General features: G+C 70.6%; 43 protein-coding genes. 24 read left to right on the forward strand and 19 right to left on the reverse strand.

All coding sequences use genetic code 11. From position 1 onward, the window contains the following. The 3 genes from B0W88_RS02230 to B0W88_RS02240 all read right to left on the reverse strand — a co-directional run. Positions 1–1,864, reverse strand: a 1,864-nt coding sequence (locus B0W88_RS02230; protein WP_077033021.1) for a S8 family serine peptidase, incomplete at its 3' end; no start/stop codon positions are given. A 145-nt stretch (positions 1,865–2,009) separates the two neighbouring features. Continuing rightward, positions 2,010–2,513, reverse strand: coding sequence for a hypothetical protein (locus tag B0W88_RS02235; protein ID WP_077033022.1), 504 nt, complete (start codon positions 2,511–2,513; stop codon positions 2,010–2,012). Next, positions 2,506–2,931: a hypothetical protein gene (locus B0W88_RS02240; RefSeq protein WP_077033023.1), complete on the reverse strand. Its 426-nt coding sequence runs from the start codon at positions 2,929–2,931 to the stop codon at positions 2,506–2,508. The genes B0W88_RS02235 and B0W88_RS02240 overlap by 8 nt, the downstream gene beginning before the upstream one ends. Before the next feature lie 233 nt (positions 2,932–3,164). Between B0W88_RS02240 and B0W88_RS02245 the strand changes: the two genes are divergently transcribed. After that, the gene (locus B0W88_RS02245) at positions 3,165–4,469 is read left to right on the forward strand and encodes a hypothetical protein (protein ID WP_077033024.1); all 1,305 of its coding nucleotides are present in this window, start codon (positions 3,165–3,167) and stop codon (positions 4,467–4,469) included. A 16-nt stretch (positions 4,470–4,485) separates the two neighbouring features. On the opposite strand, the gene gap is transcribed toward B0W88_RS02245, so the two are convergent. From gap to tkt, 3 genes are all read right to left on the reverse strand, one after another. Next, on the reverse strand, positions 4,486–5,484 hold the full coding sequence (gap, locus tag B0W88_RS02250; RefSeq protein ID WP_077033025.1) for a type I glyceraldehyde-3-phosphate dehydrogenase: 999 nt from the start codon (positions 5,482–5,484) through the stop codon (positions 4,486–4,488). 132 nt (positions 5,485–5,616) lie between these two features. After that, positions 5,617–6,588 carry a hypothetical protein gene (locus tag B0W88_RS02255; RefSeq protein ID WP_144006550.1) on the reverse strand — a complete coding sequence of 324 codons (972 nt, stop codon included), beginning with the start codon at positions 6,586–6,588 and terminating at the stop codon, positions 5,617–5,619. Between the two features lie 130 nt (positions 6,589–6,718). After that, positions 6,719–8,761, reverse strand: coding sequence for a transketolase (gene tkt / locus B0W88_RS02260; protein ID WP_077033027.1), 2,043 nt, complete (start codon positions 8,759–8,761; stop codon positions 6,719–6,721). 178 nt (positions 8,762–8,939) lie between these two features. On the opposite strand from tkt, the gene B0W88_RS02265 reads away from it, so the two are divergent. After that, positions 8,940–10,376 carry a diguanylate cyclase gene (locus B0W88_RS02265; protein ID WP_158080779.1) on the forward strand — a complete coding sequence of 479 codons (1,437 nt, stop codon included), beginning with the start codon at positions 8,940–8,942 and terminating at the stop codon, positions 10,374–10,376. Continuing rightward, complete coding sequence (locus B0W88_RS02270) at positions 10,373–10,945, forward strand: GNAT family N-acetyltransferase (protein ID WP_077033029.1); 573 nt, start codon at positions 10,373–10,375, stop codon at positions 10,943–10,945. Before B0W88_RS02265 ends, B0W88_RS02270 begins: the two co-directional genes overlap by 4 nt. Positions 10,946–10,969: 24 nt before the next feature. Here B0W88_RS02270 and B0W88_RS02275 read toward each other — a convergent pair whose 3' ends face one another. Then, positions 10,970–11,953, reverse strand: coding sequence for an aldo/keto reductase (locus tag B0W88_RS02275; RefSeq protein ID WP_077033030.1), 984 nt, complete (start codon positions 11,951–11,953; stop codon positions 10,970–10,972). 245 nt (positions 11,954–12,198) lie between these two features. Here B0W88_RS02275 and B0W88_RS02280 point away from each other — a divergent pair, with 245 nt between their 5' ends. Beyond that, a complete protein-coding gene (locus B0W88_RS02280; protein ID WP_144006552.1) occupies positions 12,199–14,292 on the forward strand; it encodes an Ig-like domain-containing protein in 2,094 nt (697 codons plus the stop codon). Between the two features lie 35 nt (positions 14,293–14,327). Then, a complete protein-coding gene (locus B0W88_RS02285; RefSeq protein WP_077033032.1) occupies positions 14,328–15,545 on the forward strand; it encodes an FAD-dependent monooxygenase in 1,218 nt (405 codons plus the stop codon). Positions 15,546–15,547: 2 nt separating this feature from the next. Here B0W88_RS02285 and B0W88_RS02290 read toward each other — a convergent pair whose 3' ends face one another. From B0W88_RS02290 to B0W88_RS02300, 3 genes are all read right to left on the reverse strand, one after another. Then, positions 15,548–16,894 (reverse strand): esterase-like activity of phytase family protein, encoded by a 1,347-nt coding sequence (locus tag B0W88_RS02290; RefSeq protein WP_077033033.1) that lies wholly within the window; start codon positions 16,892–16,894, stop codon positions 15,548–15,550. Between the two features lie 110 nt (positions 16,895–17,004). Continuing rightward, positions 17,005–17,631, reverse strand: coding sequence for a choice-of-anchor R domain-containing protein (locus B0W88_RS02295; RefSeq protein WP_083748515.1), 627 nt, complete (start codon positions 17,629–17,631; stop codon positions 17,005–17,007). 23 nt (positions 17,632–17,654) lie between these two features. Next, a complete protein-coding gene (locus tag B0W88_RS02300; RefSeq protein ID WP_077033035.1) occupies positions 17,655–19,880 on the reverse strand; it encodes a phosphocholine-specific phospholipase C in 2,226 nt (741 codons plus the stop codon). 201 nt (positions 19,881–20,081) lie between these two features. Between B0W88_RS02300 and B0W88_RS02305 the strand changes: the two genes are divergently transcribed. From B0W88_RS02305 to B0W88_RS02315, 3 genes are all read left to right on the forward strand, one after another. Continuing rightward, positions 20,082–20,765 (forward strand): lamin tail domain-containing protein, encoded by a 684-nt coding sequence (locus tag B0W88_RS02305; RefSeq protein WP_077033036.1) that lies wholly within the window; start codon positions 20,082–20,084, stop codon positions 20,763–20,765. 3 nt (positions 20,766–20,768) lie between these two features. Next, entirely contained in the window at positions 20,769–21,767 is a 999-nt protein-coding gene (locus tag B0W88_RS02310) for an SdiA-regulated domain-containing protein (RefSeq protein WP_077033037.1), read from the forward strand. Positions 21,768–21,858: 91 nt separating this feature from the next. Continuing rightward, positions 21,859–22,719: a UDP-2,3-diacylglucosamine diphosphatase gene (locus B0W88_RS02315; RefSeq protein ID WP_077033038.1), complete on the forward strand. Its 861-nt coding sequence runs from the start codon at positions 21,859–21,861 to the stop codon at positions 22,717–22,719. Here B0W88_RS02315 and B0W88_RS02320 read toward each other — a convergent pair. Continuing rightward, positions 22,644–23,843 carry a glycosyltransferase gene (locus B0W88_RS02320; protein WP_077033039.1) on the reverse strand — a complete coding sequence of 400 codons (1,200 nt, stop codon included), beginning with the start codon at positions 23,841–23,843 and terminating at the stop codon, positions 22,644–22,646. The two genes, B0W88_RS02315 and B0W88_RS02320, sit on opposite strands and share 76 nt — an antisense overlap. A 166-nt stretch (positions 23,844–24,009) precedes the next feature. Between B0W88_RS02320 and B0W88_RS02325 the strand changes: the two genes are divergently transcribed. From B0W88_RS02325 to B0W88_RS02355, 7 genes are all read left to right on the forward strand, one after another. Continuing rightward, complete coding sequence (locus B0W88_RS02325) at positions 24,010–25,005, forward strand: sensor domain-containing diguanylate cyclase (RefSeq protein ID WP_158080780.1); 996 nt, start codon at positions 24,010–24,012, stop codon at positions 25,003–25,005. Between the two features lie 88 nt (positions 25,006–25,093). Continuing rightward, positions 25,094–26,407: an MFS transporter gene (locus tag B0W88_RS02330; RefSeq protein WP_083748516.1), complete on the forward strand. Its 1,314-nt coding sequence runs from the start codon at positions 25,094–25,096 to the stop codon at positions 26,405–26,407. A 48-nt stretch (positions 26,408–26,455) separates the two neighbouring features. Further along, on the forward strand, positions 26,456–27,988 hold the full coding sequence (locus tag B0W88_RS35145) for a methyl-accepting chemotaxis protein (RefSeq protein ID WP_077033042.1): 1,533 nt from the start codon (positions 26,456–26,458) through the stop codon (positions 27,986–27,988). Between the two features lie 45 nt (positions 27,989–28,033). Further along, entirely contained in the window at positions 28,034–29,986 is a 1,953-nt protein-coding gene (locus tag B0W88_RS02340; protein WP_077033043.1) for a PAS domain-containing sensor histidine kinase, read from the forward strand. Positions 29,987–30,206: 220 nt separating this feature from the next. Continuing rightward, the gene (locus tag B0W88_RS02345) at positions 30,207–31,022 is read left to right on the forward strand and encodes a rhodanese-like domain-containing protein (RefSeq protein WP_077033044.1); all 816 of its coding nucleotides are present in this window, start codon (positions 30,207–30,209) and stop codon (positions 31,020–31,022) included. Positions 31,023–31,094: 72 nt separating this feature from the next. Then, entirely contained in the window at positions 31,095–32,396 is a 1,302-nt protein-coding gene (locus B0W88_RS02350; RefSeq protein ID WP_077033045.1) for a UDP-N-acetylglucosamine 1-carboxyvinyltransferase, read from the forward strand. After that, on the forward strand, positions 32,378–33,307 hold the full coding sequence (locus tag B0W88_RS02355) for a pseudouridine synthase (protein WP_144006553.1): 930 nt from the start codon (positions 32,378–32,380) through the stop codon (positions 33,305–33,307). Before B0W88_RS02350 ends, B0W88_RS02355 begins: the two co-directional genes overlap by 19 nt. Here B0W88_RS02355 and B0W88_RS02360 read toward each other — a convergent pair. Next, positions 33,288–33,725 carry a hypothetical protein gene (locus tag B0W88_RS02360; RefSeq protein WP_144006554.1) on the reverse strand — a complete coding sequence of 146 codons (438 nt, stop codon included), beginning with the start codon at positions 33,723–33,725 and terminating at the stop codon, positions 33,288–33,290. The genes B0W88_RS02355 and B0W88_RS02360 overlap by 20 nt on opposite strands. Positions 33,726–33,837: 112 nt before the next feature. On the opposite strand from B0W88_RS02360, the gene B0W88_RS02365 reads away from it, so the two are divergent. Next, the gene (locus B0W88_RS02365) at positions 33,838–34,275 is read left to right on the forward strand and encodes a DUF1810 domain-containing protein (RefSeq protein ID WP_077033047.1); all 438 of its coding nucleotides are present in this window, start codon (positions 33,838–33,840) and stop codon (positions 34,273–34,275) included. Here B0W88_RS02365 and B0W88_RS02370 read toward each other — a convergent pair. After that, positions 34,224–34,934, reverse strand: a complete 711-nt coding sequence (locus B0W88_RS02370; RefSeq protein ID WP_077033048.1) for a hypothetical protein — start codon at positions 34,932–34,934, stop codon at positions 34,224–34,226. The genes B0W88_RS02365 and B0W88_RS02370 overlap by 52 nt on opposite strands. A gap of 45 nt (positions 34,935–34,979) precedes the next feature. Then, positions 34,980–35,885 carry a LysR substrate-binding domain-containing protein gene (locus B0W88_RS02375; RefSeq protein ID WP_369973838.1) on the reverse strand — a complete coding sequence of 302 codons (906 nt, stop codon included), beginning with the start codon at positions 35,883–35,885 and terminating at the stop codon, positions 34,980–34,982. Between the two features lie 104 nt (positions 35,886–35,989). Here B0W88_RS02375 and B0W88_RS02380 point away from each other — a divergent pair, with 104 nt between their 5' ends. From B0W88_RS02380 to pyk, 4 genes are all read left to right on the forward strand, one after another. Next, complete coding sequence (locus B0W88_RS02380; RefSeq protein WP_077033050.1) at positions 35,990–37,075, forward strand: tartrate dehydrogenase; 1,086 nt, start codon at positions 35,990–35,992, stop codon at positions 37,073–37,075. 193 nt (positions 37,076–37,268) lie between these two features. Beyond that, positions 37,269–38,600: a dicarboxylate/amino acid:cation symporter gene (locus B0W88_RS02385; RefSeq protein WP_077033051.1), complete on the forward strand. Its 1,332-nt coding sequence runs from the start codon at positions 37,269–37,271 to the stop codon at positions 38,598–38,600. Between the two features lie 2 nt (positions 38,601–38,602). After that, on the forward strand, positions 38,603–39,745 hold the full coding sequence (locus B0W88_RS02390; protein WP_077033052.1) for a glycerate kinase: 1,143 nt from the start codon (positions 38,603–38,605) through the stop codon (positions 39,743–39,745). Next, complete coding sequence (gene pyk, locus B0W88_RS02395) at positions 39,742–41,160, forward strand: pyruvate kinase (RefSeq protein ID WP_077033053.1); 1,419 nt, start codon at positions 39,742–39,744, stop codon at positions 41,158–41,160. The genes B0W88_RS02390 and pyk overlap by 4 nt, the downstream gene beginning before the upstream one ends. Here the strand turns inward: pyk and B0W88_RS02400 are convergent. Together B0W88_RS02400 and B0W88_RS02405 are read right to left on the reverse strand one after the other, a co-directional pair. Next, positions 41,157–41,564, reverse strand: a complete 408-nt coding sequence (locus tag B0W88_RS02400; RefSeq protein WP_077033054.1) for a VOC family protein — start codon at positions 41,562–41,564, stop codon at positions 41,157–41,159. The two genes, pyk and B0W88_RS02400, sit on opposite strands and share 4 nt — an antisense overlap. Positions 41,565–41,566: 2 nt before the next feature. Then, positions 41,567–42,067, reverse strand: coding sequence for a helix-turn-helix transcriptional regulator (locus tag B0W88_RS02405; RefSeq protein WP_077033055.1), 501 nt, complete (start codon positions 42,065–42,067; stop codon positions 41,567–41,569). A 53-nt stretch (positions 42,068–42,120) separates the two neighbouring features. On the opposite strand from B0W88_RS02405, the gene B0W88_RS02410 reads away from it, so the two are divergent. Continuing rightward, on the forward strand, positions 42,121–43,017 hold the full coding sequence (locus tag B0W88_RS02410; RefSeq protein WP_077033056.1) for a hypothetical protein: 897 nt from the start codon (positions 42,121–42,123) through the stop codon (positions 43,015–43,017). Then, positions 43,017–43,865, forward strand: a complete 849-nt coding sequence (locus B0W88_RS02415; protein WP_077033057.1) for a transporter substrate-binding domain-containing protein — start codon at positions 43,017–43,019, stop codon at positions 43,863–43,865. The genes B0W88_RS02410 and B0W88_RS02415 overlap by 1 nt, the downstream gene beginning before the upstream one ends. On the opposite strand, the gene B0W88_RS02420 is transcribed toward B0W88_RS02415, so the two are convergent. After that, entirely contained in the window at positions 43,855–44,331 is a 477-nt protein-coding gene (locus B0W88_RS02420) for a hypothetical protein (RefSeq protein WP_077033058.1), read from the reverse strand. The genes B0W88_RS02415 and B0W88_RS02420 overlap by 11 nt on opposite strands. Further along, positions 44,328–45,281 carry a LysR family transcriptional regulator gene (locus tag B0W88_RS02425; protein ID WP_077033059.1) on the reverse strand — a complete coding sequence of 318 codons (954 nt, stop codon included), beginning with the start codon at positions 45,279–45,281 and terminating at the stop codon, positions 44,328–44,330. Before B0W88_RS02425 ends, B0W88_RS02420 begins: the two co-directional genes overlap by 4 nt. An 83-nt stretch (positions 45,282–45,364) precedes the next feature. On the opposite strand from B0W88_RS02425, the gene B0W88_RS02430 reads away from it, so the two are divergent. Both B0W88_RS02430 and B0W88_RS02435 read left to right on the forward strand, forming a co-directional pair. Beyond that, positions 45,365–46,579 (forward strand): MFS transporter, encoded by a 1,215-nt coding sequence (locus tag B0W88_RS02430; RefSeq protein WP_077033060.1) that lies wholly within the window; start codon positions 45,365–45,367, stop codon positions 46,577–46,579. Beyond that, positions 46,576–47,490: a DUF3667 domain-containing protein gene (locus tag B0W88_RS02435; RefSeq protein ID WP_077033061.1), complete on the forward strand. Its 915-nt coding sequence runs from the start codon at positions 46,576–46,578 to the stop codon at positions 47,488–47,490. Before B0W88_RS02430 ends, B0W88_RS02435 begins: the two co-directional genes overlap by 4 nt. A gap of 8 nt (positions 47,491–47,498) precedes the next feature. On the opposite strand, the gene B0W88_RS02440 is transcribed toward B0W88_RS02435, so the two are convergent. Beyond that, the coding region (locus tag B0W88_RS02440) for a DEAD/DEAH box helicase (protein ID WP_144006555.1) at positions 47,499–51,747 on the reverse strand (4,249 nt) is incomplete at its 5' end.

A 51,747-nucleotide genomic window follows, 5' to 3' on the forward strand; every position in this document is an offset into this window, starting at 1 on the left:
TGGTGGTCAGCGTGGCCGAGGTGCCGCTGCCGCTGACCGTGCCCGGACCGCTGACGACGCTCCAGGTCGTGCTGGCCACCGTCAGGGCGCTGGACAGGCCGCTGGTGGCGCTCAGGGCCACCGTCTGGCCGGCGGTCGTTGTGGTCGGCGTGGCAGTCACGGTGACGGTGCCGGTGCCGGCGGAGACGGCCAGAGCCACCGCCTTGGCGGCGTCGAGCATGCCGGCGCCACAGGTGGCGGTGGTGCAGTAGCACTCGTCCTGGGCGACGCTGGTCGGGGCGTGGCAGGCCACGGTGCCGGCGGTGGCGCCGCTGGTGACGAAGGGCCGCGCGGTGCTCTGCAGGATGGCCTTGACCTGGGTCGGGGTCAGGCTTGAATTGGCGGACAGCATCAGCGCCACGGTGCCGGCGACCAGCGGCGTGGAGAAGCTGGTGCCGACCGAGGCCGAGCTGCCGGTGTAGTCGTTGGTGCTGGGGCCCTGCGTGCCGGTGTTGACCGTGCTGACGATGGGGTACAGGCAGGGCTGGTTGGTGCCCGTGTTGATGCAGTTGCCGCCCGGCGCGGCGATGGCCACTTCGCTACCGATGCTGGAGAAGCCCACCTTGCTGCCCACATGGCGCAGGCCGGTCACTGCGATCACGCCCGGGCAGTTGCCCGGCAGGCCGACGGCCAGGCCTTCGCTGTTGCCCGCAGCCACGACGACGACCGCGCCCTTGGCATTGATCTGCGAGATCGCGTCGCGGTACAGGCCGCCCACGCCGGTGGTACCGCAGGTGCCGGTGCCGCCCAGGCTCAGGTTGAGCACCTTGGCCGGCGTCGGATTGGTGGACGGCTGGCCGGTGAAACTGACGCCGGCGGCCCACTTCATGCCGGCGATGATGTCGGAGTCGTAGCCGCCGCACTTGCCGAGCACCCGCACCGGCAGCACCGGCGAATTCCACGAGACGCCGGCCATGCCCACGCCGTTGTTGCTCAACGCGCCCACCAGGCCGGAGACGCGGGTGCCGTGCCAGGAGCTGTTGCTGATGTCGGAGCTGGTGCAGCCGCTGCCGAGATTGCCGGCATTGATGTCGGCCTGGCTGACCCAGTCGCCCGGGTCGCTGGCATCGGCATCGGCGCCGTTGCCGTCGTTGGCGACGGCCACCGAAGCGGTATCGCCGTTCTCGGCGAAGCCGATGAAGTCGTAGCCGGTCAGCAGCTTGCTGCCGAGGTCCGGATGGTCATAGCGCACGCCGGTGTCGATCACCGCGACGACCACGCTGGACGAACCGGTGGTCACGTCCCAGGCCGCCGGCGCATTGATGCTCGACACCACGTCCGAATCGCTGCTTGCCACCGTGGCGGTGGGCGCCTTCAGGTACCACTGGTCGATCACGCGGGTCGGGTAGGCGCCGCCGGTGACGACCGCATTCGGCGTGGCGCTGCCGAACAGCGTGTCATTGGGCAGCGCGGCGATGCGGCGCCGCTGGTCCACGACGGCCATCTCCACCTCGCCGTCGGCGGCCAGCTTGGCCGCCAGCGCCGCCGAGCTGATGCCCTGCACGACCACCACCTGCGTGCGCTCGTCCAGGCTGCGGCCGGCGCGGATGCGCGTCGTCCCGCTGGTGCTGAGGCCGCGCCGCATGCCCAGCGCCGTGGCACGAGTCTGGGCCACGTCGGCCACCTCGCTGCGCGACATGGCGCGGGTCATCGCGCGGGCCCGCACCGAATCGGCACCCGCCTTGAAGCGCACGATCACGCGGCCCACCTCGTTGCTCGATGCCACCGTCGTCGTATCGGCCGCCGCCGTGGCCGGCAGCAGGTTCGCACCCGCGGCCAGCAGCGCGGCCAGGCCCAGCGCGATCGTGGAAATGCGTCGTCCCATAACTCTCAACCTCAGCTGTGCGTTGCCGGCCTCGATCATCGCCGCGCGTCGCGGCAGTGTAGGTGCCGCTCCTGACCGGAAGAGGTAAAGAATCGGACAAAGAAACGCGCAAATCCGCGCGGATCGCCAACCCGTCACGCCCTGTTCAGCGCACGAAGCTGCCCTTGCCGCTGTAGTAGCCGTCGAAGTCGTTGTCGGCCACCTTGCCCTGGGCGCTGGAGTCGCTGCGGATGATGACGGTCGGGTGGTCGGGGTTCTTCGGGTCGGGCGTGACCTTGACCACCAGGCCGCAATGGCTCTGGTCCGGCTTGACGAAGAAGTCGCCGACCTTGACCTCGGCCAGCTTCACGGCCTTGCGTCCGCCGACCGCCGTGCTGACGCGAAAAGGGTAGCCCAGCATGCACTGCTCGCCCTTGCCGCCGCGCTTGATGCCCTGGTCATGGGCCAGCCAGTGCGCGCAGCCGGTGCCCGGGATCGGCTGCCAGCCCTTCTTGCCGCCCTCGTACCAGACCATGCAGCCCTTGGGCTCCACATGCTTGTCGAGCGCCTTGACCGCGGCGGCGATCTGCTTGTTGCACTGGTCGCAGACCTCGACGCCGTTGACCTTGCCGACGCTGGCAAGGCCCGGATGAACACTGCATTTAGCCATGGTGGGGTCCCCTCCTGCGGATCGTGGTGCTGCGTGCGGCGGCGGCATCGATGCGGCCCATCAGCTGCAGCACCGCGGCGCGGACGTCGGGCCTGTCCTTGTCGGCGTAGAGCGCCTCGGCATCCAGTGGCGTCGCCTGGGCGGGCACGAGGTGGCCGCGCAGCAGCTGGACCAGGTCGCGCCGCGCCGGCTCGCCGTCGGCCGCCGCGTAACGGGCCTGGCGCAGCTCGGATGCCGGCTTGTCGAGCAGGTCGGTCAGGCCTCGCCGCAGTTCGGCCCGCTGGGCCTCGTTCTCGACCTGGATCTCGGCGCCCTGAAGGTAGGCCGCCGCCGCGCTGCTGCGCTCGCCGCAGCCGGCCAGCGGCGCGAAGAAGAGCCCGGACACCAGGCACCACAGGAACACGCGGATCACGACCATGACGACACCTCCTACTGCTGCCGTCCACGATAGGGGCGATGGGTCGCGCCGGCATCCTTCCGCGGAACGAGAAGGCTGGCAGTCAGTTGAAACGGGCCGTTACTGGCCCGGGCGCTTATGTCCCGATCGGCCAATTCCACAGTGTTGACGACGACAGTCCGGCCACGCGGCGCGACCATCCGCCTGCTTGGAAACACAGGGAGGATTCCGTGACTCTCAGGAGGATCCGCAAAATGACTGGTCTCAGGACTCTGATCGCGCTGGCGGCGGTTGTTGCCGCGGCACCTGCGCATGCCGGCATCGCCTCGGTCGCCGTCTACGTCCAGCAAAACTTCTACCAGGACGCCAACGGCGTCGTGCCATGGAGCCAGGGCCCGCTGGGCGGCCTGGCTTCCGATATCGGCGGCAATGCCAAGATCACCTTCACGGTGGCCACGGCCACCGCGAACCAGGGCGCGGGCGCGACGATGACGCGCCCCGGCAGCAGCACCCCCCTTGCGCTGACGCCCGGCTACGACTGGAACGACGTCAACTACCACTTCGACTACAACGCGCAGGACTACGGCTCGCTGAACCAGCTGCTCACCGCCTACCCGGGCGGCGCCTACGTCTTCACCGCCCCGGCCGCCGGCAACCCGACCAGCGTGACGCTGAACTTCAACGCCGGGCTGCTGAAGAACAGCACGATGGCCTCCGCCGTGCCGACCTTGACGAACTACGCCAGCCTGCAGGGCATGAACGCGGCCTCCCCGTTCACCTTCGCGTTCAAGTCCTTCCAGGGCTTCGGCAGCAGCGTCAACCCGAACGAGGTCGTGCCCTACGCGCAGGTCGGCATCATCGACCTGTCCACGCTGCAGGTGGTCTACCAGTCGCCCAACATGACCTCGTCCTCCACCAGCTTCACGCTGGGCGCCAACACGCTGCAGTCCGGCACGAACTACGGCTACTACGTCAACTACGACAGCTGGACCTGCACCACCGGCCCCTACTGCAGCGGCCACGAGATGGGCAACTACACCTTCGGCACCTTCTCCACCGCGGCGGGACCGGCCGTGCCGCAGACCCTGGTCGACTTCCAGGGCGGCACGCAGGACGCGCCCGTGGCGCTCCCGCGCGTGATCCAGCAGGTCGGCGCCATCAGCGGCACGATCGGCGGCGCGCCCGACGTGGACTTCTACAAGTTCGTCTGGAACGGCGGCCACTTCGCCGCCACCGCCACGCTCACCGGCGCCGATGCCACCGCCGAGTTCACCTTCAAGCTGATCGACTTCGACACCGGCACGGTGATCGGCCGCCTGGCGCTGGACCAGGCCGGCAACAACTTCAACGGCACGCTCGGTGCGGACCTGCCCGCGGGCGTCTACGAGATCGGGCTGATCTCCGGCGCCTCGGCCGATCCCGCCTTCACCATCAGCTTCGACACCTCGGCCCAGGCGCCGGTGCCGGAGCCGGCCACCGCGGCGCTGTGGCTGGCGGGGCTGCTGGCCGTGTTCGGGCACAAAAAAGCCCGCTCGCGCGGGCTTTCGGTGGTCAGCTGAAACTGGCCGTTAGTGCTTACTTGGCGACGACGCGGACCATCTCCAGCACCTTGTTCGAGTAGCCCCACTCGTTGTCGTACCAGGACACCAGCTTGACGAAGGTACCGTCCAGCGCGATGCCGGCGTCGGCGTCGAAGATCGAGGTGCGCGAATCGCCGCGGAAGTCGGTGGCCACCACCTTCTCCTCGGTGTAGCCCAGCACGCCCTTCAGCGCGCCCTCGCTCTGGGCCTTGAACTCGGCGCAGATCTCGGCGTAGGTGGCGTTGTTGTTCAGCTCGACGGTCAGGTCGACCACGGAGACGTCGCTGGTCGGCACGCGGAAGGCCATGCCGGTGAGCTTCTTGTTCAGCTCGGGGATCACGACGCCCACGGCCTTGGCCGCGCCGGTGCTGCTCGGGATGATGTTCTCGAGGATGCCGCGGCCGCCGCGCCAGTCCTTGTTGCTCGGGCCGTCGACGGTCTTCTGCGTGGCGGTGGCGGCGTGCACGGTGGTCATCAGGCCGCGCTTGATGCCCCACTTGTCGTTCAGCACCTTGGCCAGCGGGGCCAGGCAGTTGGTGGTGCACGACGCGTTGGAGATGATGGCCTGGCCGGCGTAGGACTTGTCGTTGACGCCGTAGACGAACATCGGCGTGTCGTCCTTGGACGGGGCCGACATGATCACCTTCTTGGCGCCCGCGGCCAGGTGCTTCTCGCCGCCAGCCTTGTCCAGGAACAGGCCGGTGGACTCGACGACGATGTCGGCGCCCACCTCGTTCCACTTCAGCTCGGCCGGGTCCTTGACCGCGGTCAGGCGGATGCGCTTGCCGTTGACGATCAGCGTCTGGCCGTCCACCGAGACCTCGCCGTCGAACTTGCCGTGCACGGAATCGTGCTTGAGCATGTAAGCCAGGTAGTCCGGCTCCAGCAGGTCGTTGATGCCGACGACTTCAACGTCCTTGAAGTTGGCGATGGCGGCACGGAACACCATGCGGCCGATGCGGCCGAAGCCGTTGATACCGATCTTGATCGTCATGTGGAGGTCTCCTGGAGGGATAAAGAAAGCCGTGGCTCGTCCCGCTTCGCAGGCGGGACGGCGAAGCCGCAAGGATAACCGCTGGCGGTTACCGGCGCTGATCAGGAGGCATGGCGGGCCGGCAAGCCGGCGTCAGAGCTCGATCGTCCCGCACGGCACGGTGATCACCGTCTCGGCCCCCAGCAGCGCCTCGACCTGGTCCTTGCCGAGGTCCAGGCTCAGCGTGGACAGCCACTCGATGAAGGCCCGGCGCTGCGCCACAGGGGCGCCGACCTCGCGCACGACGTTGCTGTCGGCCGGCTGGTACATGCGCCACTTCAGCTTGAAGGGACAGGCCATGCTGCCGAGGTCGAACTTCACCGGCACCTTGTCCGGATCCTTCACGGCGCGCAGGAAGTCCATCAGCCCCATGTCCTTGAGCACCAGGTCGCGTTCGCGCGCGAAGGACTTGAAGCGGTAGACCTGCTTGTGGACGTAGGGGCCGCTGCCCGGCGTCATGCAGGGCAGGCGGTAGCCGGCGGCATCGCTCTCCGCGGCGGCCGTGAAGGCGTGCGGCGTGGTGTTGTAGAGCATGCGGATCTTCGGCGCCGCATCGGGCGCCGCGAAGCTCAACTCCAGCAGCAGCGTGCCGTTGGCCTTCTGCTTGATCAGGCGGCCGGTCTGCATGTCCTCTTGATAGCTGAACGGGGGCGGCGTGCGCAGGCAGTCCCAGACGCCTGCGCTGGCGCTTGCCGTCATGGCGGCCTGGTCCTCGTCCGCCGACGCGGTGAAGACGATCTCCTGGTCCAGCGCGACCCGTTCGCCGGCGGCCAGGCACGGCAGGCGGTAGCCCCGCAGGTAGAGCTCGGCCGCCTCGGCCATCTCGGGAGAGCCGCTCCAGGCCAGCAGCTCGACCCGCGGCGCGCGGTCGGCGCCGGTGAAGGTCAGGCGGGCCTTCAGGCGGCCACTGTCGCGCAGTTCGCGGGCGCGCTCGGGGTACTTCAGCGGCTCCGCGGGCTTGCGCAGGCAGGCCACCGCCGCCGGCCGTTCGGGCGGCGCGGCATCCTGCGCGCAGGCCAGGCCGGCCAGCGCCCAGGCACCCAGGCCGACCAGCAGAAATCGCACAAAGCTGCTTCCCTTCGTCTTCCTCTTCATCATCTTGTAGCTCCCCTGTAATCGTTGACGCCAAAACAAAACCGGGGCCCAAGGCCCCGGTCATCGCAGCATCAGGCTGGTCGCCCAGCCCGGATCCCGATCAACCCTTGCTCTTCTTCGGTGCCTTCAGCCGCGCCACGCCCAGCGCCACCTTGACCGTGTCCACGACGTTCTCCGCCGTGAAGCCGAAGTGCTTGAACAGTACCGGCGCCGGCGCCGATTCGCCATAGGTGTCGATGCCGACGACGGCGGAGACGCCGTACTTCCACCAGTAGTCGCTGACGCCCATTTCCACGGCCACGCGCGGCAGGCCGGCCGGCAGCACGCCCTGCTTGTACTTGGCGTCCTGGCGGTCGAACACGCTGGTCGAGGGCATCGAGACCACGCGCACGTGGATGCCTTCGGCGGCCAGCTTCTCCTGCGCGGCCAGGGCCAGCTGCACTTCGGAGCCGGTGGCGATGATCACGCCCTTGGCCTTCTTCGCGGCCTCGCGCAGCACGTAGCCGCCCTTGCTGATCTCGTCCAGCGCCAGCTTGCCGGCATAGGGCAGGTTCTGCCGGGAGAGCGCCAGCACGCTGGGGCGCTGGGCGTTGCTCAGCGCCATGGTCCAGGCCACCGCCGTCTCGGCCGTGTCGGCCGGGCGCCACACGTCCAGGCCCGGGATCAGGCGCAGGCTGGAGACGTGCTCGATCGACTGGTGGGTCGGGCCGTCTTCGCCCAGGCCGATCGAGTCGTGGGTGAACACATGGATGACACGTTGCTTCATCAGCGCGGCCATGCGGATGGCGTTGCGGCTGTAGTCGCTGAAGGTCAGGAAGGTGCCGCCGTAGGGGATGTAGCCGCCGTGCAGGGCGATGCCGTTCATGATCGCGGCCATGCCGAACTCGCGCACGCCGTAGTTGATGTGGCGGCCGCCGTTGGGCGTGCCGTCCTCCAGCAGGCGGAAGGCCGTGGCGGCCTTGGTGTTGGTCAGGTTGGAGCCGGTCAGGTCGGCGCTGCCGCCCAGCATCTCGGGCAGCTTGGCGGTGAAGTGCTCCAGCGCCAGCTGGCTGGCCTTGCGGCTGGCCACGGTCTCGGCCTTGGTGTGGGCCTCGATGACCGCGTCCACGGCCACCTGCGCGAAGTCCTTCGGCAGCACGCCGGCCATGCGGCGCTGGAACTCGGCAGCCTGCTCGGGGAAGGCGGCGGCGTAGGCGTCGAAGCGCTGGTCCCACTCGGCTTCGGTGGCGGCGCCGGCGGCCTTGGCGTCCCAGTCGGCGTACACGGCCTCGGGGATCACGAAGGGCTCGTGGGCCCAGCCCAGCGCCTCGCGGGTCAGCTTGATCTCGTCGTTACCGAGCGCCTCGCCGTGGGCCTTGGCGGTGTTGGCGCGGTTCGGCGAGCCCTTGCCGATGATGGTCTTGGCGATGACGATGCTGGGCTTGTCGGTGCTGGTCTTGGCCTGGGCGATGGCGGCGTCGACGGCGTCCACGTCATGGCCGTCGATCGGGCCGATCACGTTCCAGCCGTAGGCGTCGAAGCGCTTGGCGGTGTCGTCGATGAACCAGGGAGCCACTTGGCCGTCGATCGAGATGCCGTTGTCGTCGTAGACAGCGATCAGCTTGTTCAGCTTCCAGGCGCCGGCCAGCGCGCAGGCCTCGTGGCTGATGCCTTCCATCAGGCAGCCGTCGCCCAGGAAGACGTAGGTGTGGTGGTCGACGATGGCATGGCCGTCGCGGTTGAATTCCTTGGCCAGCATCTTCTCGGCCAGCGCCAGGCCCACCGCATTGGTGATGCCCTGGCCCAGCGGGCCGGTGGTGGTCTCGATGCCCGGGGTGATGCCCACTTCCGGATGGCCCGGGGTCTTGCTGTGCAGCTGGCGGAAGGCCTTCAGCTCACCGATCGGCAGCTCATAGCCCGTGAGATGCAGCAGCGCGTAGATCAGCATCGAGCCGTGGCCGTTCGAGAGCACGAAGCGGTCGCGGTTGGCCCACTGCGGGTTGGCCGGGTTGTGGCGCAGGTGGCGGTCCCACAGCGCGACGGCGATGTCGGCCATGCCCATCGGCGCGCCGGGGTGGCCGGAGTTGGCGGCCTGCACGGCGTCCATGGCCAGGGCGCGGATGGCGTTGGCCATCAGGGTGGGAGAGCTGGAGGTGTCGGACATGGCGGCGGTGGAGGAGGAAGAGGGTGTTGCGGACGAAACGGCGGATTTTAGCGGGGCGGCGGAAACCGGAAGAAACCGCCTCGCCGGCCCGTGGCGGACGCCGCTGATGCTCAGGATTAGCACCGACTGGCCGCCCTCTCTCCGCTTGGGCCAGAATGCCCCGGATGGGAGCGCACCAATGAACACAGCCTTTGCCTTGCTGCTAGCGGCGGCTGTCGTGCTGCTCGCAGCCGCCTGGCGCCGCGTCATCACCGCGCGCCGCGAGCTGGCTCAGGCCCATGCCAACCTCGAATCCGCCCGCGCCGACGCCGAGCAGCAGCACCGCCTGCTGGAGAACGCGATCGACGCGCTGCAGGTCGGCGTCGAGATCTACGACGCCGAGGACCGCCTGGTGCTGGCCAACCGGCGCGTGCGCGACTGGTTCCCGGCCCAGCATTTCGACGGCCCCGACCGCTTCGCCGAGCTGCTCGAAACCAGTCGCCGCAACGGCACGCTGCCGTTGGAAGCGCAGGCCGATCCCGACACCTGGATGCAGGAGCGCCTGGCCCAGCGCGGCAAGCTGGAGCGCCCGCTGCTGCAGCAGTGGGCCGACGGCCGCGCCACGCTGCTGCACGAGCGCCGCACCCCCGAAGGCCATCTCGTCTGCACCCGGCAGGACGTGTCCGAGCTGATCGCCAAGGAGCGCGCGCTGCAGAGCAGCCAGGCGCAGTTGCAGGCCATCATCGGCACCGCCGGCGTGGCGATCCTCACGCTGGACGAGGCCGGCCTGATCGCCAGCGCCAACGCGGCCACCGAGCGCATGCTCGGCTACGCGCCCGAGGAGCTGCTGGGCCGCGACGTCGGCCTGCTGATGGACGAGGCCACCCGCGCGCTGCTGCGCGCCGACATGCAGGCCTGGCTGGAAGCCGGTGACCGCGAGCTGCTGGGCCGCCAGCGCGAGCTGGGTGTGCTGCACCAGGGCGGCCGCGAGCTGACGGTGCAACTGGCCCTCGCCGAGGTGCGCAACAACGGCGTGCGCGTCTTCGTCGCGGTGCTGACCGACATCACCGAGCGCAAGCGCTTCGAGGTCGACCTGCAGCATGCCAACGAGCAGCTGCTGCGCCTGTCCACCACCGACGCGCTGACCGAGCTGGCCAACCGCCGCCTGCTGATGAACCGGCTGGAGGACGAATGGCGTCGCGCGCTGCGCTCCAGCGAGCCGCTGGCGCTGCTGCTGATCGACGTGGACTTCTTCAAGCTCTACAACGACCACTACGGGCACCCGGCCGGCGACGCCTGCCTGCAGAAGGTGGCCGAGGTGCTGCGCCAGAGCGCCAACCGGCCCAGCGACCTGGCCGCCCGCTACGGCGGCGAGGAGTTCGTGCTGCTGCTGCCGCACACCGACGCCGGCGGCGCGATGGCGGTGGCCACACGGGTGCAGCAGCTGCTGCGCGAGGCCGCAATCCAGCACGAGCTGTCGCCGCAAGGGCCCGACGTGACGCTGAGCATGGGCCTGGTGAGCGGGCAGGCGAACAGCCTCGGCTCGGCGGCGAGCTGGCTCGCCCAGGCCGACCTGGCGCTCTACCAGGCCAAGTCGCACGGCCGCAACCGCATCGTGCAGGCCCCGACGTTTTGAGCACGACAACGAGCTTCGCCACCCTCGCCCTGCACACCGCGCGCCTGACGCTGCGGCCCACGGCGCCCGCGGACGCCGCCGCCCTGCTGGCGATCAATGCCGATCCCGAGGTGGCGCGCTACCTCAGCCGCCCGGCCTGGACCGACATCGCCCAGGCCGAGGCCCGCATCGCGCAGGACGCCGTCGACATGGCCGCCGGCACGCACCTGCGGCTGGCAGTCGAACACGAGAGCCGGCTGGTCGGCGACTGCACGCTGTTCAACTGGTCGCGCCAGTGCCGGCGCGCCGAGATCGGCTATGTGCTCGGCCGCGCGGCCTGGGGCCGGGGGCTGATGCACGAGGCGCTGACCGCGCTGGTCGGCTTCGGCTTCGGCCCGGTGATGGACCTGCATCGCATCGAGGCCGACATCGACCCGCGCAACGAAGGCTCCGCGAAGACACTGGAGAGGCTGGGCTTCATGCGCGAAGGCCTGCTGCGCGAGCGCTGGATCGTGTCGGGCGAGGTCTCGGACAGCGCCCTGTACGGCCTGCTGCGCAGCGACTGGGCGCGACGCGCCCAGTCAAGCTGATCGATCGATCGATCGATCAATCGATCAGCGCGCCAGCGGCTTCGCGATCGCGTCGATGCGCGCCAGCACCTCGGGCGTCAGCTTCGGCGTCACCGCCAGCGCGCCCAGGTTGTCCTGCAGCTGCCCGATCTTGCTGGCGCCCAGGATCACCGTGGACACGCGCGGATTGCGGTTGACCCAGGCGATGGCCAGCTGGGCCACGTTGCAGCCCAGCTCGGCGGCAAGCTTCTCCAGCTCGGCGACGGCGGCGTTCTTGGCCGCGTCCTGCAGCTGCTCGCGCATCCAGCTCATGCTCTCCAGCGAGCCGCGGCTGCCGGCCGGAATGCCGTGCTTGTACTTGCCGGTCAGCAGGCCCGAGGCCAGCGGGCTCCAGGTGGTCAGCCCCAGGCCCGTGTCTTCGTAGAGGCGCGCGTACTCGTTCTCCACGCGGCTGCGGTGGAACAGGTGGTACTGCGGCTGCTCCATCACCGGCTTGTGCAGCGAATGCTTGTCGGCGATCTCCCACGCGGCGCGGACGTCGGCGGCCGACCATTCGCTGGTGCCCCAGTAGAGCGCCTTGCCCTGCGTGATCATGTCGCTCATCGCGCGCACGGTCTCCTCGACCGGCGTGGCCGGGTCGGGGCGGTGGCAGTAGACCAGGTCGATGAAGTCCAGCTGCATGCGCTTGAGCGAACCGTCGATCGCCTGCATCAGGTACTTGCGGTTGAGCGTGTTGCGGCGGTTCGTGTCGGTATTGCTGGTGCGCTCCAGGCCCCAGAAGAACTTGGTGGAGACGATGTAGTCCAGCCGGTTCCAGCCCAGCGCCTTGAAGGCCTGGCCCATCACGACCTCGCTCTCGCCCTGTGCATAGACCTCGGCGTTGTCGAAGAAGTTCACGCCGGCATCGAAGGCGGCGGCCAGCATCTCGGTGGCGGCCTTGGTGTCCACCTGGTTGTGATACGTGACCCAGGAGCCCAGGGAGAGCTCGGAAACCTGCAGGCCGCTGCGGCCCAGTCGACGGTATTGCATGCTTGTTGCCTCCGCTTGTTTGCTTGATGGTGGATGGATGGATCGGGAAGGTCGCGCAGCTTAGCGCCGGTTGCCCGCCCTTGCGCCTCAGCTCCGAAAGCCCCTTGCCGTCACCCCGGACAAGCGCGGCAATCGCACAGCGCGGCAGTCTCCCGGGGGATGGCCCCATGGCCACGGCGTGGCCGCTCACTACACTGCCGCGACACCGCGGAACAGCGGCCGAACAACGACAAGAAAAAAGTCCGATGAAGCAGATGAAGAGGGATGGGGGCAGCGCGGCCGGTTTTGTCATGGGCAAGCCGGGCACGGTACTGGCGATCGCACTATTGCTCGGCGGATGCGGCGGCGGCGGCGGCAGCGGCTCCGCGCCCGACGAGCCGGCGCCGACATCCGCCAGCAGCCGCCCGCTGGCCATGACCGCGACCACGGCCAGTGCGTCGGCGGCGGTGGGCATGACGTACGCAACCGTGGCGATGGGCCTGGGCCAGCAGGCGCTCGACTGGACCGCCGAGGCCGAGGCCGCAGCGGGGCTCTCCATCACCAGCCCCTGTCCTGGCGGCGGCAGCCGCAGCCTCGTTCTCGCCGACCGCGACGGCAATCGCCGCGCCAGCCCGGGCGACCAGCTCAGCGTCACGCTGAACAACTGCTACCTGCCCGCACTGCAGGACGCCTACAGCGGCACGCTGAACCTCGACGTCACGACAGCCGCCACCACGAGCGCCCGGGCAGGCACCCTGAAGTTCGGCGCCGGCTTCGGTCCGCTCGCCAGCGACGGGCAGATCCGCATCATGGGCGCACTCGCACTGGAGGGCAGCAGCGACCGGCTCGGCCAGTCTCTTCACATCACATCGGCCTCCGAGTCCTTCGCGATCCGGTTCACGACCGCAGCCAGCGCCGGCGCAAGCGCCCAGCAGCAGACCGAGATCCTGACCCGCCTCGACGCGACCCGCCAGGTCCGGCGCGACACCGCCCGTACCAGCCTGACCCTGGCCTATCACCTGAGCAGCGAACTGCTGGGCGGCAGCGTCGACATCAGCACCAGCACGCCGTGGCAGGCCTTCTTCGGCAGCTTCCCGGACACGGGCGAAGTTCAGATCGTCGGCGCGTCGGGCAGCCCCGCCGTGCAGGTGCGACCGCCTGCCAGCAATGGCTACGGCACCTTCCAGGTTCTGCTCGGCGGCGCGGCCGTCGAGCCGGTCAGCATCGAGGATGCGTCAACCAGCTATCTCTGGTCCGGCGCGCCCTGGCTGCCCATCGACCCGGCCAGCACGTCGCCAACGCCGCTGCAGGCCGCCAGCGCGATCGGCTTCGTGAACCTGTCCCGGCCATCCACCAGCGGCCTGCAGCCCACGCCGGGCGAACTCGCCTGGCAATACTCGCGGCCGCTGGCGCCCGACACGCTGCACACGGCCGTGCTGCGCAAGACGGCCGGGCGCGCCGGCGTCAACTGGGCGCCCACGGACATCCCCGCCACGCTGCGCATCGACGGCGCGCTGCTGAGCATCACGCCGAACAGCCAGCTCGAACCGGGCAGCACCTACCAGATCATCTTCGACAACTCATTCACCCGCATCGCGGACACGGACGGGCATATCGCCGACAACCCATCGCTCAGCGTCAGCGTGGCACAGACCGTGACGGCGAACGCCAGCCTGGGTGCGCCCGGCCTGCTGCTGGGCGGCTCGGCCAGCCTGACGCTGGACGCCAGCGCCTCCAGCGCCGCCACGGGCAGCGTCAGCGCGCAGTGGCGCCAGGTGTCGGGGCCTGCGCTGACGATCACCGGGGCCGACACGCTCAAGCCCGTCATTACCGCGGCTCAGGCGGCCAACGGCACCGCCGTCGTTGAACTCACGGTCCGCAACGCCATCGGCGACATCGACAAGCAGACGCTGAGCCTGCCGGTGCTCGCCGATGCGAACGGCTCCGCGCTGGCCCTCAGCGTACGCCAGGACACGCAGCCGGCGAGCCTGCACACCAACGTCGATGCGGGTACCTTCTCGAGCTACACCCGCTATTTCGCCTCGAGCAATACGCTGGACGCCGTCCTCTCCACCGAGCGAGGCCTGTGGCGCCTGCTGGCCCAACTGCCCTCGCTGCAGGCCGGCAACGAGTACGCCTACGGCGGCGCGGCCGGCCAGAACGCCACCGTGGTCTGGATCGACTCCACGGCCTCCTGCTCCGCCCCCTCGGCCCAGGGGCATCTGAGAGTCCTGGACATCGCGCAGGCTGCCGACGGCACCCTCACCCGGCTGGCCATCGACTTCGAGCAGACCTGCGGCTCGCCCGCCACGACCTACGGCTCGATCCGCTACAACAGCAGCCTGCCGCTGCGGCCGTGAGCACGCCGGACACCGGCCGCTATAGTCACGCGGCCATGTCGCCGCCCCTGCCCCAGAACCCGTCCACGCCTCGACTCGCCGTCATCGGTGCCGGCCCGGCCGGCCTGGCCCTCGCCCTGCATGCCGCGCGCGCGCTGCCTGCGGCGCAGATCAGCCTGTTCGACGCGCGGCCGCTGGAGCGCGATGTCTCGGCCGACCCGCGCACCCTCGCGCTGAGCCTGGGCAGTGTGCAGCTGCTCAAGCGCCTGGGCGCCTGGAACGCGGCTGCCGCGCAGGCGATCCTGCAGGTCCACGTGAGCCAGGCGCCGCCGACGCTGTCGCACCCGCTGTTCGGCGACAGCGGCGAGCCGGAGGTGACGATCTCGGCCCTCGAACAGGGCGTGCCGCAGCTGGGCGCGGTGCTCAGCTACGGGCAGCTGGTGGCGCCGCTGCAGGCGGCCTGGATCGAGGCGACGCGGCGCGAGCCCGCTCGACTGATGACGCGCTTCGGCACGCCGGTCTCCTCGATCAAGCCGATCGCCGATGGCGTGGAGATCGACGCGGGCATCGCAGAATCCTTCGACCTTGCGGTCGTGGCCGAGGGCGGCGTGTTCGCTGACCAGGCGCGCAAGTCCGTGACCCACGACTACCGCCAGAACGCCTGGGTCGGCACCGTCACGCTGGCCGCGGACAGCCCCGCCGGCATCGCCTACGAGCGCTTCACCCGCAACGGCCCGCTGGCCCTGCTGCCGCTGCTGCCGCGCGAGGGCGAGAAGCGCGCGGCGCTGGTCTGGTGCGTGCCGCAGGACGAGGACGAGATCGCCACGCTGAGCGACGCCCAGCGCCTGGCCGTCATCCAGACCCTGCTGCCGGCGCAGGCCGGCCGGCTGCGCGGCATCGGCCCGCTGAAGTGCTTCCCGCTGGGCCTGAACGCCGAGCGCACGCTGGTGGACGGCCGCACCGTGCGCATCGGCAATGCGGCGCAGACCCTGCATCCGGTCGCGGGCCAGGGCCTGAACCTGGGCCTGCGCGATGGCTTCTCGCTGGTGGAGGCGCTGCGCCGCCATCCGGTCGAGACGGCGCTGAGAAAAGTCGAGTGGCAGCGCGCGCCCGACCGCTGGACGATGATCGCCGCCACCGACTTCCTCGCCCGCAGCTTCGCCTGGCGCTGGCCGGGCCTGCCCGCGGCGCGCGGCCTGGGGCTCGCCGCGCTGCAGAAGCTGCCCATCGTCAAGCGGGCCCTGGCCCGCCAGATGATGTTCGGCCGCCGCTGAGCTTAGGCCTTGCGTCGACGGGCCCGCCAGCCGACCAGGCCCAGCCCCGCCATCAGCATCGCCACCGAGGCCGGCTCCGGCACGGCCAGCGCGGTGTCCAGGTGGATCTTCAGGAACTCGGTGTTGTCCGAGTTCAGGTCGCGGCCGCCGGTGCCGGGGTAGTTGTTGTCGTTCACGACCAGCAGCGTGTTGGCATCCAGCAGCAGCACGTTCTCGATCGTGACGAAGGGGAAGGTGAAGCTGGTCTTGCCGTCGCCGTTGAGGTCGTTCGGGTCGGCGATGTTCATCAGGTCGACCACCTCGTGCTTGCCGACATTGCCCTCGGCATCGGTCTCGTTGAGGTCGATACGGAAGACCTTCTTGAACGGCGTGCCGCCGCTGGTGGCCGTGGCGCCGTTGCGCTCGATGACGAGGAACTCGTGATCGTTGATCGCGGTCATGTCGCCGATGTTCGTGCCGTTGGCATCGAGCTTGTAGCGCCAGTTGCCCGGCAGGTAGGACTCGGTGTTGACGTCGAAGGCGTTGATGCGCAGCGTCTTGGCGGCGTCGCCGGCGACCGTGCCTTCCAGCAGCGTGTAGAGGCGGTCGCCGGCCGCATTGATCGCCATGCCCTCGAAGCCGTTGGAGGAATTCAGCGTCGGCGAGTTGCCGCCCAGGTAGGGGTTCTGCGGCGCCTGCACGCCGGCCAGCGAAATCTCGCTGCGCAGCACCTTGCCGGTCGCGTCGGTCTTCACCAGGAAGGGTCCGAACTCGTCGCCGAACCACATATTGCCGTTCTTGTCGCGGCGCATCGATTCGACGTCAAGGTCGGCGCCGGTCAGCAGGCGGCCGCTGCGGATGCTGGCGTCCACCAGCGGGTTGGTGGCCTTGTTGTAGTAGTTCGTGTAGTCGGCCTGGATGGTGAAGCCGAGCTTGCGGTCCGGGTCGGCCAGCGTGATGCGGCTCTGGGCGCTGAAGCCTGGCAGCGCGGCGCCGGTGGCGTAGTCGGCCGCGGAGACGGTGCCGCTGCCGCCGGTGGCGGTGCGGAAGTCGGGCGTGATGCCGTAGACGCGCAGCAGCGCGTCGGCCGAGTTGGCCTGCGTGCCGAAGCCGTTGTCGGTCATGAAGCGGTAGCTGCCCGCCACCGCGCCCGGCAGCACGCCGGAGAAGCCCTGCACCGGCTGCAGGCCCGCCAGCGGCAGCGGGTTGCCGCCGGCGCCGCTGGCGAACTGGCCGCTGGTGGGGCCCGGCGAGAAGGTGTTGGCGGGCATCAGCGCCCAGCCTTCGAGCGAGGCTTGCTGGGCCTGCGCGGCGCCCGCTGCGAGCAGCAGCAGGGCCGGCAGCAGCACGGTCTTCTTCCTGAAAATCATCGTCGGGCTCCTTGGATGCCAGGATTGGCCCGATCGATTGTTAAGAAGCGTAATGAAGCGCTCGTGACGCCGGGGATGATCCTTGCGGCTCCCCGGCCGGGCCCTTTCCTTCAGCTGCGCCGGCGGATGCTCATGCCGACCATCACCAGGCCCGCCAGCAGCAGGCCCATGCTGGCCGGTTCCGGCACCGCACTGACGTTCACCGCCATCTGGTAAGGCGACTGCGCGCTGTTCGGATTGGCGCCGAAGAGCACGCTGTAGTTCGACTGGCCCGCCACGCCGGGGGCGCTCAGGTCGCCGGACCAGGCCCACTCGACCGCGTTCGGCGAGGCCGCCTCGATCTCGACCCAGTAGGTGGTGTTGGCGGCCAGCGCGAAGGGCGTGGACAGCGCGAACGAATAGGCGGCGAACGCATCGGTGGCGATGCCGCTGCTGGACAGCAGGCCCACGCTCAGCAGCTCGGCGCCGGGCGTGCTGCCGGCGCCGTCGGCATGCAGGCTCACCCGCAGGTCGCCGACGATCGAGGCGCTGTCGTTCTTCAGCAGCGCGGCGATGCTGGACAGCAGGCCGCCGTCGGCGCCGGTGGTGAAGGAGTTGGCCAGCGGGCCGTAGCTGAGGATCGGATCGGCACCGTCCTGGGTGGAGCCGAGGTTGTCGTAGAGGTTCGCGGCCGAGGCGCTGAAGCCCGTGGCGGCGACGAGGGCCATAACGGCCAGTTTGAGCGCAATGTTCTTCATGGAGTTGATTCCCTGCTGATGCTTCAGACGTGCGGATCGGTCAGGCCGTCCACGCCGGTCTCGACGCGGCCGGCGAACTGGGCGAGGAAGCGGCTGTCGCCATCGGCGCCGACCACCAGGTCGTACCAGCGCGAGCTGCCGGCCAGCGCCCAGTCCGAGCGGAAGCTGGCGCCCGGCGCGACCAGCTGGTGCGAGGCGGCCTGGGTGTAGCGGTCGGTGACGGTGACCATCGCCGCCGTGGTGCCGACGTTGCTGACGACCAGCGAGACGCCCCCGCTGGCGCGGTCGTAGATCGTGCGGCAGGCCAGCTTGGCGGCGCCGTCGTCCAGGCTGCCGGCGAAGGCGCGGTAGAAGCCGTTCGGGCCGTGGACGGCGAGGTCGTAGCTGGTGACCGTGGGCGCGGTCCAGGTGTCGGTCAGCGACTTGCCCGGCTCCACCGTGTAGCCCCAGGGGCCGGTCGAGCCGCCGGCCTGCGTGTCCAGCGTGGCCGAGCGCACCTGCAGCCAAGCGCCGGCGGTGCCGGTGTTGGTGAAGGCGAGCGTGAAGCTGCGCTTGTCCGCGTTCGGCTGCCAGTCCACCTGCAGCTCGTAGGGCAGCGCGCGCGACAGGCGCTGGCCCGGCTCCTGCACCGGCAGCGCCTGGCTGGCCGGCACGGCGGGCACGTAGCTGCTGTACTTCTTGCCGGCGACGATGTCGGCCTGCGGCGCGGCATAGGCGGCGGTGCTGGGCAGGCGGGCCGCCGCGGTGTTGGGCAGCGAGAAGTCCAGCGTCGTGCTCAGGTCGCCGCAGACCGCGCGGCGCCACGGCGAGATGTTCGGCTCGGCGATGCCGAAACGCTTCTCGATGAAGCGCACGATCGAAGTGTGGTCGAACACCTGCGAGTTGACCCAGCCGCCCTTGCTCCAGGGCGAGATCACCAGCATCGGCACGCGCGCGCCCAGGCCGTAGGGGCCGGCCGCGTAGCTGCCGGCGCCGGGGTAGATCTCGTTGACGGTGCTGACGGTGGACAGGCCCTGCGCGCTGGATGCCGGCGGCGTGGGCGCGACGACGTGGTCGAAGAAGCCGTCGTTCTCGTCGAAGCAGATGATGAAGACGGTGCTGGCCCAGACGCTCGGGTTGGCGGTCAGCGCGTTCAGCACGTTCTGGATGTACCAGACGCCGTAGCTGGTCGGCCAGTTCGAGTGCTCGCTGTAGGCCTCGGGCGCGGCGATCCAGGAGACCTGCGGCAGCGTGTTGTTGAGCACGTCGGCGCGCAGCTGGTCGAACAGGGTGCCGTTGTTCCAGGCGCCGCCGTTGAGCAGGTTGGTGCCGGTGCGGGCGCGGTCGTACAGCGGGTCGCCGGGCTGGGCGTTCTGGTACTGCTTGAAGTACAGCAGCGAGTTGTCCCCGTAGTTGCCGATGTACGGATTGACGCTGTCCCAGCCCCAGGAGCCGGCGGCGTTCAGGCCGTGGCCGATGTCCTGGTAGATCTTCCAGCTGACGCCGGCCTTCTGCAGGCGCTCGGGGTAGGTGGTCCAGCCGTAGCCGGCCTCGGCGTTGTTGACGACCGGGCCGAAGGGCGGTGTGCCGTTGCCGGCGTTGCCGCCGCTCGAATTGAGCGTTAGCGAGCCCGGCGTGCTGCCGGTGTTGGCCACGTCGATGCCGCCGGCGGCGGTGCCGTTCTGGCCGCACCAGCCGCTCCAGAGGTAGTAGCGGTTGGGGTCGGTGCTCGCCATGATCGAGCAGTGGTAGGCGTCGCAGATGGTGAAGGCGTCGGCCAGCGCGTAGTAGAACGGGATGTCCGCGCGCTGCAGGTAGGCCATCGTCTGCTTGCCCTTGGCCGGCACCCAGCGGTCGTTGCGTCCGCTGTTCCAGGCCGAGTGGGCATCGGCCCAGGCGTGCGGCAGGCCGGTCAGGAACTGCTGGCCGAGGTTGGCCGCGGTCGGGTGGTAGGGCAGGATCGTCGCCGGGCTCTGCGTCACGCCCTGGCTGTTCAGGTTGGGCTGCTCGAACACCGTGGCGCCGGCGCCACCGTAGCGCTTGGCGGCCCGCGGGTCGCCGAAGCCGCGCACGCCGCGCAGCATGCCGAAGTAGTGGTCGAAGGAGCGGTTCTCCTGCATCAGCACGACGATGTGCTTGACGTCTTCGATCGTGCCGGTGGCGCCGGCGGCCGGGATGGCCAGGGCCTTCTGGATGCTGTCCGGCAGCGCGGCGCTGGCGCCCAGGCCAGCCAGGCCGCGCAGCACGGCGCGGCGGTCGATTGCGGTCATCGGGGTCTCCTGTGGGGATGCGACGCGGCGGATTCTGGAAAGCGCCGGTGACCGGGCAGTGACGCGCACATGTCCAGTTGTTCACGAAGGTTCACCCCCGATTCGCGGGGGTTCATCGGCTTGTCACATCCCTGCCCCAGGCACTCCCTAACCTGCGCGCCGGTACCCGTACTCAGCCCTTCAGACCAACAAGGAACAACGATGAAGAAGATCGCCCTCGTGGCCGCCGCCGTGCTGGCCGCCACCACCGCCGCCCACGCGGACATCCGCATCACCGAAGTCGCCCCCTGGAGCAGCGGCAACTCGCCGGTCGGCGCCGACTGGTTCGAGCTGACCAACACCGGCAGCAGCGCCGTCAGCCTGGCCGGCTGGAAGATGGACGACGACTCTGCCGCCTTCGGCAGCGCCGCCGCGCTGGCCGGCATCAGCTCGATCGGCGCCGGCGAGTCGGTGATCTTCATCGAGGGCAGCGGCGCCGCCCTGGTCAACCTGTTCAAGAGCACCTGGTTCGGCAGCAACGTGCCGGCCGGCCTGCAGGTCGGCACCTACAGCGGCTCCGGCGTGGGCCTGAGCGCCTCGGCCGACCAGGTCAACATCTTCGACGCCAGCGGCACGCTGCAGGCCAAGGTGATCTTCGGCGCCTCCGACAGCAGCTCGCCCTACCAGACCTTCGACAACGCCCAGGGCCTGAACGGCGTGACCATCAGCCTGCTGAGCGCCACCGGCAGCAACGGCGCCTTCGTCGCCGCCGGCGACGCCGCCGAGATCGGCTCGCCCGGCCGCATCGCCGCTGCCGCCGTGCCGGAACCCTCGTCCTATGCGCTGATGCTGGGCGGCCTGCTGGCCGTGGGCCTCATCGCCCGCAAGCGCAGCCACAAGGCCTGAGCCATGAAGACGACGAGCAAGCAGCTTCTCATCGCCCTGGCCGCCACCCTGGCGCTCGGCTCGGCCCAGGCGGCCGGCTCGCTGAACCTGGCCAACTACGGCGTCAGCGCCACCTACGCGCTGGACATCCTCGGCGGCACCGGCGGCGGCATCTCCGGCCTGGAGGCCTCGGCCGTCACCTACGCCAAGGACCGCAACTCGCTGTTCTTCGTCGGCGACGAGGGCACCGGCGTGGTCGAGATCTCGCTGACCGGCAAGACCCTCGGCACGATGGCCTTCGACTGGACCGGCACCGGCAGCACCAAGCACGACACGGAAAGCCTGGCCTACCTCGGCAACGGCCAGCTGGTGGTCGGCGAGGAGCGCCTGTACGACGCCTACAAGTTCAGCTACGCCAACGGCGGCAGCGCCAAGCTGGTGAACGCCGGCGTGTCGATCAGCAATGACAACGTCGGCAACGACGGCATGGAAGGCCTGGCCTACGACCCGCGCAACGGCGGCAGCTTCATCGCCGTCAAGCAGGACGTGCCCGAGGACGTGCGCAGCGGCACGCTCACCTTCGGCGCCAACCTGAGCGGCGTCGCCAGCACCAGCACGCTGTTCGACCCGGCCAAGCTGGGCCTGTCCACGCTGTCGGACGTGGCCGTGCTGTCCACCGTCGACTCGCTGGCCGGCACCGCCGGTGCAGACAACCTGCTGTTCCTGAGCCTGGGTTCGCGCATGCTGGTCGAGGCCGACCGCAGCGGCAACGTGATCAGCCGCTTCGACCTCTCCAACGTGCTGGCCCACAACGGCATCGAGGGCGTGACCATCGACGAGAAGGGCACGATCTACCTGGTGGCCGAGCAGATCCAGGACGGCACCGGCCCGGCCAACCCGGCCTCGCAGCTGATCGTGCTGAGCGCGACGGCCCCGGTCCCCGAGCCGGCCAGCGCCGCGCTGATGCTGATCGGCGGCATCGGCCTGTTCGCTGCCGCCAAGCGCCGCCGTCTCCAGCGCTGAGCGGCCTGCGCCTGCCTCGAAGCCGACCCGCCGGGTCGGCTTTTTTCATGCTTCACAGCCCTGTCATCGCTGCCGCCGACGATGCGGAACCATGCCAACTCGTCGGGACCACAGCATGGAAAGCGACAACACCCCGGTGCTGCACATGCGCACCGTCTGGATCTCCGACCTGCACCTGGGCACGCCCGGCTGCCAGGCCGAGGCGCTGCTGGACTTCCTGCGCGACGTGGAGTGCGAGACGCTCTACCTCGTCGGCGACATCATCGACGGCTGGCAGCTGCGCCGCTCCTGGTACTGGCCGCAGGCCCACAACGACGTGGTGCAGAAGCTGCTGCGCAAGGCGCGCAAGGGCACGCGGGTGATCTTCGTGCCGGGCAACCACGACGAGTTCGCCCGCAAGTACGTGGAGCACAGCTTCGGCGGCGTCGAGGTGATGGACGAGGCCATCCACACCACCGCCGACGGCAAGCGCCTGTGGATCACCCACGGCGACCTGTTCGACGGCGTGATCCAGTGCGCCAAGTGGCTGGCCTATGTCGGCGACGTGGCCTACGAGACCACGCTGAAGGTCAACCGCCACTTCAACCGCTTCCGCGCCAAGCTCGGCATGCCCTACTGGAGCCTCTCCAAGTACCTGAAGCTCAAGGTCAAGCGCGCGGTCAGCTTCATCAGCGACTTCGAGGAGGCCGTGGCCCGCGAGGCCCGCAAGCGCGGCGTGGACGGGGTCGTCTGCGGCCACATCCACCATGCCGAGATCCGCGACATCGACGGCGTGCTGTACTGCAACGACGGCGACTGGGTGGAGAGCCTCACCGCCCTGGTGGAGCACCACGACGGCCGGCTGGAGATCCTGGACTTCAGCGAACGGCTGCTGCTTCAGCCGATGCGCCAGGGCAGCACAAGGCCGGTGGCGTTGCCCGAGCCGCAAGCGGCGGCGATGCTGGTCGACTGAGCCAGCAGCCGCTCGAACACCTCCACCACCTCGAACACCGCGCGGTTGTCCAGCCGCGCCACCGCCGCCCGGTAGCGCGGCAGGCCGGCCAGCAGGGCCGCCACGCCGTCGCCGACCTCGCGCATCGAGTCCAGCACCAGGCCCACGTCCATCTCGCGCACCCAGCGGGCGTTGTAGCGCTCCTGCGGCATCGTGCCGCGGCCGCCGCTGGTGATCACCGGCAGGCCCATGCGCAGCGCCTCGCTGAGGCAGCCGGGGCCGGGCTTGCCGATGAAGTAGTCGGCCAGCTGCAGCGTCTGCGCCACCTGCGAGGTGAAGCCCAGCACCGCGTGCGCCGGCGCACCCTGCTCGCGCAGGCGCCGTGCAAGCTTGCCGTTATGCCCGCAGATCAGGATCAGCTGCTCGTCGCGCAGCTGGCGGGCGATCTTCAGCATCTGCATGGAGCCGTGGCCGCCGAACATCACCAGGCCGGTCGGCCGCGCCGGGTCCAGGCCCAGCGCACGCTGCGCGGCCTCGCGGTCCGCCCGCGGCGGCACGTAGAACGAGGGCCGCAGCACCATGCCCGAGACCAGGCTCAGGTCCGCCTCGCCATGGCCGGCGGCGCGCGCCTGGGCGTACGCACGCGGCGTGCCGCAGACGATGTGCTGGCGCTGCTGCACCCGGCGGGGCTCGATCCAGAAGTTGGGCGGCAGGTCGGCCATGTCGGTCAGCACCGTCGCGAAGGGCACGCCGGGCAGCGCCTCGTTGACCGACTGGCACAGCGCGCGGTTGAAGTTGGGCACCAGCGAGACCACCAGGTCCGGCTCGCTGGCCGCCCAGTGGCGGCGCAGCGGCTCCACCAGCTGGGTGTGGAAGAGCCGGATCAGGCCCTGCAGCATCTTCAGCTCCTGGGCCATGCCCAGGGTCCAGCCGCGCTGCAGCCGCTTGTTGTAGAAGTCCTCCGGCGCCGCCCCGGTCAGCTGGCGCAGGCGCTGCTGCGGGTCCAGCAGCTCGAACAGGTTGACCAGCCGCACGTCCCAGGGCCTCTGCTGCTGCTCGATCAGCGCCTGCAGCGCCTGGGCGGCGGCGCGGTGACCGCCGCCGGCGTTGAAGTAGACGAGGGCGATGGATGTCTTGCTTGCCATGCGCGGAGCATGAAATCGCCCCGTGACGGTGCGGTGACGGCCCCTCAAACAATTGGTGACAAGAAAGCTGGCCCGCCAATTGCCTGGGCTGGCGCAAGACGGCGCCGTTGCCGTCGAGATTTGACGTTAGCAAACTCGGACGGGTGGGCTTATGCTGATGGACTGGATGGACCGCAACGCCATGAACCCCGCCGCCCCGCACCGCCGCCTGCTCACCGAATCGCGCCTGTTCGCGATGATCAATGCCAGCGGCGACTGCTTCTGGGAGCTGGACGTCGACCGGCGCTTCGTCTACATCAGCGAGAACCTGGCGCGGATGCTGGGCTACGGCGCCGAGGAACTGGTGGGCCGCTCGGTGCTGGAGGTGCTGACGCCGGAGTACAAGCTCGAGGTGATGCGCCTGGCGATGCAGCGCGGCGACCCCAAGGCCGCATCGGCCGGCGCGATGCGCCACGAGGGCGCCTTCGTGCGCAAGGACGGCAGCACCACCTGGGGCGACACCGTCTCGGTGCCGGTGTTCGACGACGCCGGGGCGCACCTGGGCTACTTCGGCATCACCCGCGACATCACCCAGCGCAAGCACGACGAGCAGGCGCTGCGAGAGGCCAACGCCCAGCTGCAGGCCCAGGTGCAGCGCATCAACCAGCTGCACGAGCAGGTGCGCGAGCAGACCATCCGCGACGAGCTGACCGGCGTCTACAACCGCCGCCACTTCGTCGCCGTGGCCGAGCGCGAGCTGGCCCGCGCCCGCCGCGCCCAGCAGCCGCTGTCGCTGGTGATGCTGGACGTGGACCACTTCAAGCGCGTCAACGACGACTACGGCCACCCGGCCGGCGACGAGGCGCTGCGCGTGATCGGCCTGCTGCTGCGCTCCACCTCCCGCGCGGAAGACCTGGCCTGCCGGCTCGGCGGCGAGGAGTTCGCCGTGCTGATGCCGGGCATGGACCATCCGGGCGCGGTGGCCCGCGCGCAGGAGTGGCGCGCCGCGCTGGCCTCGCTGAAGACCCGCTTCGCCGGCGTGGACCTGAGCCTCACCGCCTCCTTCGGCGTCGCGACCTACCCCCAGCATGCCGACACGCTGGACGCGCTGATGAGCAGCGTGGACAAGCGCCTGTATCGCGCCAAGGAAGCCGGCCGCAACCAGGTGATCGGGGCGGAATAAAGGGCCCATTTCCGATCGGCGAAGGAGCCCTTCGCGCGGCGGCGTGACAATGCTCGGTTGCCCGAGGCCCGGGCGCCGAAAGGAAACCATGTCTGCCCGCAATACGCCGCGCCAGGTCGCCATCGCCTCGCTGGTCGGCACCGCCATCGAGTTCTACGACTACTACATCTACGCCGCCGCCGCGGTGCTGGTGTTCAACACCCAGTTCTTCCCCAAGGGCGACGCCACGGTGGCGACGCTGCTCTCGCTGTCCACGCTGGCGCTGGCCTTCTTCGCGCGGCCGGTGGGCTCGGCCCTGTTCGGTCACTTCGGCGACAAGATCGGCCGCAAGAAGACGCTGGTGGCCTCGCTGCTGACGATGGGCCTGTCCACCGTCGCGATCGGGCTGCTGCCCAGCTATGAGCAGATCGGCATCGCCGCGCCGCTGCTGCTGTGCCTGTTCCGCATCGGCCAGGGCATCGGCCTGGGCGGCGAATGGGGCGGCGCCGCGCTGGTGGCCACCGAGAACGCGCCGCAGGGCAAGCGCGGCCTGTGGGGCAGCTTCCCGCAGCTGGGCGCGCCGATCGGCCTGTTCGCGGCCAACGGCGTGTTCTTCCTGGTCAGCTACTTCCTCGGGCCTGAGCAGATGGTGGCCTGGGGCTGGCGCATTCCCTTCCTGATGTCCGTCGTGCTGGTGGCGGTGGGCCTGTACGTGCGGCTGAACCTGCACGAGAGCCAGGTGTTCCAGGACGCCGAGGCCCAGGGCAAGACCGTCCACGCGCCGGTCACCGACGTGTTCCGCCACCACGGCCTGGCCGTGCTGCAGGGCGTGCTGATCATGACCACGACCTACGTGCTCTTCTACCTGATGACCGCCTTCGTGCAGGTCTACTCGAAGAGCCCGGTCGGCACCTCGGTCGCCGGCCACGCCACCGGCCTGGGCATCCCGGCCAACACCTTCACCGGCATCCTGCTGATCGGCGCGGTGGTGTTCGGCGTCTGCACCAGCATCGGCGGCGTGCTGGCCGACCGCTGGGGCCGGCGCCAGTGGCTGCTGGGCGTCACGCTCGCGATCATGGCCTTCGGCCTGGCCATGCCTTCGCTGCTGGGCGGCGCCACGGCCGGCGGCGTGCTGGTGTTCATCGTCATCGGCCTGGCGCTGATGGGCTTCACCTTCGGCCCGATGGCCGCGCTGCTGCCCGAGCTGTTCCCGACCGAGGTCCGCTACTCGGGCGCCTCGCTGGCCTACAACCTCGCCTCCATCGTCGGCGCCTCGGTGCCCACGCTGGTGGCGCTGGAGCTGAACAAGAACTACGGCCTGGCCGGCGTCGGCGAGTACCTCGCCGCCAACGGGCTGATGACGCTGCTGGCGCTGTGGTTCTCGCGCGAGACGCGCGATCTCGACCTGGCTACCGTGAAATAACGCATTGCTTCAGCGGGCGCTTGGCGAACTTCTTGCTAAGGGTTTGCCATGAAGATCACCACCCGCCTCATCCTCCTCGTCGCCCTGCTGTCGGTCCTGCTGGTGGGCGTCGGCCTGCTCGGCCTGAACGGCATGGCGTCCAGCAACGCCGGGCTGAAGACGGTCTACGAGGACCGCACGGTCGTGCTGGGCCAGCTCGCCGACATCCAGGCCCGCATGCTGACCAACGCGAACCTGCTGGCCACCGCCACGCTGGACGGCACGCCGGCCGGCATCGCGCGCAACAGCGAGCAGGTGCAGGGCAACATCGCCGAGATCACGAAGCTCTGGAAGGCCTACCTCGAGACCTACCTGACCGAGGAGGAGAAGCAGATCGCCGAACGCTTCACCACCGCCCGCGGCAAGTACGTCAGCGAGGCGCTGCGGCCTGCGCTGGCGGCCCTGCAGGTCGGCGACATGGACAAGGCCCGGCAGATCTCCAACCAGGTGGTGCCCGGCCTCTGGGAGCCGGCCCGCAAGGAGCTGGCCGCGCTGGTCGCGCTGCAGTTGCGCGTGGCGCAGGACGAGTACCAGGGCGCGGTCGAGCGCTTCGCCACCACGAGGCTGCTGGCCATCGCCGCCACCGTGATCGGCCTGGCCGGCGGCATCACCGTGGCCGGCTTCCTGGTGACCGGCATCAGCCGCGCGCTGGCCCAGGCCAATGCACTGACGACCGCCATCGCCGCCGGCGACCTGGGTTCGCAGGTCGAGGTCAGCGGCCGCGACGAGATCGCCGAGCTGCTGCGCGGACTGCTCCAGATGCGCGGGCAGCTGGCCGCCGTCGTCCACCAGGTGCGCAGCGGCTCCGAGGGCGTGGCCACCGCCAGCGCCGAGATCGCCCAGGGCAACCAGGACCTCTCCGCCCGCACCGAGAGCCAGGCCAGCGCGCTCGAGGAGACCGCCTCCTCGATGGAAGAGCTGGACTCCACCGTCCGCCACAACGCCGACAGCGCCCGCGAGGCCGACGAGATGGCGCGCAGCGCCTCGGCCGTGGCGGCGCGGGGCGGCAGCGTGGTGGGCCAGGTGGTGGAGACCATGAAGGACATCACCGAGTCCTCGCGCCGCATCGGCGACATCATCGGCACGATCGACGGCATCGCCTTCCAGACCAACATCCTCGCGCTCAATGCCGCGGTGGAAGCCGCCCGGGCCGGCGAGCAGGGCCGCGGCTTCGCGGTGGTGGCCGGCGAGGTGCGCACGCTGGCCGGCCGCGCGGCCGAGGCGGCGCGCGAGATCAAGCGCCTGATCGCCGCCAGCAGCGAGCGGGTCGAGCGCGGCTCGGCGCTGGTGGACGAAGCCGGCCGCACGATGGGCGACGTGGTGGCCGCGATCGGCCGGGCCAGCGCGCTGATGAACGAGATCAGCGCCGCCAGCCGCGAGCAGAGCGCGGGCGTCTCCCAGGTGGGCGAGGCGGTGCAGCAGATGGACCAGGTCACGCAGCAGAACGCCGCGCTGGTGGAGCAGATGGCGGCGGCCACCTCCAGCCTCAACAGCCAGGCGCAGGACCTGGTGCAAAGCGTGGCCGTGTTCCGGCTGCGCTGATGAAATAGACAGTTACCTCGGCGGCGGGAGTTAGAGTGCGGGGCCATGGACGCCCCGCCCCAGCAGCCCTCCTCCGTCTCTGCCCTGCCCGAGGAGCAGCGCTACCGGCTGCTGGTCCAGGCGGTCACCGACTACGCGATCTACATGCTGGACGCCAACGGCATCGTGACCAGCTGGAACCCCGGCGCCCAGCGCTTCAAGGGCTACCGCGCCAGGGAAATCATCGGCCAGCACTTCTCGCGCTTCTATACCTCCGACGACTGCGCCAACGGCCTGCCCGAGCGGGCGCTGGCCATCGCCGCCGAGCGCGGCCAGTTCGAGGGCGAGGGCTGGCGCGTGCGCAAGGACGGCACGACCTTCTGGGCGCAGGTCGTCATCGACCCGATCCGCGACGGCGCCGGGCACCTGCTCGGCTACGCCAAGATCACCCGCGACCTGACCGAACGCCGTGCCGCCGAGCAGGCGCTGCGGCGCCAGCAGGAGCAGTTCCGGCTGCTGGTGCAGGGCGTCACCGACTATGCGATCTTCATGCTGGACCTGGAAGGCCGGGTCGTCAGCTGGAACGCCGGCGCCGAACACATCAAGGGTTACCAGGCCGCGGAGATCATCGGCCGCCACTTCTCCACCTTCTATCGCGAGGAGGACCGCACCCGCGGCGACCCCCAACGCTCGCTGGCCACGGTGCTGCAGCAGGGCCGGGTCGAGAGCGAGGGCTGGCGCGTGCGCAAGGACGGCAGCCACTTCTGGGCCAGCGTCGTGATGGACCAGGTGCACGACGACGCGGGCCATGTGATCGGCATCGCCAAGATCACCCGCGACGTGACCGAGAAGCGCGCGGCCCAGCAGGCGCTGGAGGCGGCCCAGGCCTCGCTGTTCCAGTCGCAGAAACTGGATGCGCTCGGCCAGCTGACCGGCGGCATCGCGCACGACTTCAACAACCTGCTGATGGTGATCCTGTCCAGCCTGCGGCTGATCGACCGGCGCGGCGGAGAAGCCGACCCGCAGCTGCGCAAATGGGCGCAGACCGCCATCAGCGCGACGCAACGCGGCGCGGCGCTGACGCAGCGCATGCTGGCGTTCGCACGGCGCCAGTCGCTCAAGCCTGACCGGGTGGACATCGCCGAGCTGGTGAGCGGCATGGGCGAGCTGCTGCGCCGCTCCATCGGGCCGACGCTGACGCTGCGGCTGGACATCGCCGCTGGCTTGCCGCCGGCCTTCGCCGACCCGATCCAGCTGGAGCTGGCCCTGCTGAACCTGGTCATCAATGCCCGCGACGCGATGCCGCAGGGCGGGCCGGTGACCCTGTCGGCCACGCTGCACACGCTCGACGCCCCGCAAGGCGAGCTGCCCGCCGGCCGCTACCTCGCGCTGGCCGTCGTCGACGCCGGCGAGGGCATGGACGAGGCCACGCTGCAGCGCGCGATGGAGCCCTTCTTCACCACGAAGGGCGTGGGCAAGGGCACGGGGCTGGGCCTGTCGATGGTGCTGGGCCTGGCCGAGCAGTCGGGCGGGCAGTTCGTGCTGAGCAGCGAGCCCGGCCAGGGCACCCGCGCCGAGATCTGGCTGCCCGAGGCGCCGGCCGATGCGGTGGCCGGCGAGGCGCCGGCGATGCCGCCTCCCGCCGCCGCGGCGACGGCGTCGCTGCGCGTGCTGCTCGTGGACGACGATCCCCTGGTGCTGGAAAGCACCCTGGCCCTGCTGCAGGACATGGGCCACCGCCCCACCGGCGTCAGTGCCGCCGCCGAGGCGCTGCGCCTGCTGGACGGCCCGGCCGGCCATGAATTCCAGCTCGTCATCACCGACCAGGCGATGCCCGAGATGACCGGCAGCGAGCTGCTGGCCGAGCTGCGCCGGCGCCGGCCTGCCCTGCCCGCCATCGTGGCCAGCGGCTTCGTCGGCCTGGCCCCGGCCCTGCCGCCGCTGGCCGTGCGGCTGGACAAGCCCTTCGACCAGGAGCAACTGGGCGCCGCCATCCGTGGCGCCTTGGGGCAGGTGTAGGCGCTGTCTGACAGCCCGATGCGGCCCCGAGGCCATGGCACTCGTGCGCCGCCGCATCTATCCTTGAATCGACGGAACCCGCGGCATGATGCTGGATGCAGCGAAGCCGCCTTTGCCGGCTCCGTCAGGGCCCGGACGCGTTCGCGACGGGCCCTTCTTCGTTTCGGCTGCGTCGAGGCTCGCCGTTACCATTGGCGGGCTTTCCGCCGTTCCCCGCCCGATGTCCGCCCACGTCCACAGCTCCTTCTACCGTTTCGTCGCGCTCTCAGATCCCGAGGCGCTCGCGCAAGGGCTGCGCGATCGGGCCCCCGCGGGCGTCGGCGGCAACATCCTGGTGGCGGCCGAGGGCATCAGCGGGGCGATCGCTGCCGATGCCGATGTGCTGGAGGGCTACGAGGCGCTGCTGGCCGAGGCGATCCCCGGCGGCCTGGCCTTCAAGCACAGCGCCTGCACGACGAAGCCCTTCCACCTGCTCAAGGTCCACTGCAAGCCCGAGATCGTCGCCTTCGGCGTGCCCGGCGTCAGCGGCCTGCCCAACGCGGCGCGGCCGGACACCCACGTCTCGCCGCAGCGCTGGCGCGAGCTGCTCGACGAGCCCAACGTGCTGGTGCTGGACAACCGCAACAGCTTCGAGTTCCGGCTCGGGCGCTTCCGCGGCGCGGTCGATCCGCAGGTGCAGAACTTCCGCGACTTCCCCGACTACGTGCAGGCCCACGCCGCGCAATGGCAGGCCGAAGGCAAGCGCATCGCCATGTACTGCACCGGGGGCATCCGCTGCGAGAAGACCAGCGCCTGGATGCAGGACCAGGGCCTCACCGTCTACCAGCTGGACGGCGGCATCCTGAACTTCTTCAAGGCCATGCCCGAGGATGCGGCCGCCGACTGGCAGGGCGAGTGCTTCGTCTTCGACAAGCGCATCGCGATCGACGCGCAATTGCAAGAAACTGCAACCACTGCCGCGGAGGTCTACGACCCGGCCGACCCCGACGATGCCTGGCGCCTGGCCCGCGCCAGGCGCCTCGATCCTGGGGCCTGATTTCGATACCCCCACGCCGGCAACGGCCCCTTCGCTGGGGATAATCGCCCCACACAGCACAGCCGCATCTCCATGTCCAACCTGATCGTCCACGGCGGCACTCCCCTGAAGGGCCGCATCATTCCCTCGGCGAACAAGAACGCCGTCCTGCCCATCCTGTGCGGCACGCTGCTGAGCCGCGAGCCGATCCGCCTGCGCGGCATCCCCGAGAGCACCGACGTGCGCAAGATCCTCGAGGTCTTCCGCAAGCTCGGCTCCAAGGTCGAGGTCGACTACGCGAGCGGCATCCTCGACGTCCATCACAAGGACACCCATTTCGACCCGGCCACCGACCGCCTGCCCGAGGAGATGCGCAGCTCCATCATGCTGGTGCCCGGCCTGATGGCGCGCTTCGGCGCCGCGCGGATCGAGGACGACGTCAAGGGCTGCACGCTGGGCGCGCGCGAGATCGACCCGCACGTGGAAGTGTTCGAGCGCTTCGGCGCCGCGGTGGAACGCCAGAGCGACGGCCTGACGCTGAAGGTCGACGGCAAGCTCAGGGCCAACAAGCACTGGACCGACTACGCCTCGGTCACCACCACCGAGAACTTCATCCTCTGCGCCGCGCTGGCCGAGGGCACATCCACGCTGACCAACGCCGCCAGCGAGCCGCATGTGCAGGAGTTCAGCCAGTTCATGGCCATGCTGGGCGCGAAGATCGAGGGCCTGGGCACCTCGCGCGTCACCATCCACGGCGTGGACAAGCTGGGTGGCGGCGAGTTCACCTTCGCCGAAGACTTCCACGAGATCGTCACCTTCCTGGCCCTGGGCGCCATCACCGGCGGCGACGTGCGGGTCAAGAATTCGCAGCCCGAGCAGTTCCCGCTGCTGGACCGCACCTTCGCCAAGTTCGGCGTCACCATCGTCCACGAGGACGGCTGGAGCCGCTGCGAGGCCCAGTACCCGCTGAAGGTCAAGGAGCCTTTCACCCGCAACATCCTGCAGAAGGTCGAAGCCGCGCCCTGGCCCTACCTGCCGGTGGACCTGCTGCCGATCTTCGTCGCGCTCGGCATCAAGGCCGAAGGCAGCGTGATGTTCTGGAACAAGGTCTACGACGGCGCCATGGGCTGGACCAGCGAGCTCGCCAAGTTCGGCGGCCACGCCTTCCAGGCCGACCCGCACCGCATCATCACCTTCGGCGGCAAGCCGCTGAGCCCGGCCGAGGTGGAGAGCCCGTACATCATCCGCGTGGCCATCGCGCTGGTGATGGTGGCCGCCAGCACGCCCGGCCGCTCGGTGATCCGCAACGCGACGCCGGTGCGCCGGGCGCATCCGAACTTCGCGGAAAACATCCGCCGCCTGGGCGCGCAGATCGAGTGGGTCGAGGGGGACTGACCCCGCCGCTGCCGCTGCTGGACGGTGTCGGCGCCAGCACGGTCGCCTGCCCGTCCGGCCACTGGCCGACGGTGCTCGACTTCCTCGCCGAGCGGCTGCCCCGGGTCAGCCGGGATGACTGGTTATCCCGACTGACCCGCGGCGAGGTGCTGGATGCGGCCGGCGTGCCGCTGCCGCCGGATGCGCGCTACGTCGCGCAGACCCGCCTGCACTACTACCGGCTGCTCGCGCACGAGCCCGAGATCCCGTTCAGCGAAGAGATCGTCTTCCAGAACGAGTTCCTGCTGGTGGCCGACAAGCCCCACTTCCTGCCGGTCACGCCCAAGGGCCGCTACGTGCAGCAGACGCTGCTGACGCGGCTGAAGAAGCGTACCGGGCTTGCCACGCTGACGCCGGTCCACCGCATCGACCGGGAGACCGCCGGCCTGGTCGTCTTCGCGATCAAGCCGGAAACACGAGACGCCTACCAACGCCTGTTCCGCGAGCGCGAAGTGGACAAGGTCTACGAGGCGATCGCCCCGTTCAGGCAAGACCTGGCCCTGCCGATGGTCTACCGCAGCCGGCTGGAGGAGCGGCCCGGCGAGGCCTTCATGCAGATGGCGACGGTGGAGGGCGAGCCCAATGCCGAGACCGAGATCCGGCTTCTGGAGCAGCACGCGGCGCTGGCGCGCTACGAGCTGCGCCCGCACACGGGCCGCAAGCACCAGCTGCGCGCGCAGCTGGCCGCGCTGGGCATCCCGATCGTCGGCGACCGGATCTATCCGGTGCTGCAGCCGGAGGAAGCGGTACCCGACTTCGAGAACCCGCTGCAGTTGCTGGCACGGGAGATCGCTTTCGACGATCCCTGCAGCGGCGAGCGGCGCGTCTTCGCCAGCAGCCACACGCTGGCGGTCAGCGCAGCCGTCCCTTGAGCGCCAGCAGGCACAGGAAGGCCACCAAGGCCAGTTGCTCCAGCATCATCGGCAGCGCACCGGCCGTGAACAGGACCCGATTCAGCAGCCAGCAGAAAGCCGCCGTCCAGGCCAGCGCCAGCGCGATCGACCAGCGGCTGCGGGCCAGGATCGCCAAGGCGGTACCCAGTTTCAGCAGCGCCGCCGGCAGGTAGCGCACGGGCGCAGTGCCGGGGTCGATCACCGCATCGTTGGCCATCTGGCCCCAATGCTGCTGCAGCTGATACAGGCCCAGCAGAGCCGAGACCAGCAGCGCCAGACCCAGCAGCCAGCGCGACACCATCAGCCAGGGAAAGGACGCAGCGCCGGCTGCCGGCCGGGTTCCCAGATCCACATCGGCCTGCGGAGGCGCATAACGATTGCTGTCAGCGGATTCCAAGTCGGCCCCTCCCTGCCTGGTGTCTGGCTTGATCGATCGTCCGAGGCTAGCGAAACTCGAACGAGCGGCGCAGCGGGTTTGTGCCGAGTCCACTGAAGGAACGCGTCGAGCCATGGCAAGCCCTGACCCCTACGACCTCCAGCGCTTCGTCGACGCCCAGGCCGTCAACTATGCGGACGCCATCGCCGAGTTGCGCGCCGGCCGCAAGACCACCCACTGGAGCTGGTACGTGATCCCGCAGCTGGCCGGCCTGGGCACCAGCCCGATGGCGCGGCGCTATGCGATCGCTTCGCTAGACGAGGCGCGGGCCTACCTGGCGCACCCGCTGCTGGGCGCGCGGCTGCGCGAGACGGTGGCGGCGATGAACGCGCTGCCCGAAGGAACCCGCGCCGAGCAGGTGCTGGGCGGCATCGACGCGCGCAAGTTTCAGTCCTGCCTGACGCTGTTCGACCTGGCGGCCGATGGCGCAGAGCCGCTGTTCACCGTCGGGCTGGCGCGTTACTTCGACGGCGTGGCCGATGCCGGGACGCTGGCGCTGCTGGCGGCTTGATCCGATGCGGTCTTCTCGCCGATCGCGGCGCTGAAGGCCTGCTCCAGCTCGCGCTCGTTGCCGGTGATCGCGCTCAGCGCGAGGCGGTAGGCCGTCAAGGTGCGCAGCAGCGCCGGCTGGTCGACCTTGCCCAGCCGCGAGTTGGTGGCCACGTCGTTCCACTGGCCGGCCCAGTTGCCCAGCATGAAGGTGGCGAGGATGGTCTGCATCACGTCGCGCTGGGCGCTGTAGCCCTCGGAGAAGCGGCGCACCGTCGCCGGGTCCACATAGCTGAGCGCCTGGCTGGCGATGGCGGCGTCCCAGGCGTCGCGGCGCAGCGTGGGCGTGAAGGTGCCGATCTTCACGGCCTTGATCCGCTGCCTGAAGGTCTCCAGCGACTCATCCTTCTTCTCGACGTCCTGCAGCACCGCCGCCTCGACGAGCTCCACCGCATCCAGCCGCTGCTGGTTCTGCTGCTGGGTGATGCGCGCCTGCTCGAGGTTGGCCCGCAGTTCCTGCTCGATCTGCCCGGTCGCCTGCTCGGCCAGGTGCCGGTGGTGGACAGCCTCCACGCCCTGCTCGATCCCGATCGCCGTCAGGATGCCCAGCACGATCATCAGGTAGTGGGTCCCGAACTCCTTCAGGGTCTGCGGGGCATGGCCCGGCGGCTCGACGTGCATGTGTTCTCCCGGATCTGCTAACGCTTGAATTCAGCGGGCTGGATCTTACGGGCGCCGCGCCAGCGACAACCCCAGGAAGTCCACGAAGGCCCGCACCCGCGCCGCCGTCTGGTGGCGCTGCGGATAGACGGCGTAGATGTCCGCATCCGGCGTCTGGTACTGCGGCAGCACCTGCACCAGCCGGCCGCTGCGCAGGTAGCGCTCGATGTCCCACTCGGCACGCATCAGGATGCCGTGGCCGTCCAGCGCCCAGTTGACGGCGATCTCCCCGTCGTTGGTGCTCAAGGTGCCGCGCGTCTTCACCGCCTCCGCCGGTCGGCTGCCGCGCGTGCCCGAGAGCCGCCACAGGCCGTAGGCCTCCTCGCCCTGGCGGATGCCGATGCAGTTGTGACGGGTCAGGTCGTTGGGCACCTTGGGCGTGCCGTGCTTCGCCAGATACGAGGGCGCGGCGCAGAGCAGCCGCCGGTTCGGCGCGATGTGGCGCGCGATCACCCGCGCGTCCGGCGGCTCGCCGAAGCGGATGCAGACGTCGAAGGCGTCCTCGGTCAGCGGCGGCGGGTTCACCGACAGCTGCAGCTGGACCTCGACCTTCGGGTACTTGCGGGCGAAGCGCGAGATCAGCGGCGCCACATGGCTGCGCCCGAAGCCCAGCGTGGCGTTGACGCGCAGCAGCCCGCCCGGCTCGGCCTTGCTGCGACCGAGCAGCTGCGCCATGCCGTCGATCTCGCCGAGGATCCGCCGCGCATGTTCGAGGTAGACCTCGCCCTCGGGCGTCAGGCTCATGCGCCGCGTCGTGCGGATCACCAGCGCCACGCCGAGCCGCGCCTCCATCTGCGCCAGGTGCTTGCTGACGGCCGGCGTGGTCACGCCCAGCTCGCGCGCCGCGGCGCTCAGGCTGCCGGCGGAGGCCAGCGCGGAGAAGAAGCCGAGGTCGGCGGGCTGGATGTCCATCATGCACTCCAGGTTAACAATGGATTGAATTCTGCAGTGATTTCAACACGGCCCGGCGGCGCACAGTCCATCCATCGTTCACCCCCACCTGATGGAGACACCTGATGAAGACCTATCGCATCGCCACCATTCCCGGAGACGGCATCGGCAAGGAGGTCGTGCCCGCCGGCCGTGAAGTGCTGGAGGCCGTGGCCGCGTCCACGCCGGGCCTGCGCTTCGAGTTCGAGAATTTCGACTGGGGCGGCGACTGGTACCGCGAACACGGCGTGATGATGCCGGCCGACGGGCTCGACGCGCTGCGCGACAAGGACGCGATCCTGTTCGGTTCGGCCGGCGATCCGCACATTCCCGACCACGTGACGCTGTGGGGCCTGCGCCTGAAGATCTGCCAGGGCTTCGACCAGTACGCCAACGTCCGCCCCACCCGCATCCTGCCCGGCATCGACGCGCCGCTGAAGCGCTGCGCCGCCGAGGACCTGAACTGGGTCATCGTGCGCGAGAACTCCGAGGGCGAGTACTCCGGCGTCGGCGGCCGCGTGCACCAGGGCCATCCGATCGAGGCGGCCACCGACGTGACGATGATGACCCGCGTCGGTGTCGAGCGCATCCTGCGCTTCGCCTTCAAGCTGGCGCAGTCGCGGCCCCGCAAGCAGCTCACCGTCGTCACCAAGAGCAATGCGCAGCGCCATGCCATGGTGATGTGGGACCAGATCGCCAACGAGGTCGCGGCCGAGTTCCCCGACGTGCGCTGGGACAAGGAGCTGGTGGACGCGATGACCGCCCGCATGGTCAACAAGCCGGCCACGCTGGACACCATCGTCGCCACCAACCTGCATGCCGACATCCTCAGCGACCTGGCCGCGGCGCTGGCCGGCAGCCTGGGCATCGCGCCCACCGGCAACATCGACCCCGAGCACCGCTACCCCTCGATGTTCGAACCGATCCACGGCTCCGCCTTCGACATCATGGGCAAGGGCCTGGCCAATCCGGTCGGCACCTTCTGGTCCGTCGTGATGCTGCTGGAGCACCTGGGCGAACACGCCGCGGCGGCCCGCGTGATGCAGGCGATCGAGGCCGTCACCGCCACGCCCGCGCTGCACACCGGCGACCTCGGCGGCACGGCCACGACCGCGCAGGTCACTTCAGCCGTCTGCGAGCGCCTGGCGCCGGCGCAGCGCAAGGCCGCGTGAAATGAGCCCCCCGCCCGGTCTCGCGGCGCTGAACGCTCGCGAGCCCGGTCGGCCCCCCGAGGGGGCGCCGGCCCTTGCGCATCGAGCCGCAAGCACCGCCAGTGGGCCTGCTTGGGAGCGGCCCGGCGCGACGGCCCGGAACACCAGCGTTCACCCCCTGAGACCCGTACATAACCCAGCCGAGGAGACAACCATGCGGCGCTATCTGAAGAAGCTCTATGTCCAGGTGCTGATCGGCGTCGCCGCCGGCGTGGCCCTGGGCGTCATCCACCCCGCCCTCGGCAGCGACCTGAAGCCGCTGGGCGATGTGTTCATCCGGCTGATCAAGATGGTGTTCGCGCCGGTGATCTTCGCCACCGTGGTGCTGGGCATTGCGCGGATGGAGAACATGAAGGAGCTCGGCCGGGTCGGCGCTCGCGCGCTGATCTACTTCGAGGTGCTGTCCACCTTCGCGCTGGCGCTGGGCCTGCTGGTGGTCAATGTGGTGAAGCCCGGCGAGGGCATGAACGTGGACGTGGCCCATCTCGACACCCAGGCCATCGCCAACTACACCCACGCAAGCGCCGCCAGGCCGGCGGGCTTCGTGGACTTCATGCTGAACCTGGTGCCCACCAGCATCGTGGACGCGCTGGCCAAGAACGACATCCTGCAGATCCTCGTCTTCGCCACGCTGTTCGGCGTGGCGCTGTCGAAGCTCGGTGCCCGCGCGGCGCCCATCGTCGACGTGTTCGAGGCCTTCACCCAGGGCGTGTTCACGGTGGTGGCGATGATCATGCGGCTGGCCCCGATCGCCGCCTTCGGCGCGATGGCCTTCACGGTCGGCAAGTACGGCCTCGGCTCGATCACGGCTCTCGGCAAGCTGATGGCGACGATGTACCTCACCTGCGCGCTGTTCGTCGCGATCGTGCTGGGCGGCATCGCGCGGCTTTCGGGCTTCAGCCTGTGGAAGTTCCTGCGCTTCATCAAGGAGGAGCTGTTCACCGTGCTGGGCACCAGCTCCTCGGAATCGGTCGTGCCGCAGCTGATGCGCAAGCTGGAGAAGGCCGGCGTGTCCAAGCCGGTGGTGGGCCTGGTCGTGCCCTCGGGCCTGACCTTCAACCCCGACGGCCAGTGCATCTACTACACGATGGCCGCGATCTTCATCGCCCAGGCCACCAACACGCCGCTGACGATGATGGACCAGATCACCGTGCTGGGCGTGCTGCTGCTCTCGTCCAAGGGCTCGGCGGGCGTGACGGGCTCGGGCTTCATCACGCTGGCCGCCACGCTGGCCTCGCTGGGCAAGATCCCGGTCGCCGGCATGGTGCTGCTGCTGGGCGTGGACCGCTTCATGTCCGAGGCGCGGGCGATCACCAACACGATCGGCAATGCGGTGGGCACGGTGGCGATCGCCCGCTGGGTCGGCTCGCTGGACCGGCAGCGGCTGGCCGATGTGCTGGACGGGCGCGTCGTCGCGCAGCCGGAGGCGGTCGTCGCCTCGGTGCCCGCGCCGGAAGCGCCGGCGATCGTCAAGGTGGCGGCCTGATCATGGGCAAGGCTCCAGAACTGCTGCGCGCGATGTTCGATGCCGCCGTGGCCGCCGCGCAGCCGGCCCTGTGCCTGCCGCCGCTCTTGCGCAGCATCGAGCCGCCGCGCGGCCGGCTGGTCGTGATCGGCGCCGGCAAGGCCTCGGCGGCGATGGCTCGTGCCGTCGACGAACACTGGGAGGGCCCGCTGTCCGGCGTCGTCGTAACGCGTTATGGCTACGGCGTCGGCTGCCGGCGCATCGAGATCCTCGAAGCCGCGCATCCGGTGCCCGATGCAGCCGGCGAGACGGCATCGCGGCGCATCCTCGACGCGGTGCAGGGCCTGACGCCCGACGACCTCGTCCTCTGCCTGATCTCCGGCGGCGGCTCCTCGCTGCTCCCGCTCCCGCTGCCCGGCCTGACGCTGGCCGACAAGCAGGCACTCAACGAGGCGCTGCTGGCCAGCGGCGCGACGATCCGCGAGATGAACTGCGTGCGCCGCCATTTGTCCGCGATCAAGGGTGGACGGCTGGCCGCCGCCTGCAGGCCCGCACGGGTCGTGAACCTCTTGCTGTCCGACGTGCCCGGCGACGATCCGATCGACATCGCCTCCGGCCCCACGGTGCCCGACCCGAGCACGGCCGCCGAGGCGCTGGCCATCCTCGACCGCTACGGCATCACGCTGCCGGTGCGCCATCTGCTCGCCGAGACCATCAAGCCCGGCGACCCGCGCCTGCCCGAGGCCCGCGACGTGGCGCGCGCGCTGGCCGGCATCGCGCTCCAGGTGGCGCGCCGCGGCCAACCGTTCACCGCGCCCTGCATCCTGCTGTCCGGCGGCGAGACCACGGTCACCGTGCGCGGCGACGGACGCGGCGGGCGCAACGTCGAGTTCCTGCTCTCGCTGGCCCTCGCGCTGGACGGCCAGCCGGGCATCCAGGCACTCGCGGCGGACACCGACGGCGTCGACGGCCAGGAGGAGATCGCCGGCGCCCTGCTCGCGCCCGACACCCTCGCCCGCGCCCACGCGCTGGGCATCCATCCTCGCGAGCGGCTGGACGCCAACGACGGCCACGGCTTCTTCGAGACGCTGGGCGATTCGCTCGTCACCGGCCCGACGCTCACCAATGTCAACGACTTCCGCGCCATCCTGATCACCGCACCATGAACCACAAGCACGCCAAGATCGTCGCCACGCTGGGCCCCGCCAGCGACGACCGCGCCACCATCGAAGCGCTGTTCCGCGCCGGGGCCGATGTGTTCCGGCTGAACTTCAGCCACGGCAGCCACGAGGACCACCGCCGCCGGCTGGCGACGATCCGCGAGATCGAGAAGGACGCCGGCCGGCCGATCGGCGTGCTGCTGGACCTGCAGGGGCCGAAGCTGCGCATCGGCCGCTTCGCCGACGGGCCGGTGACGCTGATGGAGGGCCAGGTCCTGCGCCTGGACCTGGATGCCGACACGCCCGGCAGCGCCTGCCGCGTCGCGCTGCCGCATCCGGAGATCTTCGCCGCCCTGCGCCGCGGGGACGAGCTGCTGCTGGACGACGGCCGGTTGCGGCTGAAGGTGCAGTGCTGCGGCCCGGACTTCGCCGATACCCGCGTGCTGGCCGGCGGGCCCCTGTCGGACCGCAAGGGCGTCAACGTGCCCGGTGCGGTGCTGCCGCTGTCCGCGCTGACCGAGAAGGACCGGCGCGACCTCGCCTTCGGCCTGGAGCTGGGCGTGGACTGGGTGGCCCTCTCTTTCGTCCAGCGGCCGGAGGACATCGAGGAGCTGCGCGCGCTGGTGAAGGGCCGCGCCGGCCTTGTGGCCAAGCTCGAGAAGCCGGCCGCCATCGCCGCGCTGGACGCAATCGTCGCCGCCACCGACGCGGTGATGGTGGCCCGCGGCGACCTCGGCGTCGAGCTGCCGGCCGAGCAGGTGCCCGCCATCCAGAAGCGCATCGTCGATGCCTGCCGGCGCGCCGGCAAGCCGGTGATCGTGGCCACGCAGATGCTCGAATCGATGGTGGCTGCGCCGGTGCCGACGCGGGCCGAGGCCTCGGACGTGGCCACGGCCATCTACGAGGGCGCGGACGCGGTGATGCTGTCGGCCGAATCGGCCAGCGGCCGCTATCCGGTGGAGGCCGTCGGCATGATGGCGCGCATCATCGCCCACACCGAGCAGGATGGAAGTTATGCGGCGGCGATCGAGGCCTCGCGCTCGGAGCCGCCGTCGAATGCGTCGGATGCTATCGGCCATGCGATGCGCCACGTCACCGGCCTGCTGAATGCCGCGGCCACCGTGGCCTTCACCACCTCGGGCCATTCGGCGCTGCGCATGGCGCGCGAGCGCCCGACGGCGCCCATCGTCGGCATGACGCCGCGGCTGGCGGTGGCGCGGCAGCTGGCGCTGGTCTGGGGCGTGCTGCCGGTCCTCTGCGAAGACGTGTCGGACATCGACGCGGTCGCCAAGCAGGCCGGCGCCACCGTGCGGCGCGCCGGCCTGGGCCGCGCGGGCGAGACCATCGTGATCTCGGCGGGCATGCCCTTCGGTGTGTCGGGCACGACGAACCTGCTGAGGATCGCGCAGATCCCGGCCTAGCCCCGCGCCTGGATCACCTTCCAGCCATTGCCCGACGGATCGCGGAATCCCGCGTCCACCGTGCCATAGCGCTCGGTCGGCTCCTGCGTGAACTCGACGCCGTGGGCGCGCATGCGCTCGCAGGCGGCGCGGCAGTCCTTGACCGACAGCACCAGCGGCGGCATCGCGCCCTTGGCCACCATCTGCTGCAGCGTCTCGGCCGTGGCCGCGTCGTGCAGCGGCGCGCCGGGCTTGAACAGGCCGAGCTGGAAGTCGGGCTGGTCCGGGTGGCGCACGGTCAGCCAGCGGTAGTCGCCGTTGCGCACGTCCGTGTGGACCTGGAAGCCGACGCGCTCCACGTAGAAGGCCAGCGCCTCGTCCTGGTCGCGGACGTAGATGCCGCTTACTTGAACACCTTGGGTCATCGTCATTTCTCCTGATGTGGTTGATCGATGGGGTCCATTGTTTCGAGGCCGTCGCGGCGGCGCTTCTCCGAAACTGCTATCGAAAGATCCGGCCGCTGCGCAGCGGCCAGCAGGCAGGCCGGCATCGCGGCGAAGTCGTTCGCCAGCGCCGCGATGCGTTCGCGCTCGCGCAGGTCGCCCGGGCGTTCGCCGGTGATGTCGCGGAAGACGCGGCCGAAGGTGCCGAGGCTGGTCCAGCCGGTCTGCGCGGCGATCTCGGTGATCGGCAGCGCCGTCTCGCGCAGCAGCCGCATCGCGCGCTCGATGCGCCGCGTCAGCAGGTAGCGGTGCGGCGGCAGGCCGAAGGCGCGCTTGAACTCGCGCGCGAAATGCGCCTCCGACAGGCCGCCGACGCTGGCCAGCCGCGCCACCGGCCAGGCTTCATGCGAAGCGGCGTCCATGCGGTCGCGGGCGCGCAGCAGGCGGCGCAGCAGTTCGGGGCTCTGGGGGGTGAGTCGATCCATTGCGTTAGGCTATCCGCAAACACACAGATCGATCCCGAGGAGAGACCGCAGCCATGCCGACCCGCCGCGCGCTGCTGATGACGATGACGCTGGGGCCGCTGGCGGAAACCGCCGGCGCAGCCGAGCGGCCCTTGCGCGTCACCTACCCGCGCATGCTCGAACGCCCCGAATCCGCCTACGGCTACCAGGTCCTGCAGCTGGCGCTGCGCCGCTCGGGCCGCCCGGCGGGGCTGCGCCTGGGCCGCGACCTGCTGTCGAACAAGCAGGCCTGGCAGCAGCTGCAGGACGGGCTGGTCGACGTGGTGGACAACGCCAGCGCCGGCCGCACGCCGGAGCGCGTGGCCCTGGTGCCGGCGCCGATCGACATGGGGCTGGGCGGCTGCCGCCTGCTGCTGGGCCGCCGCGAGGTGCTGGAGCGCCTGCGCGGCGTGAGGCGGATCGAGGAGCTGCAGCCCTTCGTCTTCGGCCAGGGCCTGGACTGGACGGACACGCGCATCCTGCGCCAGGCCGGCCTGCGCGTGCAGGAGGCGGATTTCCCGAGCCTGCTGCGCATGCTGCAGGGCCGCCGCTTCGACCTGCTGCCGCTGAGCTGCGACGAGGCCTACGCCTTCCTCGACCGCGGGCGCGAGCAGGCGCCCGACGTGGCGATCGCCGCCGAGCTCGGCCTCTTCTACCCCTACCCGCGCGTGTTCTTCGTCTCGGCGGGGAACACCGAGCTGCGCGACACGCTGCTGCGCGGGCTCCAGGCGGCCGGCGCCGATGGTTCGCTGCAGGCGCTGCTGGCGCGCACGCCGGGCATCGGCCCGGTCGTGACCGGCCGGCAGCCGCTGCCGCGCACCTTGATCGGCCTGGCCAACCCCTGGCTGCCGGAGCCGCTGCGCGGCCTGCCGCCCGAGGCCTACCACCCGTCGCTGAGGCCGTCGCTGCGCGCGCTCGCGGAGCGCAGCTGATGCGCCGGCGCGAGCACCTGGGCCTCCTGCTACTGCTGGCCACATCGGCGCCGGGCGCCGCCCGCGCCGAGCCGCGCCTGGTCCGCTACCCCAACACCAACGGCATGGGCCGGGCCGGCTTGGGCTATCGCATGCTGGACCTGGCGCTGGCCTGCGCCGGCGAGCCCTACCGGATCGAGCTGCTGCCGGCTTCGGCCAACCCGCAGCGGGTGCGGGCGCTGCTGGAGGAGGGCCTGGCCGACGTGGTGGACTTCGGCAGCACGCCGGAGTTCGAGCGCCGCTACGCCGCCGTCTACCTGCCGATCGACCGCGGCCTCAACGGCTGGCGCCTGCTGGTGATCCGCCGCGCCGACCGCGAGGCCTTCGCCAGGATCAGCACGGTGGCCGAGCTGAGCCGCTTCGTGGCCGGCCAGGGCCTGGGCTGGCCGGACGCCGACATCCTGCAGTCCGCCGGCCTGCCGGTGCGCAGCTTCCCGCACCTGGAATCGCTGTTCCGCGGCCTCGAGGCGGGCCGCTTCGACTACCTCCCGCTGGGCATGGACGAGGCCCACGACCTGATGCGCCGCTACGCTGCCGATCGCGCCGCGCTGGAGGTGGCGCCGCGGCTGGCCATCGTCTACCCCTTCGGCCGGCTGTTCTTCACGCGCAAGGACGACACGGCCCTGCACGCGCTGATCGACGCCGGCCTGCGCAAGGCCTTCACCAGCGGGCAGGCGCAGAAGCTGCTCGCCGAGGATCCAGGCTTTGCCGAGGCGCAGCGGCATCCGCCGACGCTGAAGCTGCAGATCGACAACCCGCAGCGCAGCGCCGAATTCCGGGCGATCCCTGACGCCTGGTTCATCCGTTAGGCGCCGGCACGACGGACAAGGTCGTCTCGACCATCGCCCGATCGTCGGCATCGGCCAGCGCCGCCACCAGCAGCTGCGCCTCGCGGTAGTGGCGCGCATGGCCGAGCGCATCGCCGCGTGCCGCCGCGATGTTCGCCCGCACCGCCTCGGCCATCGCCCGCTCCCAGGGCTCGGCGTCGCCCGACAGCAGCAGCGGCTCGCACTTGGCCCAGTAGTAGGCGGCCGGCTCGGGCAGCTTCAGCAACGCATAGGCGTGGGCCAGCAGCTGGGCCGCGTGGGCCTGGTTGCGTGCATTGCCGACGAAGCGCCAGAAATAGGCCGCGGCGTGGGCCGCCTGCAGCATCTCCTCGTCCTCGGCGGCGCTGCGGGCGGGCTGCTCGGCCAGGGTCCAGGCGCGGTTGTTGGCCTGGCTGGCCAGGCGGCGCTGCCAGAGCGCCGCTTCTTCAGGGCTGGGCTTGTCGTTCATCGTGACGGCTCCTTGCGGCGACGCGTCGGTGATTCTGCGCGTTCCCAGGGCGGCACGCCGCCGATCTTCTCGGCCATGAAGTCGATGAAGGCGGTGACGCGCGGCGGCACCAGGCGGCGCTGCGGCATCACCGCATGGATGCCGGTCTCGTCCAGCGCGCAGTCCGGCAGCACCACCTCGAGCCGCCCGGCGCGCAGGTCGTCCACCACATGCCAGATCGAATGGATCGCGATGCCCATGCCGGCCACCGCCGCGTCGCGCAGCACCTCGCCCTGCGTGCTCTCCAGCGGGCCGGACACGCGCACCGCCACCTCGCGCCTGCGCTTGCCCTCGCGCATGCGCCAGACATCGGCCCGGCCCTGGGCACCGACCAGCAGCAGGCAGTCGTGCTGCGCCAGCTCGTCGGGCTTCGCCGGATGGCCGCGGCGGCGCAGGTAGTCGGGCGAGGCGCAGAGCACGCGGCGGTTGGTGGCGAGCTTGCGCGCCACCAGCGTGGAGTCCTCCAGCGCGCCGATGCGGATCGCCAGGTCGAAGCCGGAGGTGACCAGGTCGTGCATGCGGTCGGACAGGTCGATGCTGAGCTTGAGCTGCGGGTGCCGGGCCATGAACTCGGGCAGCAGCGGCGAGACGTAGTAGCGGGCGAAGGTGGCCGAGGTGGTCAGCCGCAGCGTGCCGCTGACGACGCCGCTGGACGCGGTGCGCAGCCCGGCCATCAGCGACTGCAGGTCGTCCACCAGCGGGCGGCCGCGCAGGGCCAGCGCCTCGCCCTCGGGCGTGGGCACCAGGCTGCGGGTGCTGCGGTGGAACAGGCGCACGCCCAGCGACTGCTCCAGGGACCGCAGGCGCTGGCTCGCCACCGCCACCGAGAGATCGAGGCTGCGGGCGGCGGCGCTGATCGAGCCGGCGTCGTGCACGCGCAGGAAGAGGGCCAGGTCGTCGATGCGGCTCATGGCTCGATTCTCAACGAAACATTGAAATTGATTCGCCTGCTTGACGGTTTTTCTTTTGAATCGAAACGCCCACACTGCCGGCCATGAACACCACCTCCGCACTCCCCTCCGGCTCGTTCGGCGCACGCCGCGGCAAGCCGCCGCTGGCGCTGTATGCGCTGACGATCGGCGCCTTCGGCATCGGCACGACCGAGTTCGTCATCATGGGCCTGCTGCTGCAGCTGGCGGCCGACCTGCACACCAGCGTCGCCACCGCCGGGCTGCTGATCTCGGGCTATGCGCTGGGCGTCTTCGCCGGCGCGCCGCTGCTGACCGCGGCGATGGCCCGCGTGCCGCGCAAGACCGCGCTGCTGGCGCTGATGGCCATCTTCACGCTGGGCAACGTGGCCTGTGCGCTGGCACCGAACTACGGCCTGCTGATGGCGGCGCGCATCGTCACCTCGCTGGCGCACGGCACCTTCTTCGGCATCGGCGCGGTCGTCGCCACCGGCCTGGTGCCGGCCGAGCGCAAGGCCTCGGCGATCTCGACGATGTTCACCGGCCTGACCGTCGCCACGCTGCTGGGCGTGCCGGCCGGCGCCTGGCTGGGCCTGCACGAGGGCTGGCGCGCCACCTTCTGGGCCGTGTCGGCGATCGGCGTGCTGGCGATGGCCGTGATCGCGCTGGCGGTGCCGGCCCGGGCCGCGGGCAGCGGCAGCGCGGTGTCGCTGGGCGAGGAACTGGCGGTGCTGCGCCGGCCGCAGGTGCTGTTGGGCCTGGGCACCACGGTGCTGGGCTTCGCCGGCGTGTTCCTGGTGTTCACCTTCATCCAGCCGCTGCTGACCCAGCTGGCCGGCTTCGACCAGGCGGGCGTCTCGGCGGTGCTGCTGGTGTTCGGCGTGGGCATGATCGCCGGCAACGTGATCGGCGGCCGCTGGGCCGACAAGGCGCCCAAGGGCGCGCTGCTGGGCACGCTGGTCGCGCTGGCCCTGGTGCTGGTGGCGATGGGCCTGGCGATGGGCTGGGGCCGCGGCGCGGCGACGGTGGCCGTGGGCCTGCTGGGCGCGGCCGGCTTCGCCACCGTGGCGCCGCTGCAGCTGCGGGTGCTGACCCAGGCGCAGGGCGCCAGCATGGCTTCGAGCCTCAATATCGCGGCCTTCAACCTCGGCAATGCGCTGGGCGCCTGGCTGGGCGGCGTGGTGATCGAGCGGGGGCCGGGTCTTGCCGCCCTGCCCTATGCGGCGGCGCTGTTGACGCTGGGCGGCCTCGGGTTGGCCTGGATCAGCCTGAGAGCCGAGCGCCCTAAACTGGAGGCATGAGGGAAAGCAGCGAGGGACAGGCGCAGCACCACGGTGACTGCGCCAACTGCGGCGCCACGCTCGGCGGCCGCTTCTGCCAGCAGTGCGGCCAGGCGGCCCATGTGCATCGCTCGCTGCTGCACCTGGTCGAGGAGCTGCTGCACGGCATCTTCCACTTCGAGACCAAGGCCTGGCGCACGCTGGGCATGCTGGCCTGGCGGCCGGGCCGGATGATCCGCGAGTACATCGACGGCCGGCGCGCCCGCTACGTGGCGCCGCTGCCGCTGTTCCTGTTCATGATGTTCGCGCTGTTCCTGACGTTTTCGCTAACGACGAATCTGGACGGCGCCGACAAGGCCGAAGCGGCGACGCCGCCGGCCGCGGCCGCCAGCACGCCGGACGTCGAGCTCAACGACCTGCGCTGGCTGCCCGCCGTCATCAAGGGCACGCGCAGCCTCGGTGCCGATGAGCTGCACGAGGAACTGCAGAAGAACCTGCCCTGGGCCGCGCGCCCGTCGATCGAGCACAAGATCCTGCATGCGGCCAACAACCGCGAGCTGGCGGTCTACAAGGTCAAGAACGGCGCCGCCAAGTACGCGATCCTGCTGGTGCCGCTGACGCTGCCGCTGCTGTGGCTGCTGTTCATCCGCCGGCGCGACGTGCAGATGTTCGACCACGTCGTGTTCTCGTTCTACTCGCTGTCGGCGATGGCGCTGCTGCTGATCGGGCTCTCGCTGCTGGACGCGGTGGGCCTGCCCATGCTGGGCGAGACGCTGAAGCTGCTGCTGCCGCCGCTGATGTTCTACACGCAGCTCAAGGGCACCTACCAGCTCGCCCGCTGGGGCGCCATCTGGCGCACCGCGGTGCTGCTGCTCTATGCGCTGCTGGCGATGGGCGCCTACCTGCTGGTGGTGATCTTCGCCAGCATGTAGCTTCCTGCTCAGCCGCGCAGCAGCTCGGCCAGCGCCTGCGCGTCGAGCACCGTCGCCTGCTCCTGCCCTTCCAGCACGCCATCGGCCAGGCCGCGCTTGTCGCGGTGCAGTTCGATGATCTGCTCCTCCACCGAGCCGGCGGTGACGAGCCGGTAGACCGTCACCGGCCGCTGCTGGCCCATGCGATGGGCGCGGCCGGTGGCCTGGTCCTCGGCGGCGGGGTTCCACCAGGGGTCGACGATCAGCACGTAGTCGGCCATCGTCAGGTTCAGGCCGAAGCCGCCGGCCTTCAGGCTGATCAGGAACAGCTCGCCCTCGCCGCGCTGGAAGGCCGCCACCCGCCTGGCCCGCTCGGCCGCCGGCGTGCTGCCGTCCAGGTACTGGTAGGGCAGGCCCATCGCTTCCAGGCGCTCGCCCAGCAGCTTCAGGTAGTCGGTGAACTGGCTGAACACCAGCGCCTTGTGCGAGCCGTCCACCAGCTCGCGCACGATGCGCTCGAACTCGCCCAGCTTGGCGCCGACGATGCCGGTCTCCGGCGCCACCAGGCGCGGGTCGCAGGCGGCGCGGCGCAGCCGCATCAGCTCGGCCAGCACCTGCATCGGCGCGGCCCCGCCGCCTTCCATCGCCTCGCTGACCGCCTCGTTCGCATTGCGGCGCAGCGCCTCGAGGAAGTGCTTCTCCTCGGCGCTGGGCTGCACCAGGTGGACGATCTCGGTGCGCGGCGGCAGGTCCTGCAGCACCTGCGTCTTCGTGCGGCGCAGCAGGAAGGGCGCGACCAGCCGGCGCAGCCGCGCGCGGGCGGCGCCGTCCTGGTGCTTCTCGATCGGCGTGGCGAAGCGCTCGGCGAACTGGGCGGCGCTGCCCAGCAGGCCGGGGTTGATCAGGTTCATGATCGACCACAGGTCGGCCAGGCGGTTCTCCACCGGCGTGCCCGACAGCGCCAGGCGGAAACCGGCCTTGAACTCGGCCACCGACTTGGCCCGCTTGGTGGCGGCGTTCTTCAGTGCCTGGGCCTCGTCCATCACCAGCGTGGCCCAGTCGACGGCGGCGAACAGCTCGGCATCGATCTGCGCCAGCGCATAGGAAGCGATCAGCACGTCGCCGGGGCCCATGCGCTGGATCTGGGCGTTACGGTCGCTCTCCTCGCCGTAGAGGAAGGCATTGAGGCCGCAGGCGAACAGGCCCGCCTCGGCCAGCCAGTTGGCGCAGACGGAGGTGGGCGCCAACACCAGGGCCGGGCCCTGGGCGGCGCGCGAGACCAGCACGCCCAGCGTCTGCACGGTCTTGCCGAGGCCCATGTCGTCGGCCAGGCAGGCGCCCAGGCCGGCGGCGGCCAGGCGGCTCATCCAGGCATAGCCCTCGGCCTGATAGCTGCGAAGTTCAGCGCGCAGGCCGGGCGGCGGCTCGGGCTGCAACTCGGCCGCGGCGGCCAGGGCCTCGAGGCGCTCGCGCCAGAGCGAATCGCCTTTCACCGCCGCGCCGGCCAGCGTGTCGTCCAGCCACGAGGCCGCGGCCAGCGGCAACTGCAGCTGGTCCTTCTTCGCCACGGCCAGCGCGTCCAGGTCGCGCAGCTGCTGGCGCAGCTGCTCGCTCAAGGCCAGGTACTCGCCCTCGCCCAGGCGCACGAAGCGGCTCTTCGAATCGCGCGCCAGCTGCATCAGCTGCTGCAGGCCCAGCACGCGCTGCTCGTCCAGCGCCACCTCGCCGGTGAGGCCCAGCCAGTCGCGGCCCCCGTCGGCCGCGACGCTGACGCTCAAGGCCTCGCTCTCCAGCGACTTCACCCGCAGCGGCTTGCCCTTGGGCCAGTCCAGCGCGGCGATGCCCGGCAGCGTGGGCAGCACCTCGACGGCGCGCAGCGCCTCCTCGGCATCGGACAGCAGCCAGGCCGATTCGGGCGCCTGCTCGGGGTCGAGGAAGGGCAGCGCCTCGATGACCGCGCGCCGGTGCTCGCGCTCGGCGGCCAGGTCGCGCTCGGTGGCCAGGCTCAGGCCCTCGTGCATGCACAGCAGCCGCGCGCGGCCCTGGCCCGGCGTCACGGCCGGGCCGAAGCCGCCGAAGGGCTGGGCCACCAGCTGCAGCTGCAGGCCGTCGCCGAGCGGCAGCAGCCGGGCATGCAACCGGTGATCTCCAGGCACCTGCTGGCCGGCGGCGGCGTCGCTGTGCAGCTCGAAATGACCGGCCAGCACCTGCAGCGCCGCGCCCAGCTCGGCCGTGGCCTCGGCCGGCACGGCCCAGCCCTGGGCCACCAGCTCGGCGACGCGGCGCTGGGTCGGGCTGATGCGGATCACGCGGGCCTCGTGCGGGCCGTCGCGCACGATGCGCAGGCCGTTGCGGCGCTCGAGGTCGCCGTCGCTGGCGCCGGGCCAGAAGGCGGGCGGCGCGGCGGCGACCAGCGGCGGCTCGATCAGGAAGACGAACTGCTCGGCGCCGCTGGCCGGGTCGGTGCGGCGCTGCACTTCCAGGCCCGGCTGGGCCTCGCGCAGCTCGACCCACTGGCCCGGCGTGTCGGCGAACATCACGGCCGGATGGCCGATCAGCGCGGCGGCCGCGGCCGCCACGTCGATCTGCCAGCTGTTGACGCCGCCCCAGGGCGCGCGCTCGATATGGCGCAGCACCGCGTCGTCCTGCGCGCGGCCGCTGCTGTAGCCGGCCTTCTTCAGCCGGCTCAGCGGCACGGCCTTGTACTTGACCGCGCCGCGGGCGCCGGTGCTGCGCTCCAGCGGCTCGATGTCCTTGATGCGCTGTTCGTCGTCCAGCGTCATCTGCCAGACCAGCTCGGTGCTGGCGGCGGCGGCGCTGCGGCCGGCCGGCTTGCCGGTATCGACGGCCAGTGCGGTGATCGCCGCGAGCGCGTCGCGCCAGGGCTCGCGCTTGGCGCCGAGAAAGTCGGCGGGCCAGGTCACGCCCAGCTCCAGCGCGGCGCGGCCGAGCTCCAGCTGCTCCACGGCACGGGCCAGCAGGGCCGCGTGCCACAGCTGCTCGGCCTCGCGCAGCCGGTCCACCAGCCGCTGGACCGTGGCCAGCGACCAGCGCGGCGCCGGCTTGCCGAGCCAAGCGGCGAGCAACAGGCGGTCGGCCAGCATCGCCGTCGCATCCTCGCGCTGCTCCAGCCCTTGCTGGTGCTCGAACAGGCCGTCCTCCAGCGCCTCCTCGCCCAGCCGCACGCCGATGCCATGCGCCCACAGGCCCCAGGGCTCGCGCGGCGAGGGGCTGCGCGAGCCGGACTCGGCGATGCAGAACTTGCGCGCCGCCAGCCAGGCCTTGGGATCGGGCTGGGCCAGCAGCGCGAGCACGTACAGGCGCCCCAGCTCCAGCCCCAGCACGCCGCGGCGCTGGCCGCTGCTCTGGCGCAGCTGCTTCTGCGCCGTCTCGAACTGCGAGGCGGCGATCACCCACTCGCCATCCCGCTCGTGGACGGCGGCCTCGACCAGCAGCGACACCGGGCCCTCGATGCCGGCGCACAGCGCGTGGGCGCCTTCGAGATCCAGCGCCAGCAGGCGGGATTCGACCAGGAAGGTGCGCAGCGTGGGCGACAGCACCGCCGGCGCCTGCTCGGCCAGCCAGGCCCGCAGCGGCACCAGCGCGGGCTCGCCGGGCGGCAGCAGGCGCAGCGCCATCGCCAGCACCTCGTCGCGCAGCCCGGGCTCCATCGCCTCGACCACGCGCGGCAGCCAGGGCCGCAGCAGCACCGCGACGATCTCCTCCGGCCCGCCCACCGCATGGGCGCTCTGGTTCAGCCGCTGGTGGAAGGTGGCCCGGTCGCTGCCGGCGAACAGGATCAGGCGCAGCAGGGCCAGGCGCTCGCGCTCGTCGCGGTAGGACAGCCAGTGCGAGAGGCGGTCGGCCGGGCCGTGGCCGCCGGCGATCTGGTTGCCCAGGCGCAGCCAGTGGCCGCGGGCCTCGGGTTGCAGCAGCAACTGCTGCAGGCGCTCGACATGGTCGGACGGATCGGCCGTGTACGCGCCGCTGGTCATCTGGTAGGCGCGGCCCTGGCGCACCAGCTCGCGCAGGCAAGCGAAGACCTCGGTGGTGCGGAAGGGCTTGCCGTCGCGCCGCCGCGCCTGGACGGCCTCCAGCCAGTTGACGATGCCGGCGGCGCCGCGCACGCCGCTGGTCAGCAGCAGCGCATCCTCGACGGCCTGCAGCTCGGCGGTCTCGGGGGCCTCGGCCTCGGCCGGTTCCTCGGCGCGATGCTGTGCCTTCAGGCGCTGCACCTCGGCCAGCATGTCCTCCTGCGTCCACAACCGCGCGCCGCCC

The organism is Pelomonas sp. KK5 (assembly GCF_001984095.1).
Classification (GTDB): Bacteria; Pseudomonadota; Gammaproteobacteria; order Burkholderiales; family Burkholderiaceae_C; genus KK5.

Excerpts from the sequence above, each read along its gene's own strand:
- B0W88_RS02385 (WP_077033051.1), top strand. The coding sequence starts at position 37,269 with ATGCGGCGCTATCTGAAGAAGCTCTATGTCCAGGTGCTGATCGGCGTC.
- B0W88_RS02235 (WP_077033022.1), bottom strand. The coding sequence starts at position 2,513 with ATGGCTAAATGCAGTGTTCATCCGGGCCTTGCCAGCGTCGGCAAGGTC.
- B0W88_RS02400 (WP_077033054.1), bottom strand. The coding sequence starts at position 41,564 with ATGACCCAAGGTGTTCAAGTAAGCGGCATCTACGTCCGCGACCAGGAC.
- B0W88_RS02425 (WP_077033059.1), bottom strand. The coding sequence starts at position 45,281 with ATGAGCCGCATCGACGACCTGGCCCTCTTCCTGCGCGTGCACGACGCC.
- B0W88_RS02370 (WP_077033048.1), bottom strand. The coding sequence starts at position 34,934 with ATGCACGTCGAGCCGCCGGGCCATGCCCCGCAGACCCTGAAGGAGTTC.
- B0W88_RS02430 (WP_077033060.1), top strand. The coding sequence starts at position 45,365 with ATGAACACCACCTCCGCACTCCCCTCCGGCTCGTTCGGCGCACGCCGC.
- B0W88_RS02275 (WP_077033030.1), bottom strand. The coding sequence starts at position 11,953 with ATGCAATACCGTCGACTGGGCCGCAGCGGCCTGCAGGTTTCCGAGCTC.
- B0W88_RS02365 (WP_077033047.1), top strand. The coding sequence starts at position 33,838 with ATGGCAAGCCCTGACCCCTACGACCTCCAGCGCTTCGTCGACGCCCAG.
- B0W88_RS02415 (WP_077033057.1), top strand. The coding sequence starts at position 43,017 with ATGCGCCGGCGCGAGCACCTGGGCCTCCTGCTACTGCTGGCCACATCG.
- B0W88_RS02295 (WP_083748515.1), bottom strand. The coding sequence starts at position 17,631 with ATGAAGAACATTGCGCTCAAACTGGCCGTTATGGCCCTCGTCGCCGCC.
- gap (WP_077033025.1), bottom strand. The coding sequence starts at position 5,484 with ATGACGATCAAGATCGGTATCAACGGCTTCGGCCGCATCGGCCGCATG.
- B0W88_RS02310 (WP_077033037.1), top strand. The coding sequence starts at position 20,769 with ATGAAGACGACGAGCAAGCAGCTTCTCATCGCCCTGGCCGCCACCCTG.
- B0W88_RS02315 (WP_077033038.1), top strand. The coding sequence starts at position 21,859 with ATGCCAACTCGTCGGGACCACAGCATGGAAAGCGACAACACCCCGGTG.
- pyk (WP_077033053.1), top strand. The coding sequence starts at position 39,742 with ATGAACCACAAGCACGCCAAGATCGTCGCCACGCTGGGCCCCGCCAGC.
- B0W88_RS02410 (WP_077033056.1), top strand. The coding sequence starts at position 42,121 with ATGCCGACCCGCCGCGCGCTGCTGATGACGATGACGCTGGGGCCGCTG.
- B0W88_RS02300 (WP_077033035.1), bottom strand. The coding sequence starts at position 19,880 with ATGACCGCAATCGACCGCCGCGCCGTGCTGCGCGGCCTGGCTGGCCTG.
- B0W88_RS02280 (WP_144006552.1), top strand. The coding sequence starts at position 12,199 with ATGAAGCAGATGAAGAGGGATGGGGGCAGCGCGGCCGGTTTTGTCATG.
- tkt (WP_077033027.1), bottom strand. The coding sequence starts at position 8,761 with ATGTCCGACACCTCCAGCTCTCCCACCCTGATGGCCAACGCCATCCGC.
- B0W88_RS02265 (WP_158080779.1), top strand. The coding sequence starts at position 8,940 with ATGAACACAGCCTTTGCCTTGCTGCTAGCGGCGGCTGTCGTGCTGCTC.
- B0W88_RS02420 (WP_077033058.1), bottom strand. The coding sequence starts at position 44,331 with ATGAACGACAAGCCCAGCCCTGAAGAAGCGGCGCTCTGGCAGCGCCGC.
- B0W88_RS02285 (WP_077033032.1), top strand. The coding sequence starts at position 14,328 with ATGTCGCCGCCCCTGCCCCAGAACCCGTCCACGCCTCGACTCGCCGTC.
- B0W88_RS02345 (WP_077033044.1), top strand. The coding sequence starts at position 30,207 with ATGTCCGCCCACGTCCACAGCTCCTTCTACCGTTTCGTCGCGCTCTCA.
- B0W88_RS02290 (WP_077033033.1), bottom strand. The coding sequence starts at position 16,894 with ATGATTTTCAGGAAGAAGACCGTGCTGCTGCCGGCCCTGCTGCTGCTC.
- B0W88_RS02350 (WP_077033045.1), top strand. The coding sequence starts at position 31,095 with ATGTCCAACCTGATCGTCCACGGCGGCACTCCCCTGAAGGGCCGCATC.
- B0W88_RS02330 (WP_083748516.1), top strand. The coding sequence starts at position 25,094 with ATGTCTGCCCGCAATACGCCGCGCCAGGTCGCCATCGCCTCGCTGGTC.
- B0W88_RS02320 (WP_077033039.1), bottom strand. The coding sequence starts at position 23,843 with ATGGCAAGCAAGACATCCATCGCCCTCGTCTACTTCAACGCCGGCGGC.
- B0W88_RS02405 (WP_077033055.1), bottom strand. The coding sequence starts at position 42,067 with ATGGATCGACTCACCCCCCAGAGCCCCGAACTGCTGCGCCGCCTGCTG.
- B0W88_RS02325 (WP_158080780.1), top strand. The coding sequence starts at position 24,010 with ATGGACCGCAACGCCATGAACCCCGCCGCCCCGCACCGCCGCCTGCTC.
- B0W88_RS02390 (WP_077033052.1), top strand. The coding sequence starts at position 38,603 with ATGGGCAAGGCTCCAGAACTGCTGCGCGCGATGTTCGATGCCGCCGTG.
- B0W88_RS02380 (WP_077033050.1), top strand. The coding sequence starts at position 35,990 with ATGAAGACCTATCGCATCGCCACCATTCCCGGAGACGGCATCGGCAAG.
- B0W88_RS02305 (WP_077033036.1), top strand. The coding sequence starts at position 20,082 with ATGAAGAAGATCGCCCTCGTGGCCGCCGCCGTGCTGGCCGCCACCACC.
- B0W88_RS02245 (WP_077033024.1), top strand. The coding sequence starts at position 3,165 with ATGACTGGTCTCAGGACTCTGATCGCGCTGGCGGCGGTTGTTGCCGCG.
- B0W88_RS02375 (WP_369973838.1), bottom strand. The coding sequence starts at position 35,885 with ATGGACATCCAGCCCGCCGACCTCGGCTTCTTCTCCGCGCTGGCCTCC.
- B0W88_RS02240 (WP_077033023.1), bottom strand. The coding sequence starts at position 2,931 with ATGGTCGTGATCCGCGTGTTCCTGTGGTGCCTGGTGTCCGGGCTCTTC.
- B0W88_RS02435 (WP_077033061.1), top strand. The coding sequence starts at position 46,576 with ATGAGGGAAAGCAGCGAGGGACAGGCGCAGCACCACGGTGACTGCGCC.
- B0W88_RS35145 (WP_077033042.1), top strand. The coding sequence starts at position 26,456 with ATGAAGATCACCACCCGCCTCATCCTCCTCGTCGCCCTGCTGTCGGTC.
- B0W88_RS02340 (WP_077033043.1), top strand. The coding sequence starts at position 28,034 with ATGGACGCCCCGCCCCAGCAGCCCTCCTCCGTCTCTGCCCTGCCCGAG.